Origin of the sequence: Paraburkholderia sp. BR10936, assembly GCF_040965735.1 — a bacterium.
Classification (GTDB): domain Bacteria; phylum Pseudomonadota; class Gammaproteobacteria; order Burkholderiales; family Burkholderiaceae; genus Paraburkholderia; species Paraburkholderia nodosa_A.
This window is the reverse complement of the sequence record NZ_JBFRCM010000002.1, coordinates 561,808-618,956: the sequence shown is the minus strand read 5'-3', so window position 1 is coordinate 618,956 and position 57,149 is coordinate 561,808. Positions and strand designations below refer to the sequence as shown.

At 66.1% G+C, this 57,149-nt stretch carries 47 protein-coding genes and 2 pseudogenes (2 of these 49 only partly in view); 31 read left to right on the top strand and 18 right to left on the bottom strand.

The genetic code is table 11. The features are described from left to right. Window positions 1-920 (top strand): annotated as a pseudogene (locus tag AB4Y36_RS06275) (SLC13 family permease); it begins 538 nt to the left of the window's first position. Window positions 921-983: 63 nt separating this feature from the next. Here AB4Y36_RS06275 and AB4Y36_RS06270 read toward each other — a convergent pair. Genes AB4Y36_RS06270 through aepX form a run of 3 tightly spaced genes read right to left on the bottom strand, consistent with a single transcriptional unit; the run spans window position 984 to window position 4,963 of the window. Next, a complete protein-coding gene (locus tag AB4Y36_RS06270) occupies window positions 984-2,051 on the bottom strand; it encodes a 2-aminoethylphosphonate aminotransferase (protein ID WP_368682559.1) in 1,068 nt (355 codons plus the stop codon). Between the two features lie 9 nt (window positions 2,052-2,060). Beyond that, window positions 2,061-3,260 (bottom strand): phosphonopyruvate decarboxylase, encoded by a 1,200-nt coding sequence (gene aepY / locus AB4Y36_RS06265; protein ID WP_368682558.1) that lies wholly within the window; start codon window positions 3,258-3,260, stop codon window positions 2,061-2,063. Continuing rightward, window positions 3,257-4,963: a phosphoenolpyruvate mutase gene (gene aepX, locus AB4Y36_RS06260; protein WP_368682557.1), complete on the bottom strand. Its 1,707-nt coding sequence runs from the start codon at window positions 4,961-4,963 to the stop codon at window positions 3,257-3,259. Before aepX ends, aepY begins: the two co-directional genes overlap by 4 nt. A gap of 86 nt (window positions 4,964-5,049) precedes the next feature. Here aepX and AB4Y36_RS06255 point away from each other — a divergent pair, with 86 nt between their 5' ends. From AB4Y36_RS06255 to AB4Y36_RS06245, 3 genes are all read left to right on the top strand, one after another. Beyond that, window positions 5,050-5,262, top strand: coding sequence for a hypothetical protein (locus AB4Y36_RS06255; protein WP_368682556.1), 213 nt, complete (start codon window positions 5,050-5,052; stop codon window positions 5,260-5,262). Between the two features lie 118 nt (window positions 5,263-5,380). Next, a complete protein-coding gene (locus AB4Y36_RS06250) occupies window positions 5,381-6,928 on the top strand; it encodes a methyl-accepting chemotaxis protein (protein WP_368682555.1) in 1,548 nt (515 codons plus the stop codon). Between the two features lie 274 nt (window positions 6,929-7,202). Beyond that, window positions 7,203-8,987, top strand: coding sequence for a peptidoglycan D,D-transpeptidase FtsI family protein (locus tag AB4Y36_RS06245; protein ID WP_368605721.1), 1,785 nt, complete (start codon window positions 7,203-7,205; stop codon window positions 8,985-8,987). An 8-nt stretch (window positions 8,988-8,995) separates the two neighbouring features. Here AB4Y36_RS06245 and AB4Y36_RS06240 read toward each other — a convergent pair whose 3' ends face one another. Beyond that, window positions 8,996-9,352, bottom strand: coding sequence for a DUF4148 domain-containing protein (locus AB4Y36_RS06240; protein WP_368682554.1), 357 nt, complete (start codon window positions 9,350-9,352; stop codon window positions 8,996-8,998). Window positions 9,353-9,471: 119 nt separating this feature from the next. Beyond that, the gene (locus AB4Y36_RS06235) at window positions 9,472-10,224 is read right to left on the bottom strand and encodes a Crp/Fnr family transcriptional regulator (RefSeq protein WP_368682598.1); all 753 of its coding nucleotides are present in this window, start codon (window positions 10,222-10,224) and stop codon (window positions 9,472-9,474) included. Window positions 10,225-10,397: 173 nt separating this feature from the next. Between AB4Y36_RS06235 and AB4Y36_RS06230 the strand changes: the two genes are divergently transcribed. From AB4Y36_RS06230 to AB4Y36_RS06210, 5 genes are all read left to right on the top strand, one after another. Next, window positions 10,398-12,068: an acyl-CoA synthetase gene (locus AB4Y36_RS06230; protein WP_368682553.1), complete on the top strand. Its 1,671-nt coding sequence runs from the start codon at window positions 10,398-10,400 to the stop codon at window positions 12,066-12,068. A 311-nt stretch (window positions 12,069-12,379) separates the two neighbouring features. After that, the gene (locus AB4Y36_RS06225) at window positions 12,380-12,697 is read left to right on the top strand and encodes a hypothetical protein (RefSeq protein WP_069261772.1); all 318 of its coding nucleotides are present in this window, start codon (window positions 12,380-12,382) and stop codon (window positions 12,695-12,697) included. 800 nt (window positions 12,698-13,497) lie between these two features. Continuing rightward, window positions 13,498-14,091, top strand: a complete 594-nt coding sequence (locus AB4Y36_RS06220; RefSeq protein WP_069261771.1) for a YigZ family protein — start codon at window positions 13,498-13,500, stop codon at window positions 14,089-14,091. Window positions 14,092-14,248: 157 nt separating this feature from the next. Further along, entirely contained in the window at window positions 14,249-15,691 is a 1,443-nt protein-coding gene (gene fliD / locus AB4Y36_RS06215) for a flagellar filament capping protein FliD (RefSeq protein WP_368682552.1), read from the top strand. 320 nt (window positions 15,692-16,011) lie between these two features. Next, the gene (locus AB4Y36_RS06210; RefSeq protein WP_245623541.1) at window positions 16,012-16,257 is read left to right on the top strand and encodes a DUF2964 family protein; all 246 of its coding nucleotides are present in this window, start codon (window positions 16,012-16,014) and stop codon (window positions 16,255-16,257) included. Window positions 16,258-16,282: 25 nt separating this feature from the next. Here AB4Y36_RS06210 and AB4Y36_RS06205 read toward each other — a convergent pair whose 3' ends face one another. Beyond that, window positions 16,283-16,909 (bottom strand): hypothetical protein, encoded by a 627-nt coding sequence (locus AB4Y36_RS06205; RefSeq protein ID WP_368682551.1) that lies wholly within the window; start codon window positions 16,907-16,909, stop codon window positions 16,283-16,285. Between the two features lie 59 nt (window positions 16,910-16,968). Beyond that, entirely contained in the window at window positions 16,969-17,367 is a 399-nt protein-coding gene (locus AB4Y36_RS06200) for a hypothetical protein (RefSeq protein ID WP_069261888.1), read from the bottom strand. An 803-nt stretch (window positions 17,368-18,170) separates the two neighbouring features. On the opposite strand from AB4Y36_RS06200, the gene AB4Y36_RS06195 reads away from it, so the two are divergent. Next, window positions 18,171-18,575, top strand: coding sequence for a helix-turn-helix domain-containing protein (locus tag AB4Y36_RS06195; RefSeq protein ID WP_028202557.1), 405 nt, complete (start codon window positions 18,171-18,173; stop codon window positions 18,573-18,575). A gap of 43 nt (window positions 18,576-18,618) precedes the next feature. Here AB4Y36_RS06195 and AB4Y36_RS06190 read toward each other — a convergent pair whose 3' ends face one another. Next, entirely contained in the window at window positions 18,619-20,244 is a 1,626-nt protein-coding gene (locus tag AB4Y36_RS06190) for a diguanylate cyclase (protein WP_368616680.1), read from the bottom strand. 168 nt (window positions 20,245-20,412) lie between these two features. Between AB4Y36_RS06190 and AB4Y36_RS06185 the strand changes: the two genes are divergently transcribed. Then, complete coding sequence (locus tag AB4Y36_RS06185) at window positions 20,413-22,002, top strand: inorganic phosphate transporter (protein WP_069261766.1); 1,590 nt, start codon at window positions 20,413-20,415, stop codon at window positions 22,000-22,002. A gap of 177 nt (window positions 22,003-22,179) precedes the next feature. Here the strand turns inward: AB4Y36_RS06185 and ppk2 are convergent, their stop codons facing one another. From ppk2 to AB4Y36_RS06170, 3 genes and pseudogenes are all read right to left on the bottom strand, one after another. After that, entirely contained in the window at window positions 22,180-23,109 is a 930-nt protein-coding gene (gene ppk2 / locus AB4Y36_RS06180) for a polyphosphate kinase 2 (RefSeq protein WP_256094475.1), read from the bottom strand. Between the two features lie 110 nt (window positions 23,110-23,219). Continuing rightward, window positions 23,220-23,600, bottom strand: a complete 381-nt coding sequence (locus AB4Y36_RS06175; protein WP_069261764.1) for a VOC family protein — start codon at window positions 23,598-23,600, stop codon at window positions 23,220-23,222. 240 nt (window positions 23,601-23,840) lie between these two features. Next, window positions 23,841-24,494: pseudogene (locus AB4Y36_RS06170) on the bottom strand (FadR/GntR family transcriptional regulator); the annotation flags it as partial. 207 nt (window positions 24,495-24,701) lie between these two features. Here AB4Y36_RS06170 and AB4Y36_RS06165 point away from each other — a divergent pair. From AB4Y36_RS06165 to AB4Y36_RS06115, 11 genes are all read left to right on the top strand, one after another. Further along, window positions 24,702-25,493: a (Fe-S)-binding protein gene (locus tag AB4Y36_RS06165; protein ID WP_368682550.1), complete on the top strand. Its 792-nt coding sequence runs from the start codon at window positions 24,702-24,704 to the stop codon at window positions 25,491-25,493. Then, complete coding sequence (locus AB4Y36_RS06160) at window positions 25,490-26,224, top strand: lactate utilization protein C (protein WP_368682549.1); 735 nt, start codon at window positions 25,490-25,492, stop codon at window positions 26,222-26,224. The genes AB4Y36_RS06165 and AB4Y36_RS06160 overlap by 4 nt, the downstream gene beginning before the upstream one ends. Continuing rightward, the gene (locus AB4Y36_RS06155) at window positions 26,221-27,687 is read left to right on the top strand and encodes a LutB/LldF family L-lactate oxidation iron-sulfur protein (RefSeq protein ID WP_368605730.1); all 1,467 of its coding nucleotides are present in this window, start codon (window positions 26,221-26,223) and stop codon (window positions 27,685-27,687) included. Before AB4Y36_RS06160 ends, AB4Y36_RS06155 begins: the two co-directional genes overlap by 4 nt. 91 nt (window positions 27,688-27,778) lie before the next feature. Further along, window positions 27,779-29,482, top strand: coding sequence for a lactate permease LctP family transporter (locus AB4Y36_RS06150; RefSeq protein ID WP_368682548.1), 1,704 nt, complete (start codon window positions 27,779-27,781; stop codon window positions 29,480-29,482). A 250-nt stretch (window positions 29,483-29,732) separates the two neighbouring features. After that, window positions 29,733-32,546: a monovalent cation/H+ antiporter subunit A gene (locus AB4Y36_RS06145; RefSeq protein ID WP_368682547.1), complete on the top strand. Its 2,814-nt coding sequence runs from the start codon at window positions 29,733-29,735 to the stop codon at window positions 32,544-32,546. Beyond that, window positions 32,546-32,899, top strand: coding sequence for a Na+/H+ antiporter subunit C (locus AB4Y36_RS06140; RefSeq protein ID WP_368682546.1), 354 nt, complete (start codon window positions 32,546-32,548; stop codon window positions 32,897-32,899). Before AB4Y36_RS06145 ends, AB4Y36_RS06140 begins: the two co-directional genes overlap by 1 nt. Continuing rightward, window positions 32,896-34,560: a monovalent cation/H+ antiporter subunit D gene (locus AB4Y36_RS06135; RefSeq protein ID WP_368682545.1), complete on the top strand. Its 1,665-nt coding sequence runs from the start codon at window positions 32,896-32,898 to the stop codon at window positions 34,558-34,560. The genes AB4Y36_RS06140 and AB4Y36_RS06135 overlap by 4 nt, the downstream gene beginning before the upstream one ends. 1 nt (window position 34,561) lies before the next feature. Next, on the top strand, window positions 34,562-35,056 hold the full coding sequence (locus tag AB4Y36_RS06130) for a Na+/H+ antiporter subunit E (protein WP_069261756.1): 495 nt from the start codon (window positions 34,562-34,564) through the stop codon (window positions 35,054-35,056). Continuing rightward, window positions 35,050-35,325: a K+/H+ antiporter subunit F gene (locus AB4Y36_RS06125; RefSeq protein WP_069261755.1), complete on the top strand. Its 276-nt coding sequence runs from the start codon at window positions 35,050-35,052 to the stop codon at window positions 35,323-35,325. The genes AB4Y36_RS06130 and AB4Y36_RS06125 overlap by 7 nt, the downstream gene beginning before the upstream one ends. Window positions 35,326-35,334: 9 nt before the next feature. After that, on the top strand, window positions 35,335-35,727 hold the full coding sequence (locus tag AB4Y36_RS06120; protein ID WP_368682544.1) for a Na+/H+ antiporter subunit G: 393 nt from the start codon (window positions 35,335-35,337) through the stop codon (window positions 35,725-35,727). A gap of 291 nt (window positions 35,728-36,018) precedes the next feature. Next, window positions 36,019-36,810 carry a DUF4397 domain-containing protein gene (locus tag AB4Y36_RS06115; protein ID WP_069261753.1) on the top strand — a complete coding sequence of 264 codons (792 nt, stop codon included), beginning with the start codon at window positions 36,019-36,021 and terminating at the stop codon, window positions 36,808-36,810. Between the two features lie 52 nt (window positions 36,811-36,862). On the opposite strand, the gene AB4Y36_RS06110 is transcribed toward AB4Y36_RS06115, so the two are convergent. After that, complete coding sequence (locus AB4Y36_RS06110; RefSeq protein WP_069261752.1) at window positions 36,863-37,771, bottom strand: LysR family transcriptional regulator; 909 nt, start codon at window positions 37,769-37,771, stop codon at window positions 36,863-36,865. Between the two features lie 147 nt (window positions 37,772-37,918). Between AB4Y36_RS06110 and AB4Y36_RS06105 the strand changes: the two genes are divergently transcribed. The 5 genes from AB4Y36_RS06105 (at window position 37,919) to AB4Y36_RS06085 (ending at window position 46,043) form a co-directional block, all read left to right on the top strand. Further along, window positions 37,919-40,042 carry a 3-hydroxyacyl-CoA dehydrogenase NAD-binding domain-containing protein gene (locus AB4Y36_RS06105; RefSeq protein ID WP_368682543.1) on the top strand — a complete coding sequence of 708 codons (2,124 nt, stop codon included), beginning with the start codon at window positions 37,919-37,921 and terminating at the stop codon, window positions 40,040-40,042. 26 nt (window positions 40,043-40,068) lie between these two features. Next, window positions 40,069-41,265, top strand: coding sequence for an acyl-CoA dehydrogenase family protein (locus AB4Y36_RS06100; protein ID WP_368682542.1), 1,197 nt, complete (start codon window positions 40,069-40,071; stop codon window positions 41,263-41,265). Between the two features lie 19 nt (window positions 41,266-41,284). Continuing rightward, window positions 41,285-42,421, top strand: coding sequence for an acyl-CoA dehydrogenase family protein (locus AB4Y36_RS06095; RefSeq protein ID WP_368682541.1), 1,137 nt, complete (start codon window positions 41,285-41,287; stop codon window positions 42,419-42,421). A gap of 57 nt (window positions 42,422-42,478) precedes the next feature. Further along, on the top strand, window positions 42,479-43,693 hold the full coding sequence (locus tag AB4Y36_RS06090; RefSeq protein WP_368682540.1) for a CaiB/BaiF CoA transferase family protein: 1,215 nt from the start codon (window positions 42,479-42,481) through the stop codon (window positions 43,691-43,693). A 271-nt stretch (window positions 43,694-43,964) separates the two neighbouring features. After that, window positions 43,965-46,043 (top strand): VTT domain-containing protein, encoded by a 2,079-nt coding sequence (locus tag AB4Y36_RS06085; RefSeq protein WP_342946711.1) that lies wholly within the window; start codon window positions 43,965-43,967, stop codon window positions 46,041-46,043. Between the two features lie 16 nt (window positions 46,044-46,059). Here the strand turns inward: AB4Y36_RS06085 and AB4Y36_RS06080 are convergent, their stop codons facing one another. Continuing rightward, a complete protein-coding gene (locus AB4Y36_RS06080; RefSeq protein ID WP_069261746.1) occupies window positions 46,060-46,332 on the bottom strand; it encodes a hypothetical protein in 273 nt (90 codons plus the stop codon). A gap of 349 nt (window positions 46,333-46,681) precedes the next feature. On the opposite strand from AB4Y36_RS06080, the gene AB4Y36_RS06075 reads away from it, so the two are divergent. Beyond that, the gene (locus AB4Y36_RS06075; protein WP_368682539.1) at window positions 46,682-47,767 is read left to right on the top strand and encodes a Dyp-type peroxidase; all 1,086 of its coding nucleotides are present in this window, start codon (window positions 46,682-46,684) and stop codon (window positions 47,765-47,767) included. Next, entirely contained in the window at window positions 47,760-48,560 is an 801-nt protein-coding gene (locus AB4Y36_RS06070) for a family 1 encapsulin nanocompartment shell protein (protein ID WP_368682538.1), read from the top strand. The genes AB4Y36_RS06075 and AB4Y36_RS06070 overlap by 8 nt, the downstream gene beginning before the upstream one ends. Before the next feature lie 98 nt (window positions 48,561-48,658). Here the strand turns inward: AB4Y36_RS06070 and AB4Y36_RS06065 are convergent, their stop codons facing one another. After that, a complete protein-coding gene (locus AB4Y36_RS06065; RefSeq protein WP_368682537.1) occupies window positions 48,659-50,920 on the bottom strand; it encodes a TonB-dependent receptor in 2,262 nt (753 codons plus the stop codon). 235 nt (window positions 50,921-51,155) lie between these two features. On the opposite strand from AB4Y36_RS06065, the gene AB4Y36_RS06060 reads away from it, so the two are divergent. Continuing rightward, on the top strand, window positions 51,156-51,476 hold the full coding sequence (locus AB4Y36_RS06060) for a pyrimidine/purine nucleoside phosphorylase (protein WP_342946715.1): 321 nt from the start codon (window positions 51,156-51,158) through the stop codon (window positions 51,474-51,476). Window positions 51,477-51,750: 274 nt separating this feature from the next. Continuing rightward, entirely contained in the window at window positions 51,751-53,052 is a 1,302-nt protein-coding gene (locus tag AB4Y36_RS06055) for a chloride channel protein (protein WP_368682597.1), read from the top strand. A 4-nt stretch (window positions 53,053-53,056) separates the two neighbouring features. On the opposite strand, the gene AB4Y36_RS06050 is transcribed toward AB4Y36_RS06055, so the two are convergent. From AB4Y36_RS06050 to AB4Y36_RS06035, 4 genes are all read right to left on the bottom strand, one after another. After that, on the bottom strand, window positions 53,057-54,205 hold the full coding sequence (locus AB4Y36_RS06050) for an enoyl-CoA hydratase/isomerase family protein (RefSeq protein WP_368682536.1): 1,149 nt from the start codon (window positions 54,203-54,205) through the stop codon (window positions 53,057-53,059). Between the two features lie 3 nt (window positions 54,206-54,208). Next, window positions 54,209-54,994: an enoyl-CoA hydratase gene (locus AB4Y36_RS06045; protein ID WP_368605742.1), complete on the bottom strand. Its 786-nt coding sequence runs from the start codon at window positions 54,992-54,994 to the stop codon at window positions 54,209-54,211. A gap of 19 nt (window positions 54,995-55,013) precedes the next feature. Continuing rightward, window positions 55,014-56,738 (bottom strand): AMP-binding protein, encoded by a 1,725-nt coding sequence (locus AB4Y36_RS06040; RefSeq protein ID WP_368682535.1) that lies wholly within the window; start codon window positions 56,736-56,738, stop codon window positions 55,014-55,016. Between the two features lie 109 nt (window positions 56,739-56,847). Continuing rightward, window positions 56,848-57,149, bottom strand: the end of a protein-coding gene (locus AB4Y36_RS06035; protein WP_368616663.1) for an acyl-CoA dehydrogenase family protein. 832 nt of this gene lie beyond the right edge of the window; the window shows 302 of its 1,134 coding nt (coding positions 833-1,134); the start codon falls outside the window, past its right edge; it ends in the stop codon at window positions 56,848-56,850.

Here is a 57,149-nt window from a genome sequence, read left to right as displayed (position 1 = left end):
TGATGCTGCTCGCGAAGCGGCTCGGCCTCTCGAATCTGTTCGCAGTGGCGCTCGTCGCGATCGCGGCGAAGATCGGCTATATCGCGTCGGTTACGAATCCGCTTTCTCTCGCGGTGGCGCAGCCCATCGTCGGCGTGCCGCTCTTCAGCGGGCTGGCGCTGCGGCTCGGCGTATTCGTGGTGTTTCTGACGATCGGCGTCGCGTATCTGCTGCTCTATGTGCGTCGCAGCGGCTATCGGCGCGAGGCCGCCGTCGAGGCGCTGCATGCGCCTACGCCGCTCTCGCGCCGCCACAAGGCGACGCTCGTCATCCTCGCTTTTGCGGCCGCTGCACTCGTGTTCGGCACGCGCGAACTGAAGTGGGGCAACGTCGAGCTTTCCGCATTCTATGTGGCGATCAGCATCGTGACAGCGCTCGTCGGGCGGCTCGATTCGCGCAGCGCGTCCGAGGCCTTCGTCGACGGCATGAAGGGCATGGTGCTCGCGGGTCTCCTGATCGGGCTTGCGGCATCGGTCGAATTGATCCTCCAGAACAGCTTCGTGCTCGATACGCTGATCGACTACTTCACGCGCCTCGCGCACGGACGCTCGAGCGTCTGGGTCGCCAACGGACTCATGGCCGTGCAGATGCTGCTCGACGTGTTCATTCCTTCGGTTTCGGGCAAGGCAGCGGTGAGCATGCCGATCATCGGGCCTATCGCACAGCTTTCGGGCGTGAGCGGGCAGACCTCGGTGCTCGCATTCGTGCTGGGCGGCGGCCTCACGAACATGGTCACGCCCACCTCCGGCATGCTGCTCGCGTATCTCGCCACGGCGCGCGTGGGCTTCGGCGAGTGGATACGCTTCATTCTGCCGCTCTTTCTCGTGCTGCTCGTGCTGTCTTCTGCGACCCTTGCGCTTGCGGTAGTCACGGGATATTGAAGCTCGACCAAAAAAGCAAACGGGCGGCCGAAGCCGCCCGTTAGTCGCTTGCGAACTACGCCCTCAACGCGTCACTTCATCGAACGCGGCCAGCAAGCGCTCGACATCGGCGGCGTGAATGTCGCCCATCGTCGAGATGCGGAACAGTTCCGCCGACAAGCCGCCCTGCCCCGCATAGATCACGAAACCGCGCGCCTTGAGCGCGTCATGTAGCGCGGGATAATCGACGCCCGCGGGCAAGCGGAACGCGCGCAGCACCACCGACGATTCGTCCTTCGGCAGCACGCTTTCCATGCCGCGCGCAGCGAGCCCCGCGCGCACCTGCTCGGAAAGCGTCGCATAGCGCGCGTGACGCGCCTGCCAGCCGCCTTCGTCAGCGAGTTCGCGCAGCGCCTCGACGAGCGCGTAGTACGCGTGCACCGAAGGCGTGAACGGCGTATTGCGCTGGTCCTGCAGCGTGGCAAGACGCTTGAGATCGAGATAGTACGTGCGGCTATGCGCTTGCGTGAGCGCGGCGCGCCGCACCACGACGAAGGCAGCGCCCGGCACGCCGTGCAGGCACTTGTTCGCCGTGGCCGCCACCGCCGCGATGCTCGCGTCGCCGAAATCGATCGCTTCGGAACCGAAGCTGCTCACGCCGTCCACGAGCATCTGCACGCCGCGCGCGCAACACGCTTCGCCCAGTGCGCGCAGATCGTTCAGGCGGCCCGTGGTCGTTTCGTGATGAATGATCGCGACGTGCGTGACCGACTTGTCGGCGTCGAGCGCGGCCGTGATGCGCGCGAGATCCGGCGCCTGCATCCAGTCGTGCTTAACCACTTCATGCGCGATGCCATACTGCTTCGCGATCGCGGTGATGCGCTCGCCATACACACCGTTCTCGACAATCAGCAGCTTGCCGTTCGCGGGCACGAGCGTCGAGATCATGCTTTCGACCGCAGCCGTGCCGGAGCCCGTCATGAGCACGGCCTGCCATTGCGCGGGGTCGAGATCGTAGACGCCCACGAGACGCGTGCGCGCCTCTTCCTGCACGTCGAAGAACTCGCTTTCGCGATGGCACAGGTCTTCCTGGAGGAGGCTCTGACGCACGCGTTCGGTGAGCGTGACCGGGCCGGGATTGAGCAGCAGCATGGTAGTTCCTTATTCAGCGGACGTGACGACGGCGGCGCCGATGTGGCGCATGAGGCGCGTCTTGACATCGGGCGGCGTGATCGTGGGGCGCGGCAGGCCATCGGGCGTACCGCGGCGAATCGCCAGGCGTACGAAGCGCGTGCCTTCGACACCCGAAGCGCGCTTCGCACGTTCGCGCGCGGCGGTGAGCACGCTGTCGAGCATGGCGAGATCGTCGCCTTCCACGGCGTCGGCGTAACCGCACGCGGCGGCCACGTTCGCGAACGACACCTGTCCCGACACGGTGGCCTGGCCACCCGTCGAATCGTGCGCGCCGTTGTCGAGCAGCACGTGCGTGAGGTTCGCCGGGCCATAGGCGCCGAGCGTGGCGAACACGCCCATGCGCATGAGCGCCGCGCCGTCGCCGTCGAGCGCGACCACGTTGAGGTCGGGCCGCGCAAGCGCGAGACCGAGCGCGAACGGCGTGACGCAGCCCATCGAGCCCACCATGTAGAGCTGGTTCGAGCGGTCGTCGAGTGCGTAGAGTTCGCGGCCGCAGAAACCCGTCGAGGCGACGACCACCGTCGACTCGGCAGGCGTCGCCGCGATCACGCGCTCGAGCGCCTGCTGGCGCGTGGGCAGTTGATCAGGCGTCCGCCCGGTCCATTTGACCTGCGCCACCGGCAGCGCGTGCTTCGCCGGCATCGCGCCGCCGCCCTCGAGTTCGTACGGCGCCACGCTGCCCTTCTGCATGACGAGCGCGTACGGGCGGCCCGTTGCGTCCATGTGCTTGATGGCGCGATCGAGCGCCGCCGCGATCTGGTCGGCTTCCGTGGGGAACGTCTCCCACGGAATTTCCATCGTTTCGAGCATCTGCGGCGTAACCGGGCCCATCAGCGCGTGCTGCGGCTCGTCGGGCACGCCCGGCTGGCCGCGCCACGTCACGATCAGCAGTTGCGGCAGACGGAACGTCCATGTCAGCGAAGTGAGCGGGCTCACGGCGTTGCCGAGGCCCGAATTCTGCATCATCGTGATGCCGCGCTTGCCCGCGAGCGCGACGCCCGCGATGACCGCAACCGCGTCGCCTTCATTGGCCGCGCTCACGTAATTCAGCGAATCGTCCTGCAGCACGTAGTTGATGAACGGCGTGAGGTACGAGCACGGCACGCCGGCGTACCACTCGAAGCCGCGCGAGCGCGCCGCTTCGACGAATTGTGCGGCTTCGATCATGCCTGGCCCTCCGCGCCCAGCGGCGTTTGCGCGTGCGTATAGACGCCCTGAGCGAAATCTCCCGCGCGGCGGAAGTCTTCGAGGTCGTTCACGCCGCGCCAGTGGCCGTGCACGTACTGCACTTCGATTTTCTCCCCGTCTGCGATCAGTGCGTTGAGCAGCGCCGGCATGTCGAGCGTGTCAAAGTCGGCGCACGTCTGCAGCTGCGCGAGCTTCTTCGCGAGCTTCGCACGGCCCGCGCCTCGCACGTTCACGAGGCCGATCCAGCGGCCGTGCGGGGCCGCGCCGTTCGCGGCCGGGTCGCTCGCCACACGCTCGAGGATCACCTTGTTGCCGAACAGATCGCGCTCGTCGGCGGCCGAGCACCATGCGAAGTCGCGCGTGCTGCTGTTCTCCGACTCGGGCGACGAGTCCACCACCACGCTGAAGTCCGCTTCGCTTTCCACGAGATCGCGCAGGATGTAGCTGCGGAACACGAGGTCGCCGTACGAGATCACCGTGTCGTTGTCGAGCGCGCCGACCGCGCACGCGAGCGAAGCGAGTTCGTTCGTCTGCGCGAAGCGCTCGTTGCGCACGAGCTTGATGCCCGCCGTGTCGATGGCTTCGGCCTTGTAGCCGCCCACCACGGTGATGTCGTTGACCGACTGCTTCTTGAACGCGTCGACGAGCCAGCGCAGGAGCGGCTTGCCCGCGACCGGCAGCATGACCTTGGGCTTGTCTTCCGTGTAGGCGTCGAGACCCGAGCCGCGGCTCGCGGCCAGCACGATCGCCGAGCCCGCGCCGCGCGACGTGGCGCCAAGGTAGCGGTCTTCGGCTTCCGAGTATTCGTCGGCGTCCTGCAAGCGGAAAATTTCGTTGACCGTAGCAATGCGGTCTTCGATATCGACGAGCGTTTGCGTGTCGTAAATCGTTTTGGTGACGGCCTGCATGGCCGAAACGGCCGCGCGGATCTGATGGTTCGCCCAGATCACCGTGCTGATGCCCGCCTTGCGGAACACCTCGGTCGGCGTGCTGTAGTACTTGGTCGGCACGATCACGAGCGGGCCGCGGCCCGCCCACTCGCGCGCGAACGTGAGGATCTCGTCAGCTTTCGAAAGCTTGCTGTGGATGAGGATCGCGTCTGCGCCGGCCTGGCGATACGCTTCGGCGCGCTTGAGCGCTTCGTCCATGCCCCAGCCCGCGATCAGCGCCTCGACGCGCGCGACGATCGAAAAGTGCTCGTCGGTCTGCGAATCCTTGCCGGCCTTGATCTTGCCGCAGAACTCGTCGATGTCGGCAAGCGGTTGCGCTTCGCCGCCGATGAAACTGTTGGTCTTCGGGAACACCTTGTCTTCGATGCACACGCCCGCAATGCCGCGCTGCTCCAGCTTGCGCACGAGACGGCGCACGTTGTTGAAGTTGCCGTAGCCGGTGTCGCCGTCGAGCAGGATGGGCAGGTCGCTCGCGTCGGCCATGAACTCGAGGTTGTCGACCACCTGGGTCCAGCTCGCCTCGTTGTTGTCGCGCACGCCGAACTGCGCGGAGATCGAGAGGCCCGAGCCCCAGATCGCCTTGAAGCCCGCCTCGCGCGCGATGCGTGCGGAAAGGCCGTTGTGCGCTTCCATCAGGAATTCGAGTTCGTTGCTGGTCAGCATCTGGCGCAGCCGCGCGCTGCGCGATGTGGCAAGAGCGGCGGGGACCAGGGCGGGTTCGCGTGCGTTCATTCTTGTTGCTCCAGTGGACGTCATGCGGGCCGCAGCGGGGCTGCGCCGTGTGCGTCGCATCGTTGGTAAAGGTCCTTCATCCCGGCTTGATCGCAAGCCTCGAAGTCAGGCTGGCCGGGGGCAAAGTCGCGACTATATCGGAAATGATTCCTATCCGCAGTCGATCCCTGCAAAGAGTGGCAAATCATGGAGTTGCTGTGAAATTTGTGGCTTTTGTCGGCGCGTTTGCAGGCGTTTCAGCAGCGCGTCATATGCGCCAGATCAAGGACTTTGATTTGTATGAAGAAAAAGCTGCCTAAGCAGGGTTCCCCCTGGGTCTCGCGCCCGTTTGCGTGGGCCGTAAACACAGTCTGGCGGCAACGCATCGCCAGTCGCACCGCTCCTGCCCTGTGAAATATCCGACCGACCATGCAGAACATGACCCTCAACAAAAAGCTCCGCTCGATGATCGCGATCCTCTGGATCGGCCTGCTGTTGATCGTCGCCTTTGGCGCCTGGCAAAGCCGCGAAGCGATGATCCGCGAGCGGCGCGCGCAGCTCACCACGCTCGTCGACGAAGCGACGAGCATCGCCAACTACTACTACGGGCTCTCGCAGCGCAACGTCATGCCCGAAGCCGACGCCCAGAAGCAGGCGCTGACCGTGATCGGCTCGATCCGCTACAGCACCGACGGCTATCTGAGCATCAACAACTCGCAGTCGGTCATGCTGATGCATCCGATCAAGCCCGAGCTCGACGGCAAGAACCTGAGCGACTTCACCGACCCCGCGGGCACCCATGTGTTCACCGGGCTCGTGAACGCCGCGAGCGGCCCGAACGGCGGCTTCCTCGACTACCTCTGGGCCAAGCCCGGCCACAGCGAGCCCGTTCCCAAGCTGAGCTTCGGACGCCGCTTCGTGCCGTGGGACTGGGTGATCGTGACGGGCATGTACATGGACGACGTGCGCGCCGAGTTCTACGACAGCCTGCTGCGCTGGCTCGGCGTGACCTTCCTGCTGGGCGGGGCCGCCACGGCCGTGATGGTGCTCGTGGTGCGCAGCGTGCGCAGCAGCATCGGCGGCGAACTGGAAGGCGCGGTGGACGCGGCCAATCGCATCGCCGAGGGCGACCTCACCTTGCGCCTGCAGGTGCAGGGCACGAACGAGACCAGCCTGATGCGCGCGCTCGCGACGATGCAAACGGCGCTCGTGCAAACCGTCTCGCGCGTGCGCAGCGGCGCCGAAAACATCAACGTGGGCGCGAACGAGATCGCGGCTGGCAACACGGATCTCTCGCAACGCACCGAGGAACAGGCGGCGGCGCTCGTGCAGACCGCGTCGAGCATGGATCAGATGACGGCGAACGTGCGCCAGAACGCGGATAGCGCCCAGCATGCGGCGTCGCTCGCGAGCCAGGCCGCCGACGTCGCGACGCGCGGCAGCGCCGTAGTCGACGACGTCGTGCGCACGATGGGCGACATCACGACGAGCTCGCAGCAGATCGGCGACATCATCGGCGTGATCGACGGCATTGCGTTCCAGACCAACATCCTCGCCCTGAACGCCGCTGTGGAAGCGGCGCGCGCGGGCGAACAGGGCCGCGGCTTCGCAGTGGTGGCCGCCGAAGTGCGCAGCCTCGCGCAGCGCTCCGCGACCGCTGCCAAGGAGATCAAGGCGCTGATCGAAAAGTCGACCGGCACCGTGACCGAAGGTCAGCATCTCGTGACCAACGCGGGCGCGACGATGACCGAGATCGTGCAGTCGGTGCGACGCGTGCACGAGATCCTCGAAGAGATCAGCAACGCTTCGCGCGAGCAGAGCGCCGGCATCGAGCAGGTCAACCGCGCCGTGGGTGAGATGGATCAGGTGACGCAGCAAAACGCGGCGCTCGTGGAACAGGCCGCAGCCGCCGCCCATTCGCTCAAGGATCAGGTGAGCGTGCTGCGCGAGTCGATCGCGAGCTTCCGCTTGCCCGCGCACCCGTAACGCTGTCGCCACGCCGGCTCGCCGCCGGTACGCCGCCGGTTCGCCGCCGGTACGCCGCCGGTACGCCGCCGGTTCGCCGCCGGCTCGCCGCCGGTTCGCCGCCGGTTCGCATCCCTGCCCGCCGGGCCGCATTCGCGGCCCGGTTCGCTTTGCGCCTCCCCCGCTCCCCTGCACCGCTCGCGCGCCCAATTGCCTCGCGGCCGTGCGCACCCATCATTTCAATTCAATTACATCATGTTTACAATGTGATTCTGCCTTCCACCCCGCCTTGCCGATGATCCGTTCCAGGAAACCGCCGCGCGACCCGCACGCCACCGCGACCCGTCACCCGATGCTTGCGCCGCGCCTGCCCGCGTGGCGCTCGAAGTTCATCGTGTTCATCACCTTCGCGGCCTTTGCAGCGCTGGCCGGGCGCGCGTTCTGGATTCAGGTCGCCAATCACGGCTTTTACGTGAAGCAGGGCCAAAAGCGCTACCAGCGCACGCTGGAGCTCGACGCGATGCGCGGGCGCATCGTCGACCGCAACGGCGCGCTGCTAGCCGTGAGCCTTGCGACTTTCGAAGTCTGGGTGAATCCGCGGCTTCTCGATGCCGCCGCGCACACGCCGCTCGCGCGCCTGCTCGACATGCCGCTCGCGGAACTGGACCGGCGCGTTGCCGGCGACCGCTCCTTCGTGCTGCTCAAGCGCCAGGTGGACGCCGACACCGCCGCGCACATCGACGAGATGGGCATGGGCGGCATCACCCTGATCGCCGACTCGAAGCGCTATTACCCCGAAGGTGAATCGGCGGCGCACGTGGTGGGCTTCACCGATATCGAAGACGCCGGCCAGGAAGGCGTGGAACTCGCCGCGAACGCACGCCTGCGCGGCACGCCGGGCCAGCGCGAGGTGATCCGCGACCGGCTCGGGCGCGTCGTTTCGGAGCCGAGCGAGCGCGTGCAGCCGCGCAACGGCGACACCGTGCAGCTCACCATCGACCGCCGCGTGCAGCAGCTCGCGTACACGCAGCTCAAGGCGGCCGTGGCGAAGAATCATGCGGAAGCGGGCAGCGTCGTCGTGCTCGACGCGCAGAACGGCGAAATCCTCGCGCTCGCGAACTGGCCGTCGTTCGATCCGAACGACCGCGCGCGGCTCACGGGCAAGCAGCTGCGCAACCGCGCCGTGGTCGACACGTTCGAGCCCGGCTCGACCATCAAGCCCGTGGTCGTTTCGCTGGCGATGGACCTGCACAAGGTCAACGCGAACACGCTCATCGACACCTCGCCGGGCACGTACCGCATCGGCCCCGCGACGATTCACGACACCTCGAATCATGGCCGCATGACTGTGGCGGAGGCGATCCAGAAGTCGAGCAACATCGCGCTCGCCAAGCTCGCGCTGAACCTTCCCGCGCAAACGATCTGGGACAAGTACCAGGAGTACGGGCTCGGGCAGCGGCCCGGCGTCACGTTCCCGGGCGCGGCGCCGGGCCGCGTGCGGCCGTGGGCGCGCTGGCGCCCCATCGAGCAGGCGACGATGGCATATGGCTACGGCCTGTCCACATCGCTATTGCAGATGGCGCAGATCTACACGGCCTACGCCGGCGACGGCACGCTGCATCCGGCCGCACTCCTGCGCGAAGCGCCGGCCGGCGCGGGCGGTGCCTCCGCGTCGGCGGCGCGCGCGGTCACGACGCCGGCCACGGCCGCCGCCATGCGCAAGATGCTGGAGATGGCGACGAGCGACGGCGGCACGGGGCGCGCCGCGAATGTGGAAGGCTATCGGGTGGGCGGCAAGACCGGCACAGCGCGCAAGCAGATCGGCGCGGGCTATGCGAAGAACCGCTATCGGGCGCTGTTCGTCGGCATGGCGCCGATGAGCGCGCCGCGCGTGATCGTCGCGGTCATGATCGACGATCCGGCGGGCAAGGCATTTTATGGCGGCACGGTTGCGGGGCCGGTATTTTCGGGTGTGACGGCCGGCACACTCCAGTTGCTCGGCGTGCCGCCCGATGTCGCGGCCGGCCCCGAGAGCGCCAAGGGTGCCAGCGGCACCCGGGCCGGCTCAGGGCGCGGTTAGCGCCGCAATCAATGGTGGCGATACGCGGGCGGCGGCTCGCTGCCCGACACGGCGGGCGCCCCCGCTTCTGCATTGGGTGCGGGCGGCGCGCCGTAACCCGATTGCGCGACCTGCTCCTGCGCCAGACGCGCTTCGTTGGCGCGCTTTTCGGCGAGCCGGCGCATGGCGCTCTGCACATCTTCCGGATACGTGGCATCGTTCGCCGAAGCCGGGTTGTAGCCCACCGACTCCAGATCGACCAATTCCTGCAGCACCTGGGCCCGCGTCACCGGACCGTTGTGCGTGCCGGTGGATTGACCGAACGAGACCGCCGGAACGATCGCCATCATCGACACCAGCGCCGCGCGCAGCATTGCGTTTCTCACCATGCTCTCCGTATGAATTCGATGAGCAAAGTCTACGCAGCGCGGCCATGCGTAAAAACCGGCTAGCGAGGGAGAGAGTCTTCCATTCCTCGCAAGATTGATAAGGAGTTCTGCGGTCCTCAGATCTGGTCGCGGCCAAATGCGCGCAGCCCGTCGAGATCGAGCACGTCCACGCGGTTGTACGAGAGCGCGACGAGCCCCTGGCGCTCGAGCGTCTGCAGGGCCTGATTGATCCGTTGACGCGACGCGCCCGCCAGCATGCCGATCTCCTCCTGCGAGATGTCGAGCGCCCGCCCCGTCTCGGGATAAAGATCGGGATTGAACATCTGCGCGAGCGACTGCGCGACGCGTGCATCGACGTCGAGCAAGCGGCTGTTCTGGATCAACGCGATGAACTCGCCCATGCGGTTGTTGAGCTGATGGATCACGAAGCGGTTGAACGGCAGGCTGCAGTCCATGAGCCGGTGGAACGTCTCGGTGGCGACGGCCATGACGAGCGACGGCTGCAGCGCGATCACGTCGTACTTGCGCGGCTCGCGCTTGATCACGCTGCCCTCGCCGAACCAGCCGCCGTGCGGCACGCCCGAAAACGTGCAGCCGCGCCCCGATGCATTAAAGATCGCCAGCTTCACGAGGCCGGAACTCACGCCGAGCCACCAGTCGGAGGGCGCTTCGCGCGCGGCGACGATCGCGCCCGCGGCATAGCCCTGCGCATGCGACGACGCCAGCACCCACTCGCGATGCTCGGGCGCGAGCCCGCGGAACCACGCGTAGCGCTCGAACAGCGAGGCAAGACGCGCGGCGTTGGCGGCGTCGATGCGCTCGCCTTCGCGCCAAGAATCGCGGGCGGGCGGTGTCCCGTCCGGGGGCATAATGGATTGCGACATCGCGCTTTCCTGGGTTAGGTCAATCTTTGGGTCGATCTTGTCGGGCGGACCGTGCGTCGCGGCCCGCTCTGTCGCGCCGGCGACAGACTGTCATGCGCGGCCCTGCTACGGTAGCGCGAATCCTATCGACACACCAATAACCGTTCGGAGACACCGCCATGTTGCACCCCTACGAAGAAGGGCTCGCGCAACGCGAAGCCAATTATGTGCCGCTCACGCCGGTCGATTTCATCGCCCGCGCCGCCGAGGTCTATGGCGAGCGCCTGGCTGTGGTCCACGGCGACGTCCGCCGCAACTGGCGCGAAACCTATGCGCGCACGCGGCGACTCGCAAGCGCGCTCGGGCAGGCGGGCATCGGCCGCGGCGACACCGTGGCGGTGCTGCTGCCCAACATCCCCGCGATGGTCGAGGCGCACTTCGGCGTGCCCATGCTCGGCGCGGTGCTCAACACGCTCAACACGCGACTCGATGTCGCAACCATGCTGTTCATGCTGCGCCATGGCGAAGCGAAGGCGTTGATCGTCGATACCGAATTCGCGGCGCTCGCGCAGCGCGCGGCGCTCGAATTCCCCAACCTCAGGATCATCAGCGTGGCCGACATCGCGCCCGCGGAGCCCGAGTACTTCCCGCGCGCCACCGACTACGAGGCGTTCCTCGAGCAAGGCGATCCCGAGTTCGCCTGGGAGCCGCCGCGCAACGAATGGGACGCCATTGCGCTGAACTACACGTCCGGCACGACGGGCGACCCCAAGGGCGTGGTCTATCACCATCGCGGCGCGTATCTCAACGCGGTGAGCAATATCCTCGAATGGGACATGCCCAAGCACGCCGTGTATCTCTGGACGCTGCCGCTCTTTCATTGCAACGGCTGGTGCTTTGCGTGGACCGTCGCCGCGCGCGCGGGCGTGAACGTGTGCCTGCGCAAGTTCGACGCGAAGCTCGTGTTCGACCTCATTCGCAGCGAGCGCGTCACGCACTATTGCGGCGCGCCCATCGTGCAGGGCGCGCTCGCCGACGCACCCGCAGAGTACCGCGAAGGCATCGCTCACACGGTGTGCACGATGGTGGCAGGCGCGCCGCCCGCGCCGGCCGTGATCGCGAAGATGAAGGCGATCGGCATCGAACTCACGCATGTCTATGGTCTGACCGAGGTGTACGGCCCCGCTGCCGTATGCGCGGTACAGGCGGGCTGGCAGACGCTGCCCGACGAGGAGCAGGCGCGCCTCGCCGCACGCCAGGGCGTGCGCTATCACCTCCAAAGCGGCGTCAGCGTGCGCAATGCGCAGACGATGGAGCCCGTTCCCGCCGACGGAGAAACGCTCGGCGAGATCATGTTCCGCGGCAACATCTGCATGAAGGGCTACTTGAAAAACGAGCGCGCGACGGAAGAGGCGTTCCGCGGCGGCTGGTTCCACACGGGCGACCTCGGCGTGATGACGCCCGACGGCTACGTGCGCATTACCGACCGCAGCAAGGACATCATCATCTCGGGCGGCGAGAATATTTCGAGTATCGAGGTGGAAGACACGCTGTATCGCCATCCGGCCGTCGCGCTCGCCGCCGTCGTGGCGATGCCCGATTCGAAGTGGGGCGAAGTGCCTTGCGCGTTCGTCGAACTGCGGCCCGGCGCGAGCGCCACGGCCGAGGAAATCATCGCGCACTGCCGGCTCTTTCTCGCGCACTTCAAGGTGCCACGCGCCGTGCGATTCGGCGAACTGCCGCGCACGGCCACGGGCAAGATCCAGAAATATGAGTTGCGCGCGCAACTAGGTTCGCAAAGCGCGATCGACGTGGCTGGTGCAACACCCGCGCCGAAAACACCTCGGTAAGAACGACATCGGGGCCTGCTGGCCGGTAGACGTGACGCATTCAGGCGGCCCGCGCGGCCTGAATGTAACGTCAGTTGACACCCCGACCCCCTGTGGCTCGGTCGCGATTGTCAGGTGCGGCGCTTAATCCTTTCTGCATCAAGGGCCAACTGTCAAAGCAGCCTTTCTCGCATGAAGAATCGTATGAAACGAAAGCTTACAAGTGGTCACGTTTTCCTCCGCTTCGGGCCGATAAGCTTTGAACCGTGGTCGCAACACAAAGGCATCCCGATGCCGCGTGACTGACGACGCAACCAACGAGGAGGTAACTCATGAACACGAAGAGCTGGAAGACCCCCGCCCGCGCCATCGCCGCAGCACTGATCGCCGGCGGCGCATTGATGGGCGCATCGAGCGCCTTCGCTCAATCCGCACCGTATGGGCTGCGTGCCGAATCGGCACCGCAATACGGTCAACCGCACATGATGCCGGTGGACGCGCACGTCTCGATCGGCTGGCACGAGAACCGTTATTACGACGGCCACCGCTATTGGGAACACGACGAGTGGATGCACCATCACCCGCACGATCCGGGTCCCCCGCGCTACCGCGAGGACGACCATCGTCCGCCGCCCCCGCCGCGTTACTGATGCGCGTGATGCGCGCGTGATCCAGGGGCCGCCTTCGCTGGAGGCCCCTGAAGCGGCACGCCGAGGCCGGTCTTCCCTCAAGGGAGACCGGCCTCGGCGCATTTCGGCGCCTTACTTCAGCACGCGTGTGCGAACGCATGGATATCGTTCGGCATGCGAAACAATGCGAGCACGATGCCCGCCACACGGCGTATCCGGCCTGCCGTCCCGCGCGCCGGCTGCGGCCGGAAAGGCAGATGTCAGTAATTGCAGGTAATGCGGAAGTGTTGCCGGCCGCACGGCGCGCGGGTAACGTTGATGGGCGTTTCGTTCCCCGGAGCGCACGGTGTATTCTCATTGCCCGGCCAGCGATGGCCGGGATTTTTTTGCGCGCGAATGAGAACACTAGCGCCCTTCGGGTGTCACGCGCACCAGGTTTTTTTTCCGATTGCGGCCGCAATTTTGCGGACGTAAGGTGGGATTGCCTCTTGAGAACAGGCGAGCCTTGTGACCCCCGGTCGTGACACAGTCCGACCGGGGATTTTTTTGGCTTCTGTGCTTTGGAGAATCGCGTCTGCCGGAACATGCAGCGGCGCCGCGAGAGAAGGAACGATGACGGATCACCGAATGAGGAGTTCGGCTTCGCTCCAGCCAGAGCTAGATCCGTCATGCCGTGCATTATCCGGGCTGAAGGCCGGGGCGTCACTAGCATCCGGCGCAAAGAACCATTACGCAAACTGGCAAGATATGGGGACGGACGTCGAAAGCCGGCCCATGAGCATCGGTTAACATGGGGGTTTCGCCAGCAGTGCCACCCGCTTGTGCCAACTTTCACCCTCGCCCATCCCGTCACCGCGGCACTCGATGTCCGCAAGAGCCGCTTCATCGCGCACGCCATTCCCGTTGCCGACCGCGAAGCGGCCATGGCCGAAATCCGCCGTCTGCGCGACGAACACCCCACCGCCACGCACGTTTGCTGGGCGCTGCTTGCGGGCGGCCAGTCCGGCATGTCCGACGATGGCGAACCCTCCGGCACCGCCGGCCGCCCGATCCTCGAAGTGCTGCGCCATCACGACCTGGACGGCGTACTCGCCGCCGTGGTGCGCTATTACGGCGGCGTGAAGCTCGGCGCGGGCGGCCTCGTGCGCGCCTATACCGACGCCATTGCCAGCGCCCTGCAGGGGGCCGAGCGCGTCGAGCGCATTGCGCAGGCGCGCCTCACCGTCGAACTCGGCTATCCCGACGAAACCCGCGTGCGCCACTGGATCGACCAGGAGCAGTTCACGCTCGTGGAAAGCCAGTACACCATGACGGTCCGCCTCACGATCCAGTTGCCCGCCACCGCCGTGGACGCCGCGCGCACCACGCTCACCGATCTCACGCAAGGCCGCTCGGGCTTCCCCGAGCCCGTCTGAGGCGGGCGGCTGGCTGCCGCCGCAATGCCGATCGCGCACTTTTCAAAATCTTTTCATTTCTTTCATAAAGTTTCATGAAAGCTTGCCGTAATGAAAGCATGGCCGCGCATTCGCGCGTTCCGTCGACTCGACGCACCAGAACGAACGGACTTCTTTCATGGCAAGCACGATCACGAACACCACGACCGCCAGCGCGAACAGCGCGCTGAGCGACGCCGCCCAGTCGATCATCAGCGGCGCGACCAACTCCGCACTTGACGTCAACCAGCTCGTCAAGGCGCTCGTCAACGCGAAGATCGCGGGGCCGAGCGCCATCCTCAGTGCGAAGCAGACCGCCAGCAACACGACGCTATCGGCGCTCGGCACGCTGAAGTCGGCGCTCGCTTCGCTCCAGACCGCACTCGAGCCGTTCAAGGACGGCGCCGCGCTGCAGCGCTTCACCGTCACGACGAGCGAGAAGGACAAGGGCTTGAGCGCGGTGGCCGGCAAGAACGCCGTGGCGAGCAGCTTCACGGTCGAAGTCGATCGCCTCGCGACAGCGCATAAGCTCGCCTCGGACAGCTTCGACACGGGCGAGACGCTCGGGGGAGGCAGCCTCGACATCGCGATGGGCGGCAAGTCCATGCATCTGACGATCGCTGCGGGCAGCAACAAGCTCACCGACGTCGTCGCGACGATCAACCGGGCGAAGGACAACCCAGGCGTCACGGCGTCGATCGTCAACGGCGCCGATGGCCAGCACCTCGTGCTGACCGCGAACAAGACCGGCGCGGCCAACGCGATCGACGTGCAGGCGGGCGCGGGCGTCGACACGCGGCTCGCTTCCTCGCAGATGCGCGAAGTCGAGGCAGCCGGCGACGCCGAGCTGCGCATCGACGGCACGCGCGTCACGAGCGCGAGCAACACCCTCGAGGGCGTGGTGAGCGACATCACGATCAAGCTTGCAAGCGCCTCGGTGGGCACGAAGCAAACGCTCACCGTCGCTCCCGACACCGAAGCGACGGGCACATCCATCCGCGACTTCGTGAAGGCGTACAACAGTTACGTCGATGCCCTGAACGGGCTGACCTCCTATACGGCCGCAACCGGTTCGACGAGCGCGCAGGCAGGCGCGCTGCTCGGCGACTCGATCGCGCGCACCCTCGCGGCGAGTCTGCCGGCGCTCGTTTCGGCGGGCGTGAAGGGCAGCGACGGCGTGACCCATTCGCTGGGCGAGATCGGCATCAAGCTCGACAAGAGCGGGAAGCTCGAGATCGACGACGAGACGTTCAAGAAGGCGCTGCAACCGGGCAACAGTGCGATTGCGGCGCTGTTCGGCAGCGGCGGCCTGACCACGAAGCTCAACAGCGCCATTACGCCTTACGTGCAGTCGAGCGGCATCATCGAGCGGCGCAGCACGGCCATCAACAAGGAACTCGACGACATCAAAAAGCAGTCGTCGATGCTCGATGTGCGCGCAACCCAGCTCACTGCAAAATTCAACCGCCAGTTCACCGCGCTCAATAACCTCATGTCGATCATGAACAACAACCAGCAATATCTGACACAGCTCTTTGGCGGTGCAAACAGCGCGGGCGCCCTCGCGACGAATCACAAATAAGGCTTGAATGCGCGGTGATCGACGCTAGCAAACGTCGACGGCAGACGAAAAAAAAGGCCGCCGAGTGAATCGGCGGCCAACAGGGGACGTGAAGAACAACCGCGAATCGAACTATCGAATCGACCCGACCGCTCCATCATGGCGAGCCAAAATTAAGACAAACTTAAACGCGCGCAAAAAACGATCGGGAATTCCGGCGCGTGAGCGCGCAGGCAATGGAAAGAACGCGTAATAATGGGCTGGCTATACTTGATCTGGTCCGCGCCGCGCAGTCATTCGCGCCCGCATGACCGTCTTCTACCCAACCCGGAAGAGCCGCCATGTTTGATCGACTGCATCGGTTTATGGAAGGCGCAGGTCCCGAGCGGCGCCATCGCGTCTGGAGCAAGGTGCGCATTTTCGTGGCCGCAATGGGCACGCTCGGCTCTGCCGCCGGCATCGCCATCGCGGTGGTCGGGCTCATCAACTTCGACCACCAGAAGGTGATTGCCGGCGTGGCCGTCATCATCGTCTGCACGGCGATCTACGTGTCGATCCTCGTGCGCGACCGCAATCGCGCCGACTAACGCACGCCGCCCGGGCGTCGCTGCCTCACTGCAGGTTCTGGCCGTCGCGCGTGACATGCACGGCGGTCGCGCCCACGTAGTCGGCGCGAATGCTGTCGCCCACCTTGATCGATTCGAGCGGCACGTCCGGCGGCGCCACCACCACGACCGTGCGGTTCGGTCCGCGCAGCGCTACCTTGCGGCTCTTGCGGTCGATCTTCTCCACCGTCGCGATCACCTGCACGCTACGCGCCGTCGCCGTCATGCCACCGGAAGCGGGCGTGGTCGCGACCGTATCGACGCGCGAGCGGATGCCCCTCGTAGCCAGCTTTTCGGCACGCAGCAGCAACGCCTCCTTGTAGAGGATGTTCACATGATCGCCGGGCTTGAGCTTGCTCACATCGCCGACTGCGGGATCGACGGCGACCGTCACCAGGTTGCGGCGCGCGCCACGCAGCGTGACCGAGTTGGTGGCCGCGTCGATGCTCACGACGGTCGCCGTGGTCTGCACCTCGCCGATCTGCAGCGCGGCGTTGGGCGCACTCCCGGGCGCACTCCCGGGCGCGGCATCGGACGCCGTCTGCGCAAACAGCGGTACATGCGGCGACACGCCGAGGGCAAGCACGAGTATGGCGCCGAGCAGCGGCGCGGACGAATGGTAGCGCGTGGACATGAAGCCTCCTTGTGTGGATCGTGAATGGCAAGAGAGCGGCATGGCGCCGCTCGCACGCATCAAGCGCTGTTCATGCAGGCTTCTTCGGCCGCACAGCGCAGGTAATGGGCATACACACGCTCACGTTCCTCGTTGGCGAGCTGGCGCTTTTCGGCAAGCCGCAGCATGCGGTGCCGGTCCGCGCCGAGCGTTTCGTAATAGCGCTCGGTATGCAAGCGCTTGAAGCGCGTATAGAAGTCCGGGCCGGGCAGGCCCGAATCGGTCGAGAGCAGCGAGGCATAGTCGGCCTCGTGCGGCGCGCACAACGCGGCCGCGGCCGCTTCGAGCTTTTCGTAACGCACCCGCAACGGCACGTCGCCCGCGAACAGGGCATGAAACGCACCGTACGGCACGAGCGAGCGCCGGCTCGCAGCGCGGCGCAACAAACGACCTACCTTTTCGTCGAGTTCTTGATTCATCCGCAGCGGCCAGAAAGCGGGCCGCCGCCCAGGCCGCGCGTCGTTTGACGAAACGCACGGACGCATTTGGCGGCCCGAGGGATTCAGGGACCCGTTTCGCCACGCGATACGCTGCGCGGCGAATCCGGCATTCTGCATTCGTTCATTCGAATCCAATCTGCATTGCAATCGATTCGAAATGTTTGCGAAAACCATTCTGCACAAAAAAGCGAAATCACTCCCTGAAATTGCTCCATAGCCGTCATCACCCGCGCTGGACCCTGCCATTTTTTGCCGCGCACCTCAAAAACGCTAACAAACATCTAAAGGTGCATCGTCGCTATTAATTCATTTTGGATAAAACCGTTTCAACTCAATATATGCTGAATACCGATTTAGTCATACAAAACAAGGAAAAGTGTTGCTTTCCAATGTTTGAGCAATTAAGTCAGGTTAACTGGTTGCAATGGGAGCAAACTTCGCATTGCGGAGTCCGTGCGAAATGGCGGCACCCATTGTTGACACACGCGAGTCGGTTGTTTTTTCCATTAGTTCAGGATTATCCACAAGTCAAGCAGACTATTTTTCCGCTAGCTATACACATTCCCTACAAAAACAATTATTAATATCCGCTGCGGAACACCGAGGCGTTTCGCAACAAGCGCCCTTCACCGGGCGTCGATTTCGCCGTCCGTCATGACCCCCGCGTCACCGCACCGGCGCCGGGTCCATGGCAAGCGACAAGACCCGCTTGCAGGAAGGGTTACAGGAGCGGCACATCCGCAATGCCGCGTGTCCGGAATCTTTCGTCGACGAGTGAACACATGCTTACCCGAACCGAGAACCTGCCGAGCGTCGCGAGAAGAATGGCCGCCGGCCAGATGTTGATGGAAGGCGCGACCGTGAATAGCGTCGCCGACTCACTCCACCTTTCCGCCCAGACGGTGAGGCGCTACAAGTCCATCGTCGAGGACGGCGGCCTTGCAGCGCTCCAGCAGATGAGCGTGGGCGGCCGGCCTTCAGTGCTCGATCAGGCCGCGCTAGGCTGGATCGCGAGCGCCCTGCATGGCTCCGCGCGAGAGCACGGCTTTGCGAGCGATGCGTGGACCAACAGCCGCGTGCGCGAGCTGATCGGCCGCCAGTTCGGCGTGCACTATTCGCGCGTCTATACCTGGCAGATCGTCTCGAACCTCGGCCTCGGCCACCGGCTGTCGAAGTCTGCGCGCTGAACGGCATGGCGGGCGTCGCGCGCCGCACGAAAGCCGGCGCGCCTCAGCCTCGCGTTGCGGGTGCATCGCGGCCTCGGCTTCCGGCTTCGGAATCCACCAGCGGCTGTGCCCCATCGCCCGTCCATTGCTGCGACCGGACCTGATTGCGGCCCGCTTCCTTGGCCTCGTAGAGCAGGCGGTCGGCGGCGGCCAGCAGCTTCGCGCCGCTGCCGCCCTCCGGCGGATTGCAGCTCGCACACCCCGCGCTCACCGTCACGCACCCATGGTGCGTACCACTCAGCGTGAGATTGTCCGACTCGATGCGTTTGCGGATCTTTTCCGCCATGCGCGTCGCGGCGTCGAGCGCCGTGCCCGGCAGCACCACCGCGAACTCTTCGCCGCCAAAGCGTGCGGCGAGATCGGTTGCGCGCCGCGATCCTGCAGCGATGCGCCCGGCCACGAACACCAGCACCTCGTCGCCGGCGGCGTGCCCGTAGGTGTCGTTGAAGAGCTTGAAGTGGTCGATGTCGAAAAACAGCACGGAAAGCGGCGTGCGTTCGCGCACCGCGTGATGCCATTCCTCCGCGAGACGGCTGTCGAGCGCGCGGCGGTTCGCAAGACCCGTGAGCGGGTCGGTCACCGCGAGACGCACGAGCTTGCCCTCGGCCACCACCTTGTCGCGCAGCGCGAAGGCGAGCATCCACGACACCGCGACCCACGCGCCGCCGAACACCGTCGTCATCACGAGGGCGATATAGCTGCGCCGCCGCCAGCCGGCGAGCACGTCCCCCACGGCGGGCGCCACGACGACGATGAACGGCGAGTTGCCCACATGCGCAAAGGTGTAGATGCGCTCGACCCCGTCGATTGCCGAGTGCGACGTGTAGGTGCCGGCGTCGCGACGCGAAAAGAACGCGAAATTCGGCAGGTCCGCGTAGCTCCAGCCGGCGCCGCGCATCGAGGGCGGCTTGCTCGCGAGCAACGTGCCGTCGCGCATCAGAATGAAGAGATGGCCGCCGGGGCCCAGGTCGATGTGCTCGAGCAGTTGCTCGAGATAGTCGAGGCGCACACCGAGCAGCGCCACGCCCGCGAACGAGCCGTCGGGCGCGTTGATGCGGCGCGTGAGGCCGATCGTGAGCGCGCCGCCGCGCAGGCGGGAATGGAACGGCTTCGAAAAGAACAGGCCCGCATGCGGGTCGCGCTGTTGCGCGATGAAGTAATCGCGGTCGGCGAACGAAATGCCGGCGGGTGAAACGTCGAAGGCGTTGCTGTGCGAGGCTATCACATGGCCCGCGGCGTCGATCACATAGGCGCCGCCCAGCCTCGACGCCGCCGTCGCCCGGTCGAACAGCACGCGCTGGCGCAGCGCCTCGGGCATGCTCCAGGTCTGCGGCTGCTGCGCCGCCTGTACCACGGCCTGTAGCGACAGGTCGTAGATCTCGACGTTGCGCGCAATGTCGTTGCTGATGAGCTGCACGAGGTTGCGCGAATTCTCCTGCGCGTGGCGCAACTCCTCGGCACGGCCCTCGTAGAGCGCCGCGTAGGTGAGGATCGCCATCACCGTCGCGACGAGCGTGCCGGAAAGCCCCGCGAAGAAGGGATAGTTGCCGATCAGGCGCGTCGCCGCCTTCGCCCGCCCGTGGGCCCAGCGGTGCACCAGAAGACGCAGCGAAAGAACCCGTTTTGGCATCTGCGCAATCCTCTTGCTGACTGCTGACGGCGCGATTCGAAGGAGCGCCGGTCTGTCGGGCATGCATCGGGCATGGCTGGCACGAATCCGTCATCAAACGGACACCTGGGCAGTTCACGATCGGAGGCGAAACCTTTGCCCACTCCCTCCCCCAGGAGCCCGCCTGCCATGCCAGAATTTTCCCTGTCACCGCAACCGGGCACCGCCCCCGCACGCGGGCGCAACGCCAGCCTGCTCGCCTTCCTCGTCGTCATCGCCGCAGGCGCCGTGTACGTGGGGATGCATCTCGCCGACGACCTCTCGCCGGTGCGCGAAAGCTCGGCGATGCCCTGGATCCTGCTCGGCATCGCGCTCCTGATCGCGCTCGGCTTCGAGTTCGTGAACGGCTTCCACGATACCGCGAATGCGGTCGCAACCGTCATCTATACGCACTCGCTTTCGCCCAATATCGCCGTGATGTGGTCGGGCGCGTGGAATTTCCTCGGCGTGCTCACCTCCACCGGCGCGGTGGCCTTCGGCATCCTGCAACTGCTGCCTGTGGAGCTGATCCTGCAGGTGGGCAGCAGCGCGGGCTTCGCCATGGTGTTCGCTCTGCTCATTGCCGCGATCATCTGGAACCTGGGCACGTGGTACTTCGGCCTGCCTTCGTCGAGCTCGCATACGCTGATCGGCTCGATCATCGGCGTGGGCCTCATGAACCAGCTCATGCACGGCGCGAATGGCACCAGCGGCGTGGACTGGAGCCAGGCGCTCGGCGTGGGCAAGTCGCTGCTGTTTTCGCCGATCGTCGGCTTTTTGCTGGCCGGCCTGCTGCTGCTCATCCTCAAGGCCGTCGTGCGCGTGCCCGAGCTCTACGCGGAGCCGAAGGGCAAGGAGCCGCCGCCGTTCTGGATCCGCGCGCTGCTGATCCTCACGTGCACGGGCGTGTCGTTCGCGCACGGCTCCAACGACGGCCAGAAGGGCATGGGCCTCATCATGCTGATCCTGATCGGCACGGTGCCCACGGCCTACGCGCTGAACCGCGCCGTCACGGCCGAACAGACGCAGACTTTCATCGCCGTCGCGCACGACGCCACGCGCGCGCTCGAGCGCTATACGAACGGCGTGGCCGCGCCCGCCGATCCGCGCGCCGAAGTGGAACGCTTCATCGGCCGCCGCGCCCTGTCGAGCACGACGGTGCCCGCGCTTGCCGCGCTGTCGAACCAGGTGACCGAGCAGGTGCGCGGTTACGGCTCGCTCGCGGCAGTGCCGCAATCGGTCGTCGATAACGTGCGCAACAACATGTACGTGATTTCCGAGGCGATCCGCCTGCTCGATAAACAGAAGGCGGTGCCCTTCTCGGCCGACGACCTGAAGTCCATCAACAACTTCCGCAGCCAGATCGACCACGCGACGAAATTCATCCCGACATGGGTGAAGGTGGCCGTGGCGATCGCGCTGGGGCTCGGCACGATGGTGGGCTGGAAGCGCATCGTGGTGACGGTGGGCGAGCGCATCGGCAAACAGCACCTGACCTACGGCCAGGGCGGCTGCGCGGAGGTCGTGGCGATGGTGACGATCGGCGCGGCGGACGTGTACGGTCTGCCGGTCTCGACCACGCACGTGCTCTCCTCGGGCGTGGCGGGCACGATGGCCGCGAACGGCTCGGGCCTGCAATGGAATACGGTGCGCAGCCTCGTGATGGCATGGGTGCTCACGCTGCCCGCTTCGATCGTGCTGGCTGGCGCGCTCTATTGGGTGTTCAAGCACGTGTTCTGAGTACGAAAGGCCAGAGAAAAGCCGCGCTCCCTGGGAGGGGAGCGCGGCTTATTTTTTGCTTCGTGCGCCTGCGTTCAGACGATCGAGATTTTCAGCGTCTTGCCGCACGCTGTTACTGCGCCAGGGGCATCCCAAAATCGTCGCTTGCCCTCGCTCAGAACGAAAGCGGCCAACCCCTCAATAAATTTCCGGAATGATCATGTCCTGCGGCACCGGCTGGCGAATGTAATCCGGATGATGCACGCGCGCCGGCAGCGTGACCTGCGGGTGCTCGATCTCGTGATACGGCACCTGGCTCAGCAAGTGGTGAATGCAGTTCAGGCGCGCGCGCTTCTTGTCCACGCCCTGCACGACCCACCACGGCGCCTCGGGAATGTGCGAGCGCTGCAGCATCACTTCCTTCACGTGCGTGTAGGCCTCCCAGCGGCGGCGGCTTTCGAGGTCCATCGGCGAGAGCTTCCACTGCTTGAGCGGATCGTCGATGCGGCTCTGGAAGCGCACTTCCTGCTCGTCGTCGGTGATCGAGAACCAGTACTTGACGATCTGAATGCCACTCCTCACGAGCATCTTTTCGAACTCGGGCACGGAGCGAAAGAACTCTTCGTATTCGTCGTCGGTGCAGAAGTTCATCACGCGTTCCACGCCTGCGCGGTTGTACCAGCTGCGATCGAACAGCACCATCTCGCCGCCCGCGGGCAGATGCTGCGCGTAGCGCTGGAAATACCATTGCGTGCGCTCGCGGTTGTTCGGCGCAGGCAGCGCCGCCACGCGGCACATGCGCGGGTTCAGCCGCTGCGTGATGCGCTTGATGACACCGCCCTTGCCCGCCGCGTCGCGTCCCTCGAAGATCACGACGAGCCGGTGCCCCGTGCTCACGATCCAGTCCTGCATCTTCACGAGTTCGCCCTGCAGGCGGATCAGCTCGCGGAAATAGACGCGGCGCAGCGCACGCGCCTCGTCGCTGATCTGCAGACCGCTTTCCTGCAGCCGGTCGTCGACCTCCATCTCGAGCTCTTCGTCATAGGCGTCGATGAGCTCTTCATCCAGACGCCGACGACGATGCAGTTCGGCCTCCTGCTCTTGCGCATCCCGTTGTTCGGCATCCATCGTGCGGTCCAGTTCATTCATGGCGACTCTCTCCTTGGTCGATATGCTGTCAACTCGCGCCACTATCGGCGCAGCGAGTGTCACGAATATTTCAAATGCATTGCGGCGGCTCAGGTAAGCGGCCTGGCGAAGCTCAGCTCGTGGCCGTCCGGATCGACGAGATGGAAATAGCGCTCGCCCCATGGCGCGTCGCGCGGTGCGAATTCGGGCTTCGCGCCCGCGGCCAGTGCATGGGCGTAGAACGCGTCCACGTCGGCGACGTGGAGGACCACGCGGCCCCAGCCGTTCACGGCGCCGTGCGGTCCCTCCAGCAGGTTCAGATAGCAGACGCCGGCCGCGCCGCCCAGTTCGAACGACGCGAAGCCCGGCACCGCCGGCCCGTCTCTCCGCTCGAAGCCGAGTGCCTCGTAAAAGGGCACCGACCGCGCGATGTCGCTGACGGTCAGCGTCACGGCGCTCAACGCTACGATTTGCGCGGCGCGTTCGTTCATCTGCTCCTCCTGCTCATGCGGCCAGGGACTGCCTGCGGCCCGGAATGAGGCCCGTCGGCCCGATCAGCCGACTTTAGCAGCGTTCGCGCGCCCGGCACGGCCCACTGGCGTTTTCTCTCTGCCGCCCGCCACCTTGCGCGCGGCTTTGCGCGCCGGCTTGGCCGCCTGCGCAGCCGCTGGCGCGGCGCGCGGCGCATCGTCACTGGTTGGACCAATTTCCTGCCAGCCGATCTCCTCTCCCACCCGCGTGCGCACGAAGTCGATGTGCGTCTGCATCGCCGTGCGCGCCTCCTCGGGACGCCGCGCAACGATCGCGTCGCACAGCGTGCGGTGCTGCAGCAGCAACTGGTCCGGCGCGTCTTCGTTCTGCACGCGCAGCCCCGTGCCGTTGATCGTGATGTGCTCGCGCAGCACGCCCAGCACGCTCGTGTGCAAGTGCAGAAACATCGCGTTGTGCGAGGCCTGCGCGATCACTTCGTGCAGCTTCGCATCGGTATCGGCTTCGGCGGCTTTGTCGTCCACTTCGCGCGTGCGCTCCAGTTCCTGCATGAGCGCGCGAATACGCTCGAGATCCTCGTCGCTCGCGCGCAGCGCCGCAAAATACGCCGTCGCGCCTTCCAGCACGCGGCGAAATTCGAGGATGTCTTCACGCAAGGCCGGATGATCGGCCACGAGCTGCCCCCACGGCGAAGCAAAGCCCGTGCGCAACTGGTCAGTGACGAATACGCCCGCGCCCGGCCGGCTCTGCACGAGGCCGCGCGCGGCCAGGCGCTGGATCGCCTCGCGCACGGTGTTGCGCGCCACGCCGTATTCCATCGCGAGCACGCGCTCGGAAGGCAGCTTCGCTCCCGCGCGCCAGGTGCCGTCGAGCAGCGACGTCTCCATCTGACGCATCACGGTCTCCACGCGCCCGCGCGCGACTGCCCTGTCCCTCATTGTCATACCCGAATCTCGTTTTATCTTGTGGCAAGTGGTCCAACCAGTTTGAACCGTTCGCCCGAAGCGGGAATTATGCGCCCAAACCAGCGCTCGTCCTCAACCCGCCCGGCCTCGGGTCCGCGGGGAAGGGGCACGAAAGCGCGCCAAGACACCGAGCGAGACATGAAGCCACGGCAATACCCCACCGAGCGCCCCACCGACGTCTATCTGTTCGCCACCTGCCTCGTCGACCTGTTCGTGCCGCAAGCCGGCCTCGACGCGGTGAAGCTGCTCGAACGCGAAGGCCTGACGGTCCATTTCCCGCGCAGCCAGAGCTGTTGCGGCCAGCCTGCATACAGCAGCGGCAACCCGCGCCAGGCGCGCGAGGTCGCGCTCGCGCAACTCGGACTCTTCGAAAAACCCTGGCCCGTAATCGTCCCTTCGGGTTCGTGCGCGGGCATGATGCGCCACCACTGGCCCGCGTTGTTCGACGGCGACGCCTCCAACGCCGCGCGCGCCGAGGGACTCTCGGAGCGCGTGTACGAACTCACCGAATTCCTCGTGCGCGTGCTGAACGTCGACTTCGACGCGTATGGCGCACAGGGTGCCGTCCGCCAGCCCGACGAGCGCGTCGTACTGCACACCTCGTGCGGCGCGCGGCGCGAGATGGGCACGCGCGTGCACGGCGTCGAAGTCGTCGATGCGCTGCCGGGCGTCACTCGCATCGAGCACGAACGCGAATCGGAATGCTGCGGCTTCGGCGGCACGTTCTCGCTCAAGCACCCGGACATCTCCGGCGCGATGGTCGCCGACAAGATCGCCTCCGCCTGCGCCACGGGCTGCGAGCGCCTGGTTTCCGCCGACTGCGGCTGCCTGCTCAACATCGGCCACGCGGCAGCGCACAAGGGCGCGCCGCTCGCCGTGGAGCACCTCGCCTCGTTCCTCTGGCGCCGCACGGGCGGGGAGGCCGCATGAACGTCGATACGATGAGCGCGCGTGCGCGCATGCTGCAACGCCTGCGTGGCCATGCCCCTGCAGCACCCTCCCCCACGCTCGAAGCGCTCGACGCACGCATCGACGCGCATTTCACCGGGCGCCGGGCGCTCGCCCCGCTTGCCTTGAACGAACGCATCGCGCAGTTCCAGCGCATGCTCGAAGCCGCGCACGCAGAAGTGATCTGCGCGAGCGCCGCAACGTGGGCCGCCGAACTCGCCGACCGCCTCGCGGCGGCGGGCGTGCGCAGCCTGCTGCTCGACACCGCCTGCGCCGAAGGCCAGGCGCTCGAGGCGGCACTCCCGTCCGCCGTGCAGGCGCGCAGTTACGCGCAGCCGATCGAGCAGTGGAAGGCCGAACTCTTCGACACCGTCGACGCGGGCTTCACTGTCGCGCGCTCGGGTCTCGCGGCGACGGGCACGCTCGTGGTCGTCCCCGACGCGAACGCGCCGCGCACGGTCTCGCTCGTACCGCCGCTGCACGTCGCGCTGATCCACGCGCGTACGCTGCACGCCGACCTGCACGCCGCCGTGGCCGCGGAGCGCTGGCGTGACGGCATGCCCACCAATCTCGTGATGATCTCGGGTCCTTCGAAGACCTCGGATATCCAGCAGACCACCGCCTACGGCGCGCATGGTCCCCGCGCTCTATGGGTCGTCCTCGTGACCGATGAGGATCGCGCAACGGGCACGCAGCACGGAGCCGCCGAATGAGCACGACCACGCAGAACTCTCAGGAAAACACGCTCCATTTCGTCCCGACTGCGGAATTCCGCCAGCGCGCGCGCACGGCGCTCGACGACCCGCAACTGCGCAAGAGCTTTCGCGGCGCGATGGACTTCCTGCAAGGCAAGCGCGCCGCGCAGTTCCCCGAGGCGGACGAACTCGAAGCCCTGCGCGACCTCGGCGAAGCCGTGCGCCAGCATGCGCTCGCGCGCCTGCCCGAACTCCTCGAGCAACTGGAAACGAAGCTGCGCGCGAACGGCATTCAGGTGCATTGGGCCGAGACCGCCGACGAGGCGAACCGCATCGTCCACGCCATCGCGCAGCGTCACGCGGCCACACGCGTGATCAAGGGCAAGTCGATGGCGAGCGAGGAAATCGAGCTCAACCATTACCTCGCCGAGCACGGCGTCGACTGCATCGAGTCGGACATGGGCGAGTACATCGTGCAGCTCGCAGGCGAAAAGCCCTCGCACATCGTGATGCCCGCCATCCACAAGACGAAGGGGGATATCGGGCACCTGTTCGAAGCGCACATTCCCGATACGCCCTTTACGGAAGACGTGGACACGCTCATTCAAACGGGCCGCCGCGCGCTGCGCCGCGCCTTCGTGGATGCGCAGATCGGCCTCTCCGGCGTGAACTTCGCCGCCGCCGACACGGGCACGCTCTGGCTCGTGGAAAACGAAGGCAACGGCCGCCTTTCCACCACGGTGCCCGACGTGCATATCGCGATCATGGGCATGGAAAAGGTGGTGGCAAAGCTCGAGCACATCGTGCCGCTTTCGAGCCTGCTCACGCGCTCGGCCACGGGCCAGCCCATCACGACGTATTTCAACCTGATCAGCAGCCCGCGCCGCGAAGGCGAGAAAGACGGCCCGCGCGAGGTGCATCTCGTCCTGCTCGACAACGGCCGCAGCCAGGCCTACGCCGACGAGCAATTGCGCGCCACGCTGCAATGCATCCGCTGCGGCGCGTGCATGAACCACTGCCCGGTGTACACGCGTATCGGCGGGCATGCGTACGGCACGACCTACCCTGGGCCGATCGGCAAGATCATTTCGCCGCATCTGCTCGGGCTCGACGCGACAGCGGAGCTGCCCACCGCGTCGAGCCTGTGCGGCGCATGCGGCGAAGTCTGCCCGGTGCGCATTCCGATTCCTCAGCTGCTCGTGCGCCTTCGCACCGAGGCGAACCGCGACCCCGAGGAAAGCGTTGCGCATCCGTTGCGCGGCCAGGGCGCGAATCACAGCAGGAGCGAGCAGTTCATCTGGCGCTTCTGGAGCGGCGCGTTCGCGCATCCGCGCGCCTATCGTGCGCTACGCTGGGCCGTGACGCGTCTACGCGGCCTCGCGCCCTCGCAGCAAATGGGCTGGACGCAGCATCGCACACCGCTCAAGCCCGCGCCGCGCAGCCTGCACGACCTGCTGCGCGAACGCGATCAGCCTCAATAGCGCTCAGGTCGTCAGGCGTGCGAAATAACTCTCATAGCAAGCCTGACGAGATCAAATAAATTTTCTACCCGCATCATCGGAGGAGACCGTAGTGCAACCCTGGTACCAGATCTATACACCGCTCGGCAGTCTGTGGCTGTCCGCCCTCGTGGCCGCCATTCCCATTCTGTTCTTCTTCGTCGCGCTCGCCGGCCTGCGTATGAAGGGCCATGTCGCCGCGGCGATCACCCTGCTGCTCGCGCTTGCCGTGGCGATCTTCGAATACGGCATGCCAGTGCGCCAGGCGCTCATTTCCGCGGGCTTCGGCTTTGCCTACGGCATCTGGCCGATCGCGTGGATCATCGTCACGGCGGTGTTCCTCTACAAGATTGTCGTGAAGACGGGACAGTTCGAGATCATCCGCGCCTCGGTGCTCTCGATCACCGACGACCAGCGCCTGCAGCTGCTGCTGATCGGCTTCTCGTTCGGCGCGTTCCTCGAAGGTGCGGCGGGCTTCGGCGCGCCGGTGGCGATCACCTCGGCGCTGCTCGTCGGCCTCGGCTTCGAGCCGCTCTACGCCGCGGGCCTGTGCCTCATCGCCAATACCGCTCCGGTCGCGTTCGGCGCGATGGGGATTCCCATCATCGTCGCGGGCCAGGTGACGGGCATCGATCCGTTCCTGATCGGCGCGATGGCGGGCCGCCAGTTGCCGCTGCTCTCGCTCTTCGTGCCGTTCTGGCTCGTCTTCATCATGGACGGCAAGCGCGGCGTGAAGGAAACGTGGCCCGCCGCGCTCGTGGCCGGCGGCAGCTTCGCTGTTACGCAGTACTTCACGTCGAACCACATCGGGCCCGAGTTGCCGGACATCACTTCGGCGCTCGTGAGCCTCGTCGCGCTCGCCGCGTTCCTCAACGTGTGGCAGCCGCGCCGGGCAACGCAAGGCACGAGCGTGAAGGTGAGCGGCGGTGCCGCTGCGCTGGGCGGCTTCGGCGGCGGCGGTTCGCGTGCGGCGGCTTCGAGCCGCAAGGCGTCGCCGTACAGCATCGCGCAGACCGTGCGCGCATGGTCGCCGTTCATACTGCTCACGGCCATCGTGACCGTGTGGAGCGTCAAGCCGTTCAAGGCGCTCTTCGCAGCGAAGGGTCCGCTCGCGGGCACGATTCTGAGCCTGCACGTACCGGGCCTCGATCAGCTCGTGGTGCGCACGGCACCGATCGTCGCGTCGCCCAAGCCGTACGAAGCCGTGTTCAAGCTCGACTGGCTCTCGGCCGTAGGCACCGCGATCATGATCACCGCGATCCTCTCCGCGATCCTGCTGCGCATGAAGCCGCGCGCCGCCGTGGCCGCGTTCTTCGAGACCCTCGGCGAACTGCGCCGCCCCGTGCTGTCCATCGGTCTCGTGCTCGCCTTCGCATTCGTCGCGAACTACTCGGGCATGTCGTCCACGCTGGCGCTCGCGCTTGCGGGCACCGGCGCCGCTTTCCCGTTCTTCTCGCCGTTCCTCGGCTGGCTCGGCGTGTTCCTCACGGGTTCCGATACGTCGTCGAATGCGCTGTTCTGCTCGCTGCAGCACACCACGGCGCACCAGATCAACGTGTCGGATACCCTGCTCGTCGCGGCCAACACCTCGGGCGGCGTGAGCGGCAAGATGATTTCGCCGCAGTCGATCGCGGTGGCCTGTGCGGCAACCGGCCTCGTCGGCAAGGAGTCGTCGCTGTTCCGCTTCACCGTGCGTCATAGCCTGTTCTTCGCGGCTGTCGTGGGCGTGGTGACGCTGATTCAGGCGTATGTGCTGACCGGCATGATTCCGCAGTGATGGCGGAGTTGGCGGTGCAACGCGCCGTAACAAAGTGATGAGGGCCGTCGCCCGCGCGCGCGGGCGACGAACGTGCCCGTGAAGATCGTCGACGAGCCCCGAGGCCGGAGGACCTGACGCACGGTCATTTCCTGTGGCACCCCGTGGCCGCCTCGATGCCACATGACTGAACTCCGTCCCCGTTTGCGGCTATGATCGTGAACTGCGGCGCGGCGACTCGGCGCCCTGTCGGACCCACGGGGAGTGTCGAATGGCAATGGGGTGGCTCGTCGTATTACCGTTCGTCGCCGCAGCGCTCGTCGCGTTCGCGGGGCCGCTCGCCGGACGCTGGGCGTCCCCCTGCGGCACGTGGATCGCATTCGCGGCCGCGCTCTTCGGCCTGGGACTGCTGGGCAGCGAACGTGTAGGCATGGCCACCCATGGCGTACTGCATTGGCAGGCCGACTGGATCCCGCAGCTCGGCCTCTCGTTCGCGCTGCGCCTGGACGGTCTTTCGTTCATGTTCGCGCTGCTCGTGCTCGCAATCGGCCTGCTCGTTTTTATCTACGCACGCTACTACCTCGCGGGCAGCGAATCGCTGCCGCGCCTTTACGCGCTGCTGCTGCTCTTCATGGGCGCGATGCTCGGCGTGGTGCTGTCGGACAACCTGCTGCTGCTCGTGATCTTCTGGGAACTCACGAGCATCGTGTCGTTCCTGCTGATCGGCTTCTGGCCTTCGCGCCCCGAAGCACGGCGCGGCGCGCGCATGGCGCTCACCATCACGGGCGCGGGCGGTCTCGCGCTGCTGGCCGCCGTGCTGCTGCTTGGTCATGTCTGCGGCAGCTACGACCTCGATGTCGTGCTCGCGCATGCGGGTCTCGTACAGCGCAATCCGCTGTATCCCGCAATTCTCCTGCTCGTGCTTTTCGCGGCCTGCACGAAGTCGGCGCAGTTCCCGTTCCACTTCTGGCTGCCGCATGCGATGTCGGCACCCACGCCCGTTTCCGCATACCTGCATTCGGCGACCATGGTCAAGGCGGGCATCTTCCTCATCGCGCGCTTTTACCCCGTGCTCGAAGGCACCGACTGGTTCTTCTACGTGACGAGCCTGATCGGCCTCGTCACGCTCACGGGCGGCGCGGCCATGGCGCTCGTGCAGCGCGATCTCAAGGGACTGCTCGCGTATTCCACCATCAGCCATCTCGGGCTCATCGTGCTGCTGTTCGGCCTCGACACGCAGCTCTCCACCGTCGCCGCGCTCTTTCACACCTTCAATCACGCGGTGTTCAAGGCTTCGCTCTTCATGGCGGCGGGCATCATCGACCATGAAACGGGCACGCGCGACCTGGGCCGGCTGCGTGGCTTGCGCCGCTTCATGCCACATACCGCCGCGCTAGCCGCCGTGGCATCCCTCGCCATGGCGGGCGTTCCGCTGCTCAACGGCTTCCTCTCGAAGGAGATGTTCTTCGGCGAAACGCTCGCACAAGGACTCCTCGGCGACTTCAACTGGATCATCCCCGCGCTCGCCGTCATCGCGGCGGGGCTCTCGGTCGCGTATTCGCTGCGCTTCGTGTGGGGCGTGTTCTTCGACGGAGAAACCCCGCACGACCTTCCGCACTACCCGCCGCACGAACCGCCGCGTTTCATGAAGCTGCCCGTCGAGATTCTCGTCGTCATCTGTCTACTCGTGGGCCTCGTGCCGCAGCAGACCATCGGCAGGATGCTCGAGTCCGCGGCATGGTTCGCGCTGGGCGGCAGCGTGCCCACGTATAGCCTGAGCTTGTGGCATGGCATCAATCTGCCGCTCCTGATGAGCTGCGTGTCGTTCGTGGGCGGTGCGCTGCTGTTCTTCTATCGCCGCGACGCGTTCCGCCATCATCGTTCGGTGCTCTCCGAAATGAACGCGAGCGAAGGCTTCGACCGCTTCGTGCAGCAGCTCGAAAAAGCCGCGGGCGTCGTGGTCGATCTCTTCGAAACGCGCTCGCTGCCGGCGTATCTCGCGTGGATGATTGCGGCGATGCTGATCGTGCCGGGCTCGGCGCTCCTCGCGCTTGCTTCGCTGGACGGCGCATACCGCTCGGCGCCGCTCGATGCGATGACGCTCGTCGGCCTCGTGCTGATGGCGTTGATGGCGGTAGGCGTCGTGCTCGTGCGCGCCAATACGCTCTATGCGCTCGTGATGCTGAGCACCTGCGGGTTGCTCGTCACACTCGCGTTCGTGCGTTTTTCCGCGCCCGACCTCGCGCTCACGCAAATTTCAGTGGAAGTGGTCACGGTGCTGCTTCTCGTGCTCGCCATCTACTTTTTGCCTGTCATGCAGCGCGCGCAGGAGCCTCCAGCCGCACGTACCCGCAACGCGGTGCTCGCACTCGCGGGCGGCGCGCTGATCGGCGCCGTGGCGTATGCCGTGATGACGCGCGCCCCCATCGGTGGCGTCGGCCAGTTCTTTCTCGCGAACGCGCTGCCGGGCAGCGGCGGCCACAACGTCGTGAACGTGATCCTCGTGGATTTCCGCGGCTTCGACACGATGGTCGAGATCAGCGTGCTGGTGGTGGCAGGGCTCGCCGTGAAGGCGCTGCTGCGCGGCCTGCGCCTGAAATCGCCCGATACGGGCCCGGGCGGCCTGCCGTGGTCGTCGCAGTCGCATCCGCTGCTGCTCGCCATTCTCGCGCGCCTCATGCTGCCGCTCACCCTGCTCGTTGCCGTGTTCATCTTTCTGCGTGGCCACAATCTGCCAGGCGGCGGCTTCATCGCCTCGCTCGTGATCTCCATTGCGCTGCTGCTGCAATACGTGGCGAGCGGCGTGCTGTGGACCGAGTCGCGCATCCGCATCAACTACCGCGGGCTCGCGGGCCTCGGCATTCTCGTCGCGGCCGCGACGGGCGTAGGCGCGATCGTGCTCGGCCACCCGTTCCTCACCAGCGCGTTCGGCCATCTGCACGTGCCGCTGATCGGCGAAATCGAACTGAGCACGGCCATGCTGTTCGACCTCGGCGTGCTCGGCGCCGTGGTCGGCACGACGCTCACGATCGTCTCGCACCTCGGCGTGCGCGACAAGGACATGCAATCCGTGGAGAAAAGCTGATGGAAGCCGCCTTCGCCATTACGCTCGGCGTGCTCTGCGCGAGCGGCCTCTACCTGCTGCTGTGCGCGCGCGTGCTGCCGGTGATCCTCGGCATTACGCTGTTCTCGTATGCGATCAACCTGTTCCTGCTCGGCATGGGCCGGCTCTCCACCGGCAAGCCCCCCGTGATCACGGCGGGCGCGCACTATGCCGATCCGGTGCCGCAGGCACTCGTGCTCACCGCGATCGTGATCGGCTTCGCCATGACGGCCTTCACGGTCGTGCTCGCGCTGCGCGCGCTCGCGATCGACGGCACCGACCACGTGGACGGCGACAACCCGCAGCGCAGCGGCCTGGAGATGCGCAGCGAATGAATCACGCTCTCATCCTTCCCATCCTGATTCCGCTGTTCGCGGCCGGCGCGATCGTTGCGCTGCCGCTGCGCGCGAAGCGCCTGCAGCGTGCGATCAACGTGATTGCCACGCTCGCGCTGCTGCCCATCGCGGCGGCGCTCGCCGAATTCGCGGCGCAAGGACAGATTGCCGGCTATGCACTCGGCGCGTGGCCCGCGCCGTTCGGCATCGTGTTGCAGATCGACCGGCTCGGCGCACTCATGCTCGTGCTGACCGCGCTGCTCGCGTGCTGCTGCCTGCTCGGCACCACGAGCGCCGATGTCCGGCGCGGGCGCTACTATCGCGCGCTCGTGCAGTTCGAGCTGATGGGCCTGAACGGCGCGTTTCTCGCCGGCGATCTCTTCAATCTGTTCGTCTTCTTCGAGCTGCTGCTGATCGCCTCCTACGCGCTGCTGCTGCATGGCGGCGGCCGCCGCCGCGTGCGCAACGGCCTGCACTACATGCTGTTGAACCTCGTGGGCTCGTCGTTCTTCCTGATCGCACTGGGCGTGCTGTACGGCCTCACGGGCACGCTCAACATGGCCGATGCGGGCGAGCGGCTTGCGCATCTGGACCCCGCGTCGCTGCCCCTCGCGCAGTTCGCGGGCGCGACGCTCATGCTCGTATTCGGCCTGAAGGCCGCCGTCTTCCCCATGTCGTTCTGGTTGCCACAGGCGTATCGAAGCGCAATCGGGCCCGTGGCCGCGCTGTTCGCGATCATGACCAAGGTGGGCATCTACGCGATGCTTCGCTGCGACGCGCTCGTGTTCGGCGCGGCGGGCGGCGTACTCGACGCGTTCCTGCATCAATGGGCGTGGTGGCTCGCCATTGCGACGATCGTCTATGGCGCGCTCGGCGCGCTCGCGGTATCGAGCCTCAAGACCACGACCGGTTTTCTCGTGCTGGTCTCGGTCGGCCTGCTGATTGCGGCTGTCACGCTGCAGACCGTGCTCGCCTGGAGCGCGCTGCTGTACTACCTCATCAGCACGACGCTATGCACGGGTGCGCTGTTCATGCTCGCCGATACCCTGGAGTCCGAACCAGGCGATCCGGCGGCCGTGCCCGCTGCAACCGAAACACGCGAGCCCGCCTCGCTGGAATCGCTCGACGACGCCACCGCGCCCGCCATCCCACCCGAAGCAGACAGCGAGCCGATCGCAACGGCTCCCAAGGCAACGGCCCCTGAAAAAGCGCCCAAGCCCTGGCCTTCGAACCTCGCCGGTGCGCTCTATCTCGCGGCAGCCGTTGGCGCCGTCGGCCTGCCGCCGCTCTCGGGTTTTCTCGGCAAGGCCATGGTGCTCGCCGCCACGCCGCTTGCGCAGGCCGTCGTGCTCTGGCCCGCCGTGCTGGTCGCGGGGCTGCTGTCGATCGTCGCGCTCAGCCGTACAGGCACACGCCTGTTGTGGGCGATACCCGCTGCACGCGCCTACGACGGCGCACCCGCCACCGCGCCGCGCGGCAGCCGCGCAAAGCTCGCCGCGTGTGCGCTGCTGCTCGCGGGCGTGGTGGCGGCAACGGTGTTTGCCGGCCCCCTCAAGCAGTATCTCGACGCCGCCGCCGCGCAGTTGCTCGACCGCACAGCCTACGTTCACGCGATCCTGCCCGCGCAGGCCGCGCAAACGTCACAGGGCGCAGGAAGCTGACATGCTCAAGAGGCTCTTTCCACACCCCTGGCTCACCGTCGTGCTGCTCGTATGCTGGGTCTTGCTGATGAACGACGTGTCGCCGGGCAACCTGCTCCTTGGCTTCGTGCTCGGGACCGCCATCGCCTACCGCGTGGGCGAAGGGCTGTGGCTCGCGCCCGTGCGCTTCGGCAGACCGTGGCTGCTCGTACGGCTCTTCGGGCATGTGCTCTACGACATCCTCGTGGCGAATCTCGAAGTCGCATTGCTCGTGCTTGGCCCCACGAAGCGCCTGCGCCCCGCCTTCATCGACGTGCCGCTCGACAGCACCCACGAAATCGCGCTGTCGGCGCTCATCAGCATCGTCTCGCTGAGCCCCGGCACGCTGTGCGCCGAGCTTTCCGACGACCGCAGGCGCCTCGTCGTGCACGTGCTCGATCTCGAAGACGAAGCCGCGCTCGTCGCCTTGATCAAGTCCCGTTACGAAGCGCCCCTCATGGAGATCTTCGCATGCTAGCCATCGTCATTCCGGTTTCGTTCGCGATCCTCGGGCTCGCGTTCCTGCTCACGCTCGTGCGCCTCGTGCGCGGGCCTTCGCTGCCCGACCGGCTCGTTGCGCTCGACACGCTCAATATCAACGCGATCGCGCTCATCGTCGTCTACGGCATCATGCTGCGTTCGACGGTCTTCTTCGAAATCGCGCTGCTCATCGCGGTCATGGGGTTCGTGGCAACCGTCGCGTTCACGAAGTACCTGCAGCGCGGCGACATCATCGAACTGAACTAGGGCTTCGCCATGCAAACCGTCATCGAAGCGATTGTCTGCGTGCTGCTCCTGCTCGGCAGCGCGTTCACGTTGATCGGCGCGATCGGCCTCGCACGCCTGCCCGACTTCTACATGCGCCTGCACGGGCCGACTAAATCGACCACGCTCGGCGTAGGCGGCGTCGTGCTCGCTTCCGTTGTGTACTTCAGTACGCACAACAATTTCGCGAGCCTGCACGAAGTGCTGATTCCAGCGTTCCTGTTTCTCACCGCGCCCATCAGCGCGCATATGCTCTCCAAGGCCGGGATTCAGCAACGCGTCGCCGTTTCGTCTGTCACACGCGGACAGCCGGATGCCGCCGGCGCAAGTGCAGTCGGCAAGCAAGACGCGAACCCGGACAACAATTCCGCACAGGACGCTTGAATATCGGCGCGGATCTTCGCGCCGCCGGTAAAAGCTGCCATCGAACGTCGCAAAAGTCGGGCGCGCCACGCTTCATCCGCGCGCCGCCCCCCATCGCTCCCCCTCCCCTCATCCCGTTGCGCGCGCATGCATCGCGTCGAATCGCCACGCACGGCACACCAATTGCTGATCGTGATCGCCCCTATGCAGCATCGCGCCGGCGTCCCGGCTCGCGCAGGGGCGCGATAACAACGCGCGGCCGCAATCGAGGCCGTACACCGTGCAGCTCGAACGAAACGAATGAGGTCAACAATGAAGACGATACGCACCCTGCTCGCCTTTGCGAGCGCGGCAGCCCTGCTCACGGCATGCGGCGGCGGCAGCAGCAGCAACGACGTCGGCAAGGAAATCGGCGTGCAGAACCCCGAGATACATTTCGTGCATGCGCTCCCCGGCGGCCCGAATGTCGATTTTCTGGTGAATGGCAGCGCCCTGCAGACGAACATCGCGTACAAGCAGGTCACGAACTTCGCCAACATCAACACCGGCAACACCAACGTCTCGTATGCAAGCACGGGCACGACCACGCCGATTGCAAGCGGCGCCTTCGCCGACGTGGCGAAGGGTCACGAGTACACCGTGCTCGCGTTGCCCGCGCTCACGGGCGGCGACATCGGCCTGATCGACGATCCGTTCGACAAGGGCCTGCTTTCCAGCAGCGCACGCCTGCGCGCGTTCAACGCCACCGTCAATGCGCAGAATCTCGACATCTACATCGTTGCGCCCGGCACGGATATCAACGCCGTGCAGCCGACCTTGCCGGCCGTGGGCTACAAGAACGCCGTGCCCGCAAGCGGACAGGACTCGATCTATATGAACGGCGGCAACTACGTGGCGATCGTCACGGCAGCGGGCAGCAAGACGGCGATCTACGAGTCGTCCTCTTTCAACCTCGCGAACAATGCGGACTGGCTCATTACGACCGTGCCGATCTCAGGTACGCTCTCGCAGCTCCTGCCGGGCCAGATTCACCTGCTCGTCGCGCAAGGCGGCAACACCTCGCAGCCCGCCGTGGAGTACAGCAACACGCTCACGGGCCAGTAGTCGGTTGCGCATGCACCCGGCGCGGCGAGTGGCGGCGTGCTACCTGCGCCGCTCACGCGGCCGCGCCGCGCCCGGTTTTGCGGGCCTCGCCCAGCACGTAGTCGATGAAGGTGGCCGCCGCCCGCGTGTGGTGGCGGTTCGGCATATAGAGCATGTACATATGCGTGCCGAATATGCTCAAACGCCACGCGTCGAGCGACGTGACGGCAGCGCCCTGGCGAATGTCGTCGTGCATCACGTAGTCGGGCACGATACCCACGCCGAGTCCCGCGAGAATCGACTGGCGCAGAAATAGAAAGTTTTCCGAAATGATCGAGGGTTCGAGCAGCACTTCGTGCCGGTCCTCGTTTAGATAACCCGCAAGGCGCAATTGCCGCCCCACCACCGTTGCCGTGATGACGGGCGCACGCGCCAGATCCTCGAGCGTTTGCGGCATGCCGTGCTGTTCGGCCCACGCCGTACAGGCACATGCGATGTACTTCACCGGCCCCATGTCGCGCGCCACGAGATTCTGCGGCGGCTCGTGCATCACGCGCACGGCAATATCGACTTCGTCGCGCAGCAGGTCTTCCACGCGGTTTTCGAACATCACGTCGAGCACGATGCCGGGGTACATCCGCTTGAACTGGATGAGCCAGTCCGACATCACGAGCTGCCCGTAGCCGCTCGGCACCGAAAGCCGCACGCGCCCCTGCAGGCTCTGGCCGAGGGTGGAAACCGATTCGCGCGCGGCGAGCAGCGCGTTCTGGATCGCGCGGCCGTGCTCGTAGAGCTTCAGGCCGATTTCGGTCGGCTCGACACGGCGCGTGGTGCGACGCACGAGCTGCAGGCCGATCGACTTCTCCAGATGGTTGAGGTGGTAGCTGACGTTCGCGCGGCTCATCTTGAGCCGGCGCGCCGCCTCGCTGAGGTTGCCCGCGTCGAGAATTTCGACGAGCAGGGTTAGCGCATTGACGTCCATGGCACATCCACTGTCAAAAATACCTTGACAGTCTGTCAACGAGCGATGGGATTGTCAATTGCCCCTGTCACGCCGAGAATCGACGGGAACATGAAACATTGCCGTCTGGCCCGCCAGTCCGGCCCTCATTATGGAGACAGCATCGCCATGGCATCCGATCCCGTGAACGCCTCCCCCGTCACTCATGAACTGCGCGGCAAGGTGCTGCTCGTCACCGTGGACAATCCGCCCGTCAACGCGCTGGGCGTGGACGTGCGCCGCGGCCTCGCCGCCGCCATCGAGCATGCCGAGGCAAACGAGGCCGTGCAGGCCGTGCTGATCGTCGGCGCCGGGCGCAATTTCATTGCCGGCGCGGACATCCGCGAGTTCGGCAAGCCGCCGCAGCCGCCCGCGCTGCCCGACGTGTGCAACCGCATCGAGGCCTGCCACAAGCCGGTGATCGCCGCCATTCACGGCGCGGCGCTCGGAGGCGGCCTCGAAGTGGCGCTCGCGGCGCACTACCGGCTCGTCGTGGCGGGCGCGAAGCTCGGCCTGCCCGAGGTGCAGCTGGGCCTGCTGCCTGGTGCCGGCGGCACACAACGCATGCCGCGCCTGATCGGCGCCGAAGCGGCGCTCTCGCTGATGCTGAGCGGCCGTCACGCGAGCGCGCAGGAAGCGCACAAGCTGGGCCTCGTCGACCGCGTGGGCGCGAGCGACGACATACTCGCCGAAGGCCTGGCCTACGCGCAGGAACTGCTCGCGGGTCACGCGCCGGTGCGACGCACGCGCGACGCCCAGGCGCTCGTTGATCGCGCCCAGGCGCAAGCCGCGATCGACGCCGCCCGCGCCGAAACCGCGAAGAAGTCGCGTGGCCTGTTCTCGCCGCTGAAGATCGTCGATTGCGTGCAGGCCGCGCTCGATCTGTCGTTCGACGAAGGGCTGCGCTTCGAGCGCAAGCAGTTCCTCGAATGCCTCGAAAGCCCCCAACGCGCGGGTCTCGTGCACGCATTCTTCGCGGAGCGCGAAGTGCAGAAGCCCCCAGAAACGAAGAGCGCGAAGCCGCGCGCGATCGACACCGTCGGCGTGATCGGCGGCGGCACGATGGGCGCGGGCATTGCCGTGGCCGTGCTCGACGCGGGCCTGCCCGTGACGATGATCGAGCGCGACGACGCCTCGCTCGCGCGCGGCCGCGCCCATGTGGAGAAGGTCTACGACGGCCTCATCGCCAAGGGCCGCATGAAGCCCGAAGCGAAAGCGCAGATCCTCGCGCGCTTTAGCGGCAGCACTTCGTACGACGCGCTCGGCAACACCGATCTCGTCATCGAAGCCGTGTTCGAGGACATGGCCGTCAAGCAGGCCGTGTTCGCCGAACTCGACCGCGTGTGCAAGTCCGGCGCCGTGCTCGCGACCAACACCTCGTATCTCGACATCGACGCCATTGCGGCCAGCATCGAACGCCCACAAGACGTGGTGGGCCTGCACTTCTTCTCGCCCGCCAACATCATGAAGCTGCTGGAAATCGTGGTGCCGAAGCAGGTGAGCGCCGATGTCGTGGCCACCGCGTTCGAGCTGGCGAAGAAGCTGCGCAAGGTGCCGGTGCGCGCCGGCGTGTGCGACGGCTTCATCGGCAACCGCATTCTCGCGGTGTTCCGCACGGCTGCGGATCATCTGATGGAAGACGGCGCTTCGCCCTATCAGATCGACAAGGCAGTGCGCGACTTCGGTTTTCCGATGGGCCCGTACCAGGTGGTCGATCTCGCGGGCGGCGACATCGGCTGGGCCACGCGCAAGCGCCGCGCCGCCACACGCGACCCGAAGGCGCGCTACGTGCAGATCGCCGACCGCATCTGCGAGCGCGGCTGGTTCGGCCAGAAGACGGGCCGCGGCTTCTATCTCTACCCCGAAGGCGCACGCACGGGCACGCCCGATCCCGAAGTCGAGTCCATCATCCGCGCCGAGCGCGAGCGCACCGGCATCGAGCCGCGCAGCTTCAGCGACGAAGCCATCATGCGCCGCTACATGGCTGCGATGATCAACGAAGGCGCGAACGTCGTGCATGAAAAGATCGCCCTGCGCCCGCTCGATGTCGATGTCACGCTGCTCTACGGCTACGGCTTTCCGCGCTATCGCGGCGGTCCGATGAAGTACGCCGATACCGTGGGCCTCGCCAACGTGCTCGCCGATATCCGCGAGTATGCGAAGGCAGATCCGCTGTTCTGGCGTCCTTCGCCGCTGCTCGTCGAACTGGTCGAGCGCGGCGAGAATTTCGCGAGCCTCAATCAATCGGCCTGAATGTGCCCTGAAGGAGCTTTTCACACATGGACCTGAAATTCACCGCCGAAGAAGAGGCGTTTCGCAGCGAAGTGCTCGCGTTCCTGAACGAGCGCCTGCCACAGCGCCTCGCCAGCAAGGTGAGCAATGGGCTGCACCTCACGCGCGACGACATGGCGCAATGGCACGCCATCCTGAACGAAAAAGGCTGGCTCGCGAATCACTGGCCGCAGGAATACGGCGGCCCCGGCTGGAGCGCCGTACAGAAGTTCATCTTCGAGAACGAATGCGCGATTGCGGGCGCGCCGCGCATCGTGCCGTTCGGCGTGAATATGCTCGGGCCCGTGCTCATCAAGTACGGCAGCGAAGCGCAAAAACGCTACTGGCTGCCGCGCATTCTCGACGGCTCGGACTGGTGGTGCCAGGGCTATTCCGAACCGGGCGCGGGCTCGGACCTCGCCTCGCTGCGCACGACCGCCGTTCGCGACGGCGATCATTACGTGGTGAACGGCCAGAAGACGTGGACCACGCTCGGCCACTACGCGAACATGATTTTCTGCCTCGTGCGCACCGCCGCCGACGTGCGCAAGCAGGAAGGCATCAGCTTCGTGCTGATCGACATGAACACGCCGGGCATCGAGGTTCGCCCTATCATCACGCTCGACGGCGAACATGAGGTCAACGAAGTGTTCTTCACCGACGTGCGCGTGCCGGTGGCGAACCTCGTTGGAGAAGAAAACCGCGGCTGGACCTACGCGAAATATCTGCTCACTTACGAGCGCACGAATATCGCCGGCGTGGGCTTTTCGGTGGCGGCGCTCGCTCGCCTGAGGCGCGCCGCGCAGAAGATCACGCGCAACGGCAAGCCGCTTGCAGAAGATCCGCAGTTTGCGGCGCGCATCGCAAAGGTCGAGATCGATCTGGAGAACATGAAGACGACCAACCTGCGCGTGATCGCTGCCGTGGCGGGCGGCGGCGTGCCCGGTGCGGAAAGCTCGATGCTCAAGATTCGCGGCACCGAGATCCGCCAGGAGATTTCCTCGCTGCTGCGCCGCGCGATGGGGCCGTATGCGGCGCCGTTCGTCGAGGATGCGCTCGAAGAGGGGTATGCGGGCGAGGCAATCGGGCCCATTGAGGCCGCCTGCGCCGCCGCGCAGTACTTCAACAACCGCAAGCTGTCGATCTTTGGCGGCTCCAACGAAATTCAGAAGAACATCATCTCCAAGATGATTCTCGGTCTTTGAGATCTTTGAGAGGCACGCCATGGACTTCCAGCACACAGAAGACCGCCGCATGCTCGCGGATACGCTCAATCGTTTCATCACGGAGCAATACGATTTCAATACCCGCGATACAATCGCGCGCTCCGAAGAAGGCTTTAGCGCAGACATGTGGCAGCGCTTCGCCGAACTCGGCGTGATCGGCGCGCTGTTCGACGAGGCCGATGGCGGCTTTGGCGGCGCGGGCTTCGATGTCGCGGTGGTGTTCGAAGCGCTCGGGCGCGGACTCGTGGTCGAGCCGTTCTTCGATACGCTGATCGTCGGCCGCGCGCTCGCCCACGCGGGCAGCGAGGCGCAGCGCGCGCGCATCGCATCGTTCATCGACGGCTCGCAAATCGCCGCGCTCGCGCACGACGAGCCGGGTTCGCATTACGAGGACGCACGCGTGGCGACGCGCGCGGAGAAAAACGGCGATGGCTGGGTGCTGCAGGGCGCGAAGGGCGTCGTGCAGGTCGCCGAACATGCCGACGTGCTGCTCGTTTCGGCGCGTACTTCCGGCGATGCATTCGCCGAAGCAGGCATCTCCCTCTTCCTCGTGCCGCGCGACGCAGCGGGCGTGAGCCTGCGTGGCTACCGCAAGATCGACGGCGGCCGCGCAGCGGAAGTGGCGCTCGACAACGTGAAGGTGCATGCCGATGCGCTCGTCGGCGCGCAAGGCAGCGGCTTCGCGACGCTCGAGCATGCGCGCGGATACGGCATCGTCGCGCTCGCATCGGAAGCCGTGGGCGCAATGGAGATCGCGCGTGACTTCACGCTCGACTACCTGCGCACGCGCAAGCAGTTCGGTTTGCCCATCGGCAGCTTCCAGGCGCTGCAGCATCGCATGGCGGACGTGCTGCTCGAAATCGAGCAGGCGCGCTCGGCGGTCATCAACGCGGCAGCGGCGATCGACGCGCCGCGCGCGCAGCGCGAACGTGCGCTTTCGGCCGCCAAGTACACGATCGGGCGTATTGGCGCGCGCGTGGCCGAAGAAGCGATCCAGCTGCACGGCGGCATCGGCATGACGTGGGAATTGCCGCTCGCGCACTATGCAAAGCGGCTCGTGATGATCGATCATCAGCTTGGCGACGAGGATCATCATCTCGCGCGCTACATCGCATTGGGGCGTGAGGCGGCGTGAGCCATGAGGGGGCGACTGCATACAGTCGCCCCGACAACGAACCAGGAGTACCTGTTGATGCAGACGGACAAAAGCAGCTTGCCCCTGGCGGGCGTGCGCGTGCTCGATCTTTCGCGCGTGCTGGCCGGGCCGTGGAGCGCAATGGTGCTCGGCGATCTCGGCGCGGAAGTCGTCAAGATCGAGCATCCCGACCGCGGCGACGACACGCGCGACTGGGGCGTGCGCGTCGGCAAGACGGAGACTGCGTACTTCAACAGCGTGAATCGCAACAAGCGTTCGATCACGCTCGATCTGCAAACGCCCGAAGGCCAGCAGATCGTGCGCGAGCTGGCGAAAACCAGCGACATCGTCGTACAGAACTTCAAGTTCGGCGGCGCGGAAAAGCTCGGGCTCGGCTATGAGCAGTTGAGCGCCGAGAATCCGCGTCTCATCTATTGCTCGATTTCGGGTTACGACCGCACGGGACCCGAAGCGACACGCCCCGGCTACGACCTCGTCGTGCAGGGTGAAACGGGCCTCATGGCGATGAACGGCGAAGCCCACCAGCCGCCGCTCAAATTCGGTGTAGCGGCCGTGGATCTTTTCACGGGCATGTATTCCGCACAGGCGATGCTCGCCGCGCTCTACGAGCGCGAGCGCACGGGTCGCGGGCGCCACATCGAGATGGCGCTGTTCGACTGCGGCCTCATGATTACCGCTTACTACGGCCTCGAAGCGCTGCTGATCGGCGAGGACCCGCCGCGTTACGGCAATGCTCACCCGTCGATCGTGCCGTATGGCGTGTTCGATGCAGCCGATGGTCCGCTCGTCATCACCGTGGGCAACAACGCGCAGTTCGAGCGCTTTTGCCGCGAGGTGATCGAGCGCGCCGACCTCGCCGACGACGCGCGCTACAAGACCAACATCCTGCGCGGACAGAACCGCGAGACGCTCGTACCCGAACTCACGCGCGAACTGGGCAGCCGTCCGCGCAAGCTCCTGCTCGAACGGCTCGCGGGCGCGGGCATCCCGTGCGGCGAAGTGGCGGGCTTGCGCGAGGCGCTGCTGTCGCCACGCGCAACGCTTGGCGGGCTCGTCACGCACCAGCCGCATCCGCATACCGAAAGCGGCACGACGCCGGTACTCGCGCCGCCGTGGCGCTTCGACGGCGAGCGCCTGCCCGTGCGGCATGCGCCTCCGCAACTGGGCGAAGCCACGCAGGAGGTCCTGCAGTCGATGCTCGGTTATTCGGCGGAACAACTGGCCGCGTTGAAGGAGAAGGGCGTTATCTGAACCTCGTCACGGCCGTACCCGGACTCGCTGGCGCAGCCTGCTATACGCCGCGCCCCCTTCCGCGTCGCCGCCGCGCGACGCGGCCGCCGCCTTCGCCCCCTCGCTTCGCCCCGCCCGGCCTCGTGTCGCACGTAGTTGCGCGCGCCCGGTTATATTGCGCCTGATGGTTCCGCACGCCGCTTGCGGCTAGTTGCGCAAGGCCGGTGCGGACCGCCACCCGCCCGATCTCGCGCCCGTCCCGCGAGCCCCAGCAAACGAACCCGCCCCGCTCATGGAGCACGCCTACGATCATCTGCTGCACCTGCTCGCCGCGCACGCGACGTGGACGCTCGCCTTTGTCGTGGTCGCCGCTTTCCTCGAATCGCTCGCGTTCATCGGCACGTTCATTCCCGGCAGCACGGCGATGTTCATTGCCGGCGCGTTCGCCGCCACCGGCACGATCAACCTCGGCTGGCTCTTCGTCTGCGCGATTGCGGGCGCCGTGGCCGGCGACGGCGTGAGCTTCTGGATCGGCCATCGCTACCGCGGCTCGCTGGCCCAGATGTGGCCGTTCAGTCGCCACCCCGCCATTCTCGAGCGCGCACACGCCTACTTCGTGAGCCACGGCACGCGCAGCGTGATCCTCGCGCGCTTCATCGCGCCGCTGCGCGCCGTGGTGCCGATCGTCGCGGGCATGGCCGGCATGAAGCCCATGCGCTTCTTCATGATGAATGTGATTTCTGCGCTCGTCTGGGCGCCCGCGCATATCGTGCCGGGCGTCGTGTTCGGCGCCTCGCTCCAGCTCGCGGGCGCGGTGTCGTTCCGGCTGGTGGTCGTCATCGGCATCGTCGCGCTCGCGGTCTGGCTCATCTGGCGCTTCGTGCGCATGCTGCTACTGCACATCGACAACTGGGCCGGCGCGTCGCGCCGCAGCGCGGCGCAGTGGGCAGCGCAGCATCCCGGGCGCGCCTCGAAGCGCATCGCCCGCCTGCTCGACCCGGCGCAGCCCGCGCTCGGCCCCGTCATCGTGATCACGGGCCTCGTGCCGGTGTGCGCGGCCGTGTTTTCCTATGTGCTCGGTAACTTGCTGCGCGGCGCGCCGCTCGTGCAGATCGATCAGTCCGTGCGCCAGTTCCTGCAGTCGATCCGCACCACGTGGGCCGACGCGGCCCTCGCGCGCGTCGAAACGCTCGGCAGCACCTGGACGCTCGCGGCGCTCATCGCGACGGTGGGCATCTGGATGGTGCTGGAGCGACGTTGGCGCACCATCGCTTACTGGATGATTGCCGCGGCCGTTTCGCAGTTGCTCATCCTCATCCTGCGCTTCGTGATCCACCATACGTCGCCGGGCGGCGGCCAGGCCGTCGAGGCCTATGTGTTCCCGAGCGACCGCGTGTCGTCGATGGTGATCGTCTACGGCTTCGTGATGTTCCTGCTCGTGCGCCGCGCGAGCATGCTGGAGGCCGCGCTCGTCGCCGCGCTCGGCAACGGGATCATCGTGGCGGTTGCGTTCGCGGGGCTCTATTTCGACCGCTTCCTGTTCTCGGATGCCATCGGCGGCGCGGCCTTCGCCGCCATCTGGGTGGCGATCGTGGTGCTCACCTCGCTCTGGCGCTACCCCAAGCGGCCGCCGCAGCGCACCTATGTGCCGCCCATCGTGCTGCTCGTGCTGGTCGGCGCCGTCCTGCTGCAGACGGTGCCGGCCAGGCGCACGCCCGCGCCGCCCACGACCGCTGCGGCGCCGCCTGTCGTCCTCTCGCAAATGCAGTGGAGCGATTCGCTGTGGAGGACGTTTGCGTGCTATCGCTTCGACATGAAAGGCGCGCGCCGCGAGCCGATGACGATCCAGTGGGCAGCGAGCGCCGACGATCTGCGCACGGCGCTGCGTGACGCCGGCTGGGCCGAAGGTCCGCAAATCTCGGTGAGGAGCGTGCTATCGCTCGTCGCACCGAACGTGGATGTGATGTCGCTACCGCTGCTGCCGAAGCTGAACAACGGCCTGCCCTCGCCGCTCGTGTTCGCCCGCGCGCGCCTCGACGGGAAGCCGAACGACGCGGGCGAGCCGGGCAGCCGCCGCGACGTGCTGCGTTTCTGGCCTTCGGGCTATGCGCTCGCGCCGCGGCGCAATGGAAACGGCACTGACGATGGCCATGCGAGCGACGGGGAGCCCACGCCGATCTGGGTCGGCTCGCTTGTCCATGAGCGGCTGCGGCGCGGGTCGTGGCCGTTCAACGTGGTCACGACCTATCCCGACGACGTCGCTGAACTCAGCGCCCCCGGCCAGCCGGCGGGCTGGCGTACGCTCGCGCTGCCGGGCGAGGTGAGCTGCGAAGGGCGGCCTGTGAAGCTGATCGTGCAGGGCGGCCGCTGAAAGGGAAATTGAAGGCTCAGGCCGTGCTCTCGGCCCAGCTCCCCGTCGCGTGGAAGCGGTCGATGCGCTTGCGGGCGTCGGCGTAGGCTGCGTCGAGCGCGGCGTCGGGACCGGTGTAGTTGCGCATCATGTCGTGAAAGCGCACGCTGCGCCCTTCGACATGGGCGTCCGCGCCATGGCGGCAGATGTAGCCGCTGTAGTGGAACAGCGGCTCGGGCGCGCGCGGCCCGAACGCCGGAATCGGCAGCACCCAGATCTCGAAGCCTTCATGCTCGGTGTGGTCCCACATGCTGTGTCTCCTGTCGACCCGGAGTTAGCGCTTCAGCGCTTACTCCGGTCCCATGCAAAGCTGTCGATCCGGAGTTAGCGCTTCAGCGCTTACTCCGATCCCATGCAACGCTGTCGATCCGGAGTTAGCGCTTCAGCGCTTACTCCGGTCCCATGCAAAGCTGTCGATCCGGAGTTAGCGCTTTAGCGCTTACTCCGGCCTGCCCATCAGGGCACGTCGATCATCACGATGACTATCGTCGCACGGCACCCACTCGCCTGCAAACGGCCGTTTTCCCCGACTTTGGCTAAACTATGCGGGCGCAGCAAAACCCAAACCGACTCTGGACTCACGAGCGATACCCCACATCATGACGCCGGCCTCTCTCACGCAGGAACCGCAGTCCGTCTCCAGCGCCGTCACGCGCAATGCCTTCTTCATCGTCGCGACCGTCAACGACGACGCCGCGAGCCGCGCCACCGTACGCGCCTGGTGCGCCGACGTCGCCAACCTCGTGCGCGCGGTCGGCAAGCGCGTGCCCGCCGGCAATCTGTCGTGCGTGGTCGGCTTTTCGTCCGACGCATGGGACAAGCTGTTCGGCGAGCCGCGCCCGGCCGGGCTGCACCCGTTCCGCGAATTCGGCACGGGCGAGCGCAAGGCCATCGCCACGCCCGGCGACATCCTGCTGCATATTCGCGCCGACGAAACCGACCTGTGCTTCGAGCTGGCCACCCAGCTCATGACGCGCCTGGAAGGCGCGGTCACGACCGTGGACGAAGTGCACGGCTTTCGCAACTTCGACATGCGCGCAATGATCGGCTTCGTCGACGGCACCGAGAATCCGACCGGCAACGAAGCCGTCCATTTCACGGTGATCGGCGAAAACGAAGATCCCGAATTCTGCGGCGGCAGCTACGTGCTCGTGCAGAAGTACATGCACGACATGAAAGGCTGGAACGCGCTTTCCGTGGAGGCGCAGGAGCACATCATCGGCCGCACCAAGCTCCAGGACATCGAACTGGACGAAGCCGTGAAGCCGAGCTGGTCGCACAGCTCGCTCACCACGCTCGAAGACGACGCGGGCAACGAGATCAAGATCCTGCGTGACAACATGCCGTTCGGCCGGCCCGGTTCGGCCGAATTCGGCACCTACTTCATCGGCTACGCGCGCTCGCCCGAGCCGATCGAACAGATGCTCGAAAACATGTTCGTCGGCCTGCCGCCCGGCAACTACGACCGGCTGCTCGACTTCAGCCGCGCCGTCACAGGGGGGCTCTTCTTCGTGCCGTCGCAGACGCTGCTCGAAGCGGTCGCCGAAGTCGACCCGGGCGCCGCGCCCACCATCGAGGTGAGCGCCGCCAACACATCAGAAACAGAAACCGAGTCTGCCGCCGCGCCCAGCGCGGACGGCTCGCTCGCCATCGGATCCCTCAAAGGAGCACCCCGGTATGAATAACCTCCATCGCGAGCTGGCGCCCATTTCCACGGCCGCGTGGTCGCAAATCGAAGAAGAAGTTGCGCGCACCTTCAAGCGCTCGCTCGCGGGCCGCCGCGTCGTGGACGTCGAGGGCCCCGGCGGCCCCGCGCTCGCGGCGGTCGGCACCGGCCACCAGAACGGCATCGAAGCGCCGCTCGAAGGCATCCGTGCGCGCCAGCGCGAAGTGAAGGCGATCGTGGAATTGCGCGTGCCGTTCGAACTTTCGCGCGAAGCCATCGACGACGTGGAGCGCGGCGCCGAAGACTCCGACTGGCAGCCGGCCAAGGACGCGGCCACGCGCCTCGCGTTCGCGGAAGACCGCGCGATTTTCGACGGCTACAAGGCCGCGCAGATCACCGGCATCCGCGAAGGCTCGTCGAACCCGATCCTGCCGATGCCCGCCGATATCGCCGATTACCCGACGGTCATCGCCAAGGCGCTCGAACAGTTGCGCCTGCAAGGCGTGGACGGCCCGTATGCGGTGCTGCTCGGCTCCGATGCGTACACGGCGGTGAGCGAAGCGAGCGACCAGGGTTATCCGATTCTCGAGCACATTCGCCGCCTCGTGAATGGCGAGATCATCTGGGCGCCGGCCATCGAGGGCGGCGCGATCCTGAGCACGCGTGGCGGCGATTTCGCGTTCCACCTCGGGCAGGACGTATCGATCGGCTATTCGTCGCATGACGACAAGAGCGTGAAGCTGTATCTGCAGGAGAGTTTCACGTTCATGATGCTGACCTCCGAGGCTTCGGTGGCGGTGAAGCCGGAGTGACCCTGCGCTGATTCTCGCAGGCCACGAAAAAGGGGCGTCTCCTCGCGAGCGCCCCTTTTTTCATGCCTCGCCGAAAGCGACGTTAGCGGCGTGCACGATCACTGATAGAAGTTCACCGTCACCACCGCCGAGCGGCCCGGCGCCCAGGTTGCGTAGATCGGATACGCGCTCTGGTAGTACGCCTTGTCGAAGATGTTGTTCACGTTGAGCTGCAGATCGATTTTCTTCGACACACGCCACGTCGCCGCAGCATCGAAGCGCGCATAGCCCGGCGTCCACTTGCGCGACGTCGCCGAAACCGATGCATACGTCAGGCTCGAAACCGTTGCGCCCGCACCCACCGTGAGCTTTGGCAGCACGTCGTAGCTCGTCCACAGCGTGAAGTTGTGCTTGGGCACCATCACCATCGGCAAGCCGGAGAGCGTGGGGCTCGCCGGGCCGGCATCGGTCGTGATCGCATCGAGATACGAATAGCCGCCGAACACGGACCACTTGTTCGTCACGTTGCCCGCGAAACCGAACTCGAAGCCGCGCACGCGTTGCGAGCCCGCGTTGATCGTGCCGCCCAGGCCGTCGCTCACGCGCGCGTTCGTCTTGTCGGTCTGGAACAACGCGGTGGTGAGCGAGAGGCGCTGATCGAGCACGTCCCACTTCGCGCCCACTTCGATATTGCGCGAGCGCTCGGGCGCGAGGTCCTTGTTCGTGGCCGTGATCTGGTCCGTGCCGCCGCCAAGGCCCGAATTCGAGCCCGGCGGATTCGCCGAGGTGCCGTACGACGCATAGAGGCTCAAGGTCGGCACGGGCTTGAACACGAGGCCGAACTGGTAGCTGAAGAGATTCGACGTGTTCGACAGATCGGCTACGCCCGCCTGTTGCGCGCTCACGTCGTAGCGGTCGAAACGCAGGCCCGCATTGAAGATCCAGCGCTCGGAAAGCTGCACGCTGTCGAACATGTACGCCGAAGCGATATTCGTCTGCGTATGCGTGGCAGGTCCCGGGAAGCTCTTGTCGCCATTGAGGACGATGCTGCCCGTCCACGGGTTATTCGGGTTCCAGTTGTTGATCGACGCGCAGTTGTACGCAACCGAGCACGGGCCGCCCGAGCGGATGTTGTTGCCCGCCGAATCGGTCACGAGATAGCCCTCGTACAGGTCCTGCTCGTGGCTGAATTCCACGCCCGCCGTGAACGTGTGGCGCATGCCGTAGAGTTCGAACTTGCCGTTTGCCTCGGTCTGGTTCGCGACGCTGTTGGTCGCGTACTTGCCGCTCTTGGCCTGCAGGCTGAGGATGTTCGAGGTCGCGTTCGTCAACTGCGGATTGGTCGCCACGTAGTCGAGCGTCGAGCGGCCGAACATCGTGGTGTTCTTGATCTTCCACGCGTCGTTGATGCGGTGCTCCACCTTCACTTCGCCCGTATCGGTCTGGCCGTAGCGGTAGTCGCGCGAGTTCAGGCCGTAGAACTGGCCGCGGTTGGACGACACCGGCGTGCCGCCCGTCGAGCGGAACGGCACGCTGAAGTCGGGCATGTCGTAGGTGTTCAGGTGGTAGTAGCTCACCGTGACCGTGGTCGGCGTGTTCAGGCCGAACGCGATCGAGGGCGCCACGCCCCAGCGCTTGCTGTACACATCGGTGCGGCCCGCCTGGTCGGCGTCGTGGCCCATGGCGTTCAGGCGGAACGCGGTGGTGTCGTTGAGCGTCTGGTTCCAGTCGATGGTGGCGCGCCTGTAGCTATCGGTGCCAAGGCCCACGCTGCCGTTGATGAAGTTGTCGGCCTGCGGCGTTTTCGTCGTGATGTCGATGCTGCCGCCTACCGACCCGCGCCCGGCATACACCGAGTCCGGACCCTTGATGACGCTGATGTTCTGCACATCGAAGGTTTCGCGGTTCTGCACGCCCGAGTCGCGCATGCCGTCCACGAAGATCGAGTTGCGCGACTCGAAGCCGCGAATCACGGGCCGGTCCGCGGACGGATTCGCCGCCGCGTCGCCGCCCAGGAACGTGATGCCGGGCACCGTACGCAGCGCGTCCTGGAACGTCGTGACGTTCTTCTGCTTGAGCACCTCCTCAGGAATCACCGTGATGGAGCGCGGCGTGTCGATGAGCGGCGCGGTGAACTTGTACGACCCGAGCGTTTTGGTCTGCATCTCGGAAGGCGCCGAAACGACCTTCACGGTGGGCAGCGTGCTTTCCGTGGCCGCAGTAGACGATGCGGGCGGTGCTGCCGCTGCACTCGCGGCGGCAGGACTATCGGCGGCGGGCGCGGTTTGCGCGTGAACGAGCGGCGATGCGAAGAAACCGGAGCAATAGAGCGCAGCGACGGAGGCGATGGCGCGCATCCGCGTCGGGAAATGGACGGACATGAGTAGGCGAGTTGGTCGGCGAATTGTCGTAGTTGCAAATGCGCATGATTCTCATTTGTGATAGCGATTGTAATAACTGGTCATTTGTTTGTAAATATCCAATTCGCAAACCGAATGGCTGTACGGCGATGCCATGCGCCCGCCGCGCCCGACTGCCGGTATGATGGCGGCCTCGCCCCGGACGAGAAGTCGTCCCGGCGCCCGGTTCCATTCACGAAGACAGAGGAAGACCGCCATGACGGCAGCAGCACAATTCGACCAGGTTTCCGTAATCAAACGCGCCAACGTCTACTTCGACGGCAAGTGCGTGTCGCACACCGTGCTGTTCGCCGACGGCTCACGCAAGACGCTCGGCGTGATCCTGCCGGGCACGCTGAACTTCGGCACCGACGCCGCCGAACTGATGGAAGTGCAGGCCGGCCAGTGCCGCATCCGCCTCGAAGGCACCGACGAGTGGAAGACCTACGGCGCCGGCGAGTCTTTCTCCGTGCCGGGCAAGAGCCGTTTCGACATCGAAGTGGTCGAGACGCTCGACTACGTTTGCAGCTACCTGTAAGCGCTGCATCGATTCGAACGCCCGCCGCGTGACGCGCGGCGGGCGTTTTCGCTTTTGCCGAACCTTGGGGGGGACGTGCCGGGCGCGCTGAACGTGCTCGACGCGCCGCCCCCATGCCCTCGCTACAATGGGCGCCAGCCCGTCGCCTGGCGACTCCCACGCCTGTCTTGCCGCCGTGTCATCCTTCCCGCACCAACCCGCGCCCCAACCCGCGCCGCGCCCGCGCGCCACCGCCGTTCGTCCGCCGCCACGCAGCCCGCTCGTCACGCTGGCGATGGTGACCGTGCTCACCGGCATCGGCGCGGGTCTCTCCGGCATGCTGCTCGCGCTGCTGCTGCATGCGATCCAGCACGTCGCCTACGGCTACGGCGCGGGGCACATCATCGGCGAGGAGAGCTTTCTGCAGGGCGTGACCGATACCGCGCCCTCGCGGCGCGTGGCGGTACTCGTGGCGTGCGGGCTGATCGCCGGAGGGGGATGGTGGGCGCTCTATCGCTACGCGCGCCCGCTCGTGAGCATCAGCGCGGCGATCAAGCCGGGCGGCAAGCGCATGCCCATTTTTGCGACCACCGTGCACGCGCTGCTGCAGATCGTGACCGTCGCGATGGGTTCGCCGCTCGGGCGCGAAGTCGCGCCGCGCGAGATCGGCGCCGCGTTTGCGAGCTGGCTCGCGAAGCGCACCGGCCTCACCGCCGCGGAGCGCCGCGTGATGATCGCGTGCGGCGCGGGCGCGGGGCTCGCGGCTGTCTACAACGTGCCGCTGGGCGGCGCGATGTTCGTGCTCGAAGTGCTGCTCGGCACGTTCGGCTGGTCGGTGGCGGTGCCGGCGATCAGCACCTCGGCCATTGCGGCCGTGATCGCATGGATCGGTCTCGGCGACGCGCAGCAATACCACGTGCCCGCCTACGGCATCAATGCGCAGCTCGTGGTGTGGTCGGTGCTCTGCGGGCCGGTGTTCGGCGCAGCCGCGCACGGTTTCGCGCGCCTGACGAGCCGCGCGCGCGACGCCTCGCCCAAAGACTGGCGGATGCCGCTCTACACGCTCGTCAATTTCGCGGGCATTGGCCTGCTGGCCGTCTGGTTTCCGCAGTTGCCCGGCAACGGCAAGGGCGCGGCCGGCCTGAGCTTCGACGACAATCTCGGCATTGGCCTCGCGGCGACGCTGCTCGTGCTGCGCGTCTTCATCACGACGACCACGTTGCGCGCAGGCGCCAAGGGCGGCCTGCTCACGCCAGGGCTCGCGAACGGCGCACTGCTCGCCATCGTGATCGCCGGGCTCGTAAACCATGTGTGGCCCGGTCTGTCGCCGGGTGCATTTGCGATCGTCGGCGCGGGTGCGTTTCTCGCGTCCTCGATGCAGATGCCCATCACCGCGACCGTGTTGATTCTCGAATTCACTCACGCGAATCACGATCTTGCGATTCCGTTGCTGCTCGCCGTGGCAGGTTCGGTCGCCACGTTGCGGCTGCTGACGCGTGCGCAGGGCCCCTCCCACGGCACGCCAGCAGTTGGCGCCGAACGTGAACTGCGCCTCGCCGCCCTGCGCGAGCCGTCGGCGCGCGAGTCTTCCGACTGAACCGTTATGCGCCGAGGTCCGCCAGCGGATGCGCCTCGCCGCGCCACGGCGACGCAAGAAAATGCTGCACGCGTTCGGTCCGCACCTCGACGAGCGTGGCGGGCGCCCAGCGCGGCTTGCGATCCTTGTCGACGAGATGCGCGCGCACGCCTTCGCAGAAGTCGCCCTCTTCGATCGCACGGCCAACGATGCCAAGCTCCATGCGGAAGCACTCGGCGAGCGTCATCTGGCGGCCTCGCAACAGCGCTTCGCGCGTGACTTCGAGCATCGTCGGCGAATAGCGCGTGAGCGCTTCGAGTGTGGCTTCGAGCCACGCTCGTTCGGCTTGCGCGTGTTCGCGTTCGAGGTCGGCGCGCAGCGATGCGACGATCTGCTCGACACGCAGACGGCGGTCGAAGTGCCGCACGATGAGCGGCGTGAAGGAAGCGAGCGCACCATCGTTAGCCTCGTGACACGGCGCGACGAATACTTCGCGTAACGAAGCATGCACATCGCCCGACCATTGCGCCGCCAGCAGACGCGCCTCGTAGCCATCGAGCCATTCGCCCGGCACGCAGGCATCCGCAAGACCGCAATGCAGCGCGTCCGCGCCGCTGAGCATCGCACCGGTCAGGCCCACGTAAAGCGCCATGTCCACCGGCATCTTCGCGAGGAAGTGCGTCGCGCCCACATCGGGCAAGAGCCCGATGCGCGTTTCCGGCATCGCGATCTTCGTGCGCGAAGTCGCCACCCGCAGCGCCGCCGCCTGGCCGAGACCCATGCCACCGCCCATCGTCACGCCGTCGAGCAGGGCGACGAGCGGCTTGGAAAACGTGTGCAACGCGTAGTCGAGGCGATATTCGTCGACGAAGAATTGTTGCCAGCCATTCGCGCCTTCGCGCGCTTTCTCGCGTGCGAGCCGATAGATCGCGCGCACGTCGCCGCCCGCGCAAAAACCTTTCGGGCCCGCACCTTCCAGCACGAGCGCGACGATGCCGTCGTCTGTGCGCACGCGTTCCAGCAGCACAGCCAGCTCGCGCACCATGGCGTGCGAAAGCGCATTGAGCGCAGCGGGCCGGTTGAGCGTGACGATCGCCACGCGATTGACCACGCGAAACAGCACGTCCTGTTCGGCTTCCGTTGCAGCCTGGGCGGAAGCGGGTGTTGCATTCATTGCCTAGTTCTCCGTTTCAATGTGCCAGCGTGGCTTGCGCTTCTCCAGAAACGCGTTGACGCCCTCGCGCTGGTTGGGCGAATCGAACAGATCGACGAAGCGCTCGCGCTCGACGGCGAGCGCGGCGCTGCGCGGCACGCCGTCGCGCGCCTGATGGATCAGCGATTTGCTGAAGGTGACCGCCTGCGGGCTCAAGCCCGCCACGCGCGCGGCCATGGCGAGCGCGGCCTCGCGCGCGCCGCCGGTTGCGACGACTTCTTCCACGAGACCGATGCGCAGGGCCGTTTGCGCGTCCACGCGTTCGCCCGTAAGGATGATGCGCTTGGCCCAGCCTTCGCCCACGAGCCAGGGCAAGGTCTGCGTGCCACAGCCGGAGGGCAGCAGCCCCACGGCAGGCTCGGGCAGCGCGAGTTGCGCATGCTCTTCGGCAATGCGGATATCGCACGCAAGCGCGCACTCCAGGCCGCCGCCCATGGCATAGCCGTTGATCGCCGCGATGACCACGGGCCGCGCCTTCTGCAGCGCCTCGAATGCCGCGCCGAACGCGCTCGCCGCCGTGCGTGCGACCTCGCGATCGCCACTGGCGAAGGCGTTGAGGTCGGCGCCCGCGCTGAAGAACTTCGGCCCGCTGCCGGTGATGACGACCGCGCGCACCTGCGGCTCGCGGTCGAACGCCTCGATGACCTGCTGCAGCTGACGCAAGCCGTCGACTGTAAAGGCATTCGCGGGCGGCCGCGAAAGCGTGAGCAGGGCCACCGCGCCCTCATGCGCGTACTCGAATTCGATCATTTCGGACTCCGTGTGGATATCAGCGCAGCTCGGGGAAATCCTCTTCCCAATACTCGTCGGGCTGACGCGCCGGTTCGGCGCTGCGCTCCATTTCGCGCCGGCGCAGCTCGACGCGGCGGATCTTGCCCGAGATGGTCTTGGGCAGGTCGCTGAACTGCAGGCGGCGAATGCGCTTGTACGGCGCGAGCTTTTCACGCGAGAAGCGGAACACCTCGCGTGCGAGTTCGGGGCCCGCCTCGAAGCCCTGACGCACGATGACGAAGGCCTTCGGCACGGACAGGCGCAGCTCGTCCGGACTCGGCACGACCGCCGCCTCGGCGATCGCCTCGTGTTCGATCAGCACGCTCTCCAGTTCGAACGGGCTCAGGCGGTAATCGGACGACTTGAACACGTCGTCAGCGCGGCCCACGTAGACGTAATAGCCGTCGTCGCGGCGCAAGGCCACATCGGACGTGTGGTAGTAGCCGTTGCGCATGGCGTATTCGCTCGCCTTCGCGTTGTTCGCGTAGCCCGTCATTAAGCCGAGCGGACGCTGCGCCGAATCTCGCCCAATCGGCAGCGCGATTTCGCCCTCGCTTGCGGGCTGATCGTCGGCATCGACGAGTTCCACGCGGTAGCCCGGCAGCGGCCGTCCCATCGAACCCGCCACCACGGGCTGCCCCGGCGAATTGCCGATCTGGCAGGTCGTTTCGGTCTGGCCGTAGCCGTCGCGGATCGTAATGCCCCACGCGTGGCGCACGCGCTCGATGATCTCGGGATTGAGCGGCTCGCCCGCGCCCACGATCTCGCGCAGCTTCACTGCATAGGTTGCGAGCGGCTCCTGCACGAGCATGCGCCACACCGTGGGCGGCGCGCACAGCGTGGTCACACCGCATTGCACGATGGCGGCGAGCGTGTCTTTCGGCACGAAGCGCGCGTAGTTGTAGACGAACACGCAGGCCTGCGCGTTCCACGGTGCGAAGAAGCAACTCCACGCATGCTTGGCCCAGCCCGGCGAACTGATGTTCCAGTGGACGTCGCCGGGCATGAGGCCGATCCAGTACATCGTCGAAAGGTGGCCTACGGGGTAGCTCTCGTGCGTGTGTTCGACGAGCTTGGGCTTCGAGGTCGTGCCCGAGGTGAAATAGAGCAGCAGCGGGTCGGTGGCGCGCGTCGGGCCGTCGGGTTCGAACGCGGGGCTCGCTTCGTACGCGCGCGAAAGGTCGATCCAGCCTTCGCACGCACCGGGCGCCGCGCCTACCGCGATGCGCTTCACGCTCGGGTCGAGTGCATCGAATTTGCCGAGTTCGGCGGCGTCCACGACGACGCAGCGCGCGCCGCCCGTTTCCACGCGTTCGCGCACGTCGTCGGGCGAGAGCTGCGTCGTGGCGGGCAGCACGATGGCGCCCAGCTTCATCGCCGCCAGCATCACGTCCCAGAGTTCGACGCGATTGGGCAGCATCAACAGCAAGCGGTCGCCTCGCGTCACACCCTGCTCGCGCAAAAAATTCGCCATGCGCGACGAACGCTCCGACATCTGCGCGAACGAATAACGCGTGCCGCCGTCCGCGAGGTCGTCGACGATCCAGAGCGCCGGGTTGTCGTTGCCGCGTGCCATCACGTCGAAGTAGTCGAGCGCCCAGTTGAACGTGTCGAGCTTCGGCCACGCGAATTCGTCGTACGCGCGTGCGTAGTCGGTGCGATGACGCAGCAGCAGCTCGCGTGCGTCGATGAAGGCCTGCGCGGAAGGGGTGAACCCGGTCATCGTCGTCTCCTGTCGAGCCGGAGTTGGTGCAATGCACTTGCTCCGGTCCCATGCATAGCTATGGCGCATAAGCGCTCGCTTTTTATTGCTTCGTCTTCCTCACTTCACTTCAAAGCTGCCGAGCAATCACCATCCTCTGCACTTCGCTCGTGCCTTCGTAAATCTGCGTGATGCGTGCATCGCGGTAGTGACGCTCCACCGGATAGTCGTTCAGGAAGCCGTAGCCACCGTGAATCTGAATCGCGTGCGAGCACACTTCCTCGGCCATTTCGGAAGCATAAAGCTTGGCCTGTGATGCCTCGGAAAGACACGGCTTGCCAAGCGTACGCAGCCGCGCTGCATGATGCACGAGATGACGCGCGGCGTTGATGCGCGTATGCATGTCGGCAAGCAGGTTGGCCACGCTCTGAT

Excerpts from the sequence above, each read along its gene's own strand:
- ppk2 (WP_256094475.1), bottom strand. The coding sequence starts at position 23,109 with ATGGATGCCGAACAACGGGATGCGCAAGAGCAGGAGGCCGAACTGCAT.
- AB4Y36_RS06125 (WP_069261755.1), top strand. The coding sequence starts at position 35,050 with ATGCTAGCCATCGTCATTCCGGTTTCGTTCGCGATCCTCGGGCTCGCG.
- AB4Y36_RS06115 (WP_069261753.1), top strand. The coding sequence starts at position 36,019 with ATGAAGACGATACGCACCCTGCTCGCCTTTGCGAGCGCGGCAGCCCTG.
- AB4Y36_RS06205 (WP_368682551.1), bottom strand. The coding sequence starts at position 16,909 with ATGTCCACGCGCTACCATTCGTCCGCGCCGCTGCTCGGCGCCATACTC.
- AB4Y36_RS06140 (WP_368682546.1), top strand. The coding sequence starts at position 32,546 with ATGGAAGCCGCCTTCGCCATTACGCTCGGCGTGCTCTGCGCGAGCGGC.
- AB4Y36_RS06105 (WP_368682543.1), top strand. The coding sequence starts at position 37,919 with ATGGCATCCGATCCCGTGAACGCCTCCCCCGTCACTCATGAACTGCGC.
- AB4Y36_RS06100 (WP_368682542.1), top strand. The coding sequence starts at position 40,069 with ATGGACCTGAAATTCACCGCCGAAGAAGAGGCGTTTCGCAGCGAAGTG.
- AB4Y36_RS06270 (WP_368682559.1), bottom strand. The coding sequence starts at position 2,051 with ATGCTGCTGCTCAATCCCGGCCCGGTCACGCTCACCGAACGCGTGCGT.
- AB4Y36_RS06225 (WP_069261772.1), top strand. The coding sequence starts at position 12,380 with ATGAACACGAAGAGCTGGAAGACCCCCGCCCGCGCCATCGCCGCAGCA.
- AB4Y36_RS06155 (WP_368605730.1), top strand. The coding sequence starts at position 26,221 with ATGAGCACGACCACGCAGAACTCTCAGGAAAACACGCTCCATTTCGTC.
- AB4Y36_RS06050 (WP_368682536.1), bottom strand. The coding sequence starts at position 54,205 with ATGAATGCAACACCCGCTTCCGCCCAGGCTGCAACGGAAGCCGAACAG.
- AB4Y36_RS06165 (WP_368682550.1), top strand. The coding sequence starts at position 24,702 with ATGAAGCCACGGCAATACCCCACCGAGCGCCCCACCGACGTCTATCTG.
- AB4Y36_RS06085 (WP_342946711.1), top strand. The coding sequence starts at position 43,965 with ATGGAGCACGCCTACGATCATCTGCTGCACCTGCTCGCCGCGCACGCG.
- AB4Y36_RS06075 (WP_368682539.1), top strand. The coding sequence starts at position 46,682 with ATGACGCCGGCCTCTCTCACGCAGGAACCGCAGTCCGTCTCCAGCGCC.
- AB4Y36_RS06190 (WP_368616680.1), bottom strand. The coding sequence starts at position 20,244 with ATGCCAAAACGGGTTCTTTCGCTGCGTCTTCTGGTGCACCGCTGGGCC.
- AB4Y36_RS06045 (WP_368605742.1), bottom strand. The coding sequence starts at position 54,994 with ATGATCGAATTCGAGTACGCGCATGAGGGCGCGGTGGCCCTGCTCACG.
- AB4Y36_RS06235 (WP_368682598.1), bottom strand. The coding sequence starts at position 10,224 with ATGCCCCCGGACGGGACACCGCCCGCCCGCGATTCTTGGCGCGAAGGC.
- aepX (WP_368682557.1), bottom strand. The coding sequence starts at position 4,963 with ATGAACGCACGCGAACCCGCCCTGGTCCCCGCCGCTCTTGCCACATCG.
- AB4Y36_RS06080 (WP_069261746.1), bottom strand. The coding sequence starts at position 46,332 with ATGTGGGACCACACCGAGCATGAAGGCTTCGAGATCTGGGTGCTGCCG.
- AB4Y36_RS06145 (WP_368682547.1), top strand. The coding sequence starts at position 29,733 with ATGGCAATGGGGTGGCTCGTCGTATTACCGTTCGTCGCCGCAGCGCTC.
- AB4Y36_RS06200 (WP_069261888.1), bottom strand. The coding sequence starts at position 17,367 with ATGAATCAAGAACTCGACGAAAAGGTAGGTCGTTTGTTGCGCCGCGCT.
- AB4Y36_RS06040 (WP_368682535.1), bottom strand. The coding sequence starts at position 56,738 with ATGACCGGGTTCACCCCTTCCGCGCAGGCCTTCATCGACGCACGCGAG.
- AB4Y36_RS06070 (WP_368682538.1), top strand. The coding sequence starts at position 47,760 with ATGAATAACCTCCATCGCGAGCTGGCGCCCATTTCCACGGCCGCGTGG.
- AB4Y36_RS06195 (WP_028202557.1), top strand. The coding sequence starts at position 18,171 with ATGCTTACCCGAACCGAGAACCTGCCGAGCGTCGCGAGAAGAATGGCC.
- AB4Y36_RS06245 (WP_368605721.1), top strand. The coding sequence starts at position 7,203 with ATGATCCGTTCCAGGAAACCGCCGCGCGACCCGCACGCCACCGCGACC.
- fliD (WP_368682552.1), top strand. The coding sequence starts at position 14,249 with ATGGCAAGCACGATCACGAACACCACGACCGCCAGCGCGAACAGCGCG.
- AB4Y36_RS06120 (WP_368682544.1), top strand. The coding sequence starts at position 35,335 with ATGCAAACCGTCATCGAAGCGATTGTCTGCGTGCTGCTCCTGCTCGGC.
- AB4Y36_RS06060 (WP_342946715.1), top strand. The coding sequence starts at position 51,156 with ATGACGGCAGCAGCACAATTCGACCAGGTTTCCGTAATCAAACGCGCC.
- AB4Y36_RS06110 (WP_069261752.1), bottom strand. The coding sequence starts at position 37,771 with ATGGACGTCAATGCGCTAACCCTGCTCGTCGAAATTCTCGACGCGGGC.
- AB4Y36_RS06250 (WP_368682555.1), top strand. The coding sequence starts at position 5,381 with ATGACCCTCAACAAAAAGCTCCGCTCGATGATCGCGATCCTCTGGATC.
- AB4Y36_RS06065 (WP_368682537.1), bottom strand. The coding sequence starts at position 50,920 with ATGTCCGTCCATTTCCCGACGCGGATGCGCGCCATCGCCTCCGTCGCT.
- AB4Y36_RS06095 (WP_368682541.1), top strand. The coding sequence starts at position 41,285 with ATGGACTTCCAGCACACAGAAGACCGCCGCATGCTCGCGGATACGCTC.
- AB4Y36_RS06230 (WP_368682553.1), top strand. The coding sequence starts at position 10,398 with ATGTTGCACCCCTACGAAGAAGGGCTCGCGCAACGCGAAGCCAATTAT.
- AB4Y36_RS06135 (WP_368682545.1), top strand. The coding sequence starts at position 32,896 with ATGAATCACGCTCTCATCCTTCCCATCCTGATTCCGCTGTTCGCGGCC.
- AB4Y36_RS06185 (WP_069261766.1), top strand. The coding sequence starts at position 20,413 with ATGCCAGAATTTTCCCTGTCACCGCAACCGGGCACCGCCCCCGCACGC.
- AB4Y36_RS06130 (WP_069261756.1), top strand. The coding sequence starts at position 34,562 with ATGCTCAAGAGGCTCTTTCCACACCCCTGGCTCACCGTCGTGCTGCTC.
- AB4Y36_RS06210 (WP_245623541.1), top strand. The coding sequence starts at position 16,012 with ATGTTTGATCGACTGCATCGGTTTATGGAAGGCGCAGGTCCCGAGCGG.
- AB4Y36_RS06055 (WP_368682597.1), top strand. The coding sequence starts at position 51,751 with ATGGTGACCGTGCTCACCGGCATCGGCGCGGGTCTCTCCGGCATGCTG.
- AB4Y36_RS06175 (WP_069261764.1), bottom strand. The coding sequence starts at position 23,600 with ATGAACGAACGCGCCGCGCAAATCGTAGCGTTGAGCGCCGTGACGCTG.
- AB4Y36_RS06090 (WP_368682540.1), top strand. The coding sequence starts at position 42,479 with ATGCAGACGGACAAAAGCAGCTTGCCCCTGGCGGGCGTGCGCGTGCTC.
- aepY (WP_368682558.1), bottom strand. The coding sequence starts at position 3,260 with ATGATCGAAGCCGCACAATTCGTCGAAGCGGCGCGCTCGCGCGGCTTC.
- AB4Y36_RS06160 (WP_368682549.1), top strand. The coding sequence starts at position 25,490 with ATGAACGTCGATACGATGAGCGCGCGTGCGCGCATGCTGCAACGCCTG.